Origin of the sequence: Nesterenkonia pannonica (assembly GCF_019575955.1) — a bacterium.
GTDB lineage: Bacteria > Actinomycetota > Actinomycetes > Actinomycetales > Micrococcaceae > Nesterenkonia > Nesterenkonia pannonica.
The window spans coordinates 109001-162975 of the sequence record NZ_CP080575.1 but is presented as its reverse complement, the minus strand read 5'-3'; the positions used below and the strand labels follow the sequence as shown (position 1 = coordinate 162975).

Here is a 53975-nt window from a genome sequence, read left to right as displayed (position 1 = left end):
ACGGGCTGCGTGCGAACGGAACGGAACCCCTACGAGGAACCCCTGCAACAGCTGCACTCGAACGCGGTGCTACCAGCGGTAGTACCATGGCCCACATGGGTGTTGTGAAAAAGTCAGTCTCGCTTCCAGAAGAGACCTACCTTGCTGTGAAAGACCTCGCTGAGGCAGAAGGCCTCAGTGTTTCCACATGGCTGGCCCAAGTAGCCGAAGTCGAACTGAAGCACCGCGAAGGCATGGAAGCCATCGCAGAATTCGAAGCAGAGTTCGGGGCCTTCACCCAAGAGGAGCTCGCAGGAGGCTATCGACTCTTCCGCCAGCTCACCGGCAGACCCATCGCAGGCGATGAAGGCAACAGCCACGCTGAAGCTGAGGAGCGCAAAGCAGTATGAAAGGCATTACGTACGACACTGGCGCCCTCATCGCAGCAGAAAAAGGCGACCGCCGCTTCTGGGCCATGCACTACTGGGCAGCAGCCACTAAGGAATACCCCACAGTTCCCGCTGGGGTCCTCGCAGAAGCATGGCGAGGCTCGAAGAGTGCCCAGATAGCCAGGGTGCTCAAAACATGTCGCATAGAAGACCTCACCGAAGAGCAAGCCCAGAAAGTCGGCACGCTCATCGGGAAATCCGGGCTCAACGACCCCGTCGACGTCACAGTCGCCGAAGGGGCCATGAGGCGCGGCGACAGCGTCGTCACCTCAAACCGGGCGCACATGGAACAAATCGCCCACGCAGCCGGGAAACAGCTCAACATCCTCGACGTCTGAACCGACGTCCCGGGCTCTCCCTAGTAACACTTTCTCCCCTGAGTGTTACTAAGGAGACAGCCCGGCGTCGTGCATATGCTGGAACGCTGTGAGTACCGACTACCTCATCCGGGAGCCCCAGTCCGAAGACGCCGAAGCGCTTGGCCGGATGCACAACCAAGCGTGGCGCGAAAGCTACGCCCACTTCCTCCCGAACGGCTGTACGACGCCGACGCTGAAGCCGAACGCATCGCCATGTGGCAGCAGAGCCTCAGCCAACCCTTCACCGGCACCCGACGCATCGCCCTTCACAACAACAACGTGGTCGGATTCGCAGACTACGGGCCCGCGAAAGACGACGACGCCCCGCGCGCCCACCAGCTCTACGGGCTCTACATCCTCGCCGCCCACCACGGCACCGGACTCGCTTACCAGCTCATCGACCACATCCTCGGACCCGAACCCAGCTACCTCGAAGTCTTCAAAGACAACCCCGCGCCATACGGTTCTACACCCGATACGGATTCGTGCCCCACGACGAACTCCCCATGAGCCGCTGGGACAACGACCCCACCATCGCGCACATCAGCGCACTGCGCCTCACCCGCGGCTAAGCTCCACACCCGCCGCCCGAGCAGCCCGCACCTGCAGCGCCTCCCACTGGGCAGCTTACCCAACGCCGCCGACAACGTATGCAGCTCAATGCACTCCGACCCATCAGGCAGCGCCCTCGGGCCCCGCTGCACCATGGTGCCCGGCATCAGATTCATCATCAGCAGCGCCACCTGCCGACCCCACTCTCAGGCAGCACCACCGGCACCGTCATTACCTCCGGATCAATATCCGGCACCCGCGCCACAGCCCGCCGGGCCACATCCACACCACCCCGCGCCGACTGCCACAGGAACCACCCCGCCAGAAGCACCGAACCCCACAGGCGCCCGAACCAACCAGCACCCCAGAGTCGCGGCGAGGCGGCAGCAGCACAAGACTCAATGCTGTCCCCGCAGCCACACTCACCACGCCGTAGATCGCATAGTCAGACGCGAACCCCGCCAACGCCACCCACACCAGCGCCAGCAGCAGCCCCGCAGAGCACCCGACACCACAAACCTCACAGCAGCCACCCCCAGCCAACAGCAGCAGACTCCCCGTCAGCACCACCAGCACGGCCGCACCGCTCGCAGCCCAGGGCGCCAACCGGCGTTCACCCCCATCGACGGCCTGCTCAGCACGGTAAGCCCACCGCGTCACCAGCCCCAAGGTCGACTCACGCACCGTGGTGGCCCCCTGGTGCGCACCCTCCAGCACTGACGCCGCACCCTGAGCCGTGCGCGCACCCACCGACTCCTCCGCAACCACCAGATCGCCCGGCTGAAGCGCCGTGCCGTCCGCGCGCTCCACCCACCCGGGAAGCCAGCCGCGCGCCGAGAGCAGCCACACGCCCGAGCCCACCGCCAGGCCCAGCAGCAGCGGCCACGTCGCATCCCACAGCGGGCCCGCCTCCCACGAGAAGCTCCCGCGCCCAACCAGTGCATGCCCACCAGCCACGGCACAGCAATGCCCGCAGCGCAGACCAGCAGCCATGAGGCCAGCTCCCGGCGGGACGGTGCTCCGGTGCCGCTGCGCAGACCACAGCAGCCACCCGAAGCGCATCAGCAGCACCGTCGACCCCGTCGCCACCAGGGGCAGAAGGTCATACAGGTCCGCCCCCACAAACGTGATTCCCTCCACCGTCTCCTTCGAGATGTATTTGCCGTAGGCGCCTGACGTCAGCGGAGCCCCCGCCACCGCCAAGCCCGCGCCCACCAGGCCCGCAGCCACCAGCCACCGCGTCCACCCGGTGCCGAAATGCTTCATCACCGGAACGCCCAAGAACATGGCACCCTTCGCCAGACCGTGGTGCACCGCATACAGCACCGCCGCGGTGATCGTCGCCGAAGCGAGCTCCGGCACCAGCAGGCCCACCGCAGGCAGAGCCGTGATGAACCCCATCTGACTGATCGTTGAATACGCCAGCACTACTTTCGGATCCCGCTGCAGCACCCCACCGCTGCGGCCGCGAAGGCACCCAGCAGCGCCAGCCCCAGCAGCGTGTAGCCCACCACCGGCATCGCCATCTCACCCAGCGGCATAAAGCGCAGCCACCCCACCAGGCCCGCCTTCACCATCGCGCCCGAAAGGACCGCGGACGCAGCAGGCGGCGCCGCAGGGTGAGCCAACGGCAGCCACACATGCAGCGGCACTGTGCCCGCCTTCACCCCGAACCCGATCAGCAGCAGCACCACAATGAGCGTCGTGAACTCCGAATCCGCCACCGCCGCAGGAGCATTCGAGACCCGGTAGCCGCCCGCGCTCGCCGTCAGAATCAACCCCGCCAAGATCGCCGTCTCCGAGACCACCGACATGATCAGATAGATGCGGGTCGCTCGCCTGGCCTCCTGCGAGCGGTAATGGATCACCAGCCCCACCGCAGAGAAGCTCATCAGGGCGAACGCAAGATAGAAGCTCACCGCATCCGCCGCCACGTACGTTCCTATGTTGCCCACGTAGCAGAGCAGCAGGAACGCGCTCAGCGCTCCCGACCCCTTCTCCGCATCGCGCAGCTTCGCCCACGACACCGCCATCAGCGCCGCCCCATACAGCAGCGCCGCAATCAGAGTCAGGGCGCGCGCCGCCGGGTCCAGATGGAACTCGGACCCGAACAGCAGCCACGGCACCTCCAGCCGCGCGCCAGCGTCGAACACGCACAGAAGCGCAGCTAAGCACAGTGGTCAGCGGAGCAGCGATCGCCGTCGCGCGGCGTACCCGGTGCGCACCAGCCGGAACCGCAGCGCCCGGAGAGGCGATGACCGCCACAGCGGCCAGCGGAAGGAGGAAGGCAGCGAGCATCAGCATCAGCTGAACACCCCTCAGCGATGAACCGCGAGACCTCCAGCGGCGAGAACGCCCACGAGGCGCCCAGCCCCAGCGCCAGCGTGAAGTAGGCTGTGCACAGAGCAGGAAGGAGCAGGGCCTTCGGCTCACGGATCGCCCGCGCAGCGAACCGGCTCTCCTCGGGCTCCTCCTCGCCCTCCTTGCGGCCGCCGCTCGGCGCCCACCCGGTCTCCTCCGAAGCATCCGAGAACCACATCCTGAACACCACGGGCAGGAAGTACGCCGCGTTCAGCGCCGACGAGGCCACCAGCACCCCAGCACCCACGGATGCGGGGAGTCCAGGGCGCCCAGCCCCAGCTGCCATTTGGAGATGAACCCGGCCGTCGGCGGGAGTCCCATCATGCCGAGGGCCCCACCGTGAACGCCGCCGACGTCCACGGCATCCGACGCCCGGCCCCGAAGGTCATCGAGAGTATGGGCCCCCATGGACTCGGCGAAGAGACCCGCGCAGAAGAACAGCGTGATCTTCATGATCCCCTGATGCACCAGGTGCATGATCCCGCCACCGTTCCCGCCACCGAGAACATCGCCACCCCCAGCACCACATAGCTAACCTGCGAGACCGTCGAGAACGCGAGCCGACGCTTGATCTCCTGCGCCCGCAACGCCTGATAGGAGCCGTAGATGACCGTCGCGCTCGCCACCACCAGCAGCGGGGTCAGCACCCCCAGCTCCTCCGCCGTGCGGATTCCGTACACATCGTCGATCACTCGCACAATCCCGAACACGCCGCCTTCACCACAGCCACCGCGTGCAGCAGAGCAGAGACGGGAGCAGGAGCAACCATGGCGATGGGAAGCCACGAGTGCAGCGGAATCAGCGCCGCCTTGACCCCATGCCGCCCACCAGCAGCGCGAAGATGATCGCCGCAGAGGCCGGGTTCGACTGCGCGAAGTCCGCCACCTCCGCGGCGCCTCCCTCCTCGAAGTCCACCGCGCCGACCTCCATGGTCAGCCAGACCACGCCCATCAGCACCGCCACGCCGCCGCCCAAGGCGTAGCGCAGGTAGATCTTCGACGCCTTCAGCGACTTCTCGTCGCCCCAGTGCGCCACCAGCGGGTAGGTCGTCAGCGTCAGCAGCTCATAGAACACCAGGAAAGTGATCAGGTTCCCGGAGAAGCTCAGCCCCACCGTCGCGGTCACACACAGGCTGAAGAACCCGAAGAACCGTGAACGGTTCGGCTTCCTCCAAGTAGCCGATCGCATAGATGGTCGTCAGCAGCCACAGGATCGCCGACAGCCCCGCGAACAGCAGCGCCAGAGGATCAGCCCTCAGCACCAGCTCAATAGGCTCACCGCCAGGGGTGGGCAGGAACGGCACCGCGAACTCGGGCCGGAGCCCCTCGGCCACCACCCCGGGACCAGTGCGATCAGCAGCAGCACCTTCAGGCTGGCCGCCGCCAGGTTGATCGAGGAGCGCAGACGGACCTGATGCTCACCCAGCGGGAAGATGATCGTCGCAGCGCCCAAGGACAGCGCAATCATCACCACCGGCACGGCGGTCAGCACCAGATGGCTCTGCGTCAGGTCATTCACCATGGGGCGCCCACCTCCAGCACCTCGGCGAGCCACGTGGGCGCGAACCCGGTGATGATCGTCGCCGAGCCCAGCGTCAGCACAGCCATTCCAGGGACCGAGGTGAAGTTGCGGGACGTTTTGACGGTCGGCCCCTCGTCGGTGTCCTCGCTGCTGAGATCAGCATCGCTTGGCGTGAGGGTCCTGCTGCATCAGCAGCGGCGCAATGCCGCGGACCGCATAGCTACCGCCAGCACAGTCCCCACCGCGATCACCAGAAGCATCCACCACTGCTCAGCCTCCACCGCAGCGGTGGCCACCTGCCACTTGCCTGCAAAGCCCAACGACACCGGGAGGCCGACGAGCCCCACCGCAGAGAGGCCCATGCTCATCACCACGATGGGATGAGTCCGCACCGCCCCATGCAGCTCCGCGATCTCATCCGTTCCGTACACAGACTTCAGGTACCCGGCTGCAGCGAAGAGGCCTGCCTTCGCCACACCATGCCCCACCGCCAGCGCAACGATTCCGCTGTACGCCCCGGAGCCACGTCATCATGGCCCGGCGTCGACTCCACCAGCAGCGGAAACGCCAAGAACCAGTAGCCCACCTGCGCCACCGTCGAATATGCGATCAGCGGCTTCAACCGATCCTGCCGCAGAGCCGCCATCGAGGCGCCGATCACCGCGACCGCCCCCAACGCTCCAAGAGCCCAGGCCAGAGGCTCGGCGAGCCAGCCTCCGGCAGCACCCAGAGCCACACCCGCAGCACCACAAAAAGTGCGGCCTTGATCACCAATCCGGAGAGCAAAGGGGACACGACGCTCGGGGCACTCGAGTGCGCGCTGATCAGCCACGCATGCATAGGCACCAGCGCCACCTTCAGGCCCATGCCGACGGTCATCAGGCCCGCCGCCATCAGCAGAGCAGCCTCCTGCTCGGCGCTCGCCTCATGCATCGCAGCGCCCGTCTGCGCGATGTCCAGCGTCCCCGTCACCGACACCAGAAGGCCGACGCCCACCAGGAACAGCAGAGAGCCCAGCACCGCCACGAACAGGTACCGCAGCGCTTACCACGCACCCCGGCCGCCGAGGGCCACCAGCGCCACCGCGGTCAGGCCCACCAGCTCAAGGCCCACATAGGTGTTGAACAGGTCCCCGAGACGAAGACAGCGTTCAGGCCCGACAGGCAGCCGAGCCACAGCGGCCAGAACCCTCCCGGAGTGTCCTTCGACGTGGCCGCGAAGACACTGAGCACCACGGAGACCAGGGCCGCCAGGGCCAGGAAGACCGCACTCAGGCCATCTGCGCGCAGATGGATGCCCAGCGGGGCTCCGAAGCCGCCCAGGGCGACCTCCTGCACACCGTGCAGGGACACCTCCGCCGCCAGCAGGACGCCCAGAACGCCGGTCAGCAGCGTCGAGCCCAGCCCCACGATGCGTGCGGCCCGGGGCCCAGGAGTGCGACCGCCGCCGCAGCCGCCAGAGGCAGCAGCACAGCGGCCCCCAGGACGAACGCCATGCTCACGGGTCCTCACCCGCCTCTTCGATCCGGCGGATCAGCACCGCGCCGAAGCCCGTGAACGCCACCGTGATGACCAGGCCGGTGATCACCAGGGCAGAGAGCAGCGGCTCCGTGCCCTCAGGTGCACGAGCTGCGATCGCCATCAGCACCAGCAGCGAGCCGACGCCCACCACATTCATCGCAATGAGCCGCGCCACCGCGTCCCGCACCAGCAGCATGCGCACCGTGCCGGACACAGCCACGGCGGTGCCCAGAATCAGGTAGAGAGCAGCGGTGCTCATACGACGGCCCCTCGCTCCTGCTCTGCGGCTCCACGGCCAGGAAGATCGCATACAGGCCCGCGGCGATGCCCACCGTCAGCAGAATCTCCACGGTGAGGACAGCGGCGAATGCCCACTCCGGGGCCCACCCCAGCCAGTCTCCGGTGGCCGCATACCCCACCAGCCCTGCCGCGATGAATGCCAGAACCCCCACCACCAGGGCAGGGCGCAGCAGCACCCGGTGCACGAATGACAGATCCGCCCCGAGACGCGAAGCAGAATGAGCAGCGCCGTCAGCACCGCCCCGGACTGAAACGCCCCGCCGGAATCCGTGCTCCCGGCGAACAGCAGCCACATGCCGGCGACCAGAAGCACCGGCGCCGCCGCACGGACCATCCAGCTCAGGTTCCGAGGCACCACAGAGAAGGTCTGCGAGGCGCTGAGCCGCGCCGGGTCCATCAGCGCCAACGCCCCCAGGGCCGCCAGCATCAGCACCCCCGACTCCAGCAGCGTGTCATAGGCCCTGAACGCCAGGAGCACCCCGTGATGCCGTGCTCGACGCCGGTGCTCGGCAGCTGCTCGGCCAATGGCTCAGACCAGCCGGGAGACTGCTGCTCCAGCGCAGGCGCTGCCCGCAGCCAGGCCGCCCCCAGCACGAGGGTGATCAGGACCCCGGCCACCGTCCCGAAGAGTGCGGCCGGAGCTGCGGGCATGCCGCGCGACTCCGACGATGGGGCACGCTGCGGCGCTGCGGCGAGGATGACGAGCACAGCGCCCAGAAGGCCGCCGCCGAGCCCAGCCTCCGCGAGCCCCACATCCACGCTGCCCATACGCAGCCACACCAGGGACGCGAGCACACCCAAGACCAAGAACCCCATGGCCTGCGCCATCCGCAGGGGGCAGAGACCACCACGCTTAGCCGCGGCCAGCGTCGCGGCCGCCAGAATCCAGTCGACCAGACCTGCTTCACCCATCGGCCGCCTCCCCGCCGTCCAGAGAGTCAGCCTCGACGGCGCCCAGAGCGCGCGCCGACACCGATGCGGCCGCGAGCGCCAGCAGCCAGGTCAGCAGGGCCGCCCCGGCGACGGTGACGCTGCCCAGCAGGACGGCAGCGCGCGAGCATCAGGCCCAGCCCGAGGTTGTCGGCCTTGGTCAGTGCGTGCAGCTGGCTCCGCACGTCCGGAAAGCGGAGCAGGCCCACCGTTCCGGCCGTGAAGAACAGGGCGCCGACCACCACCAGCGCCAGGCCGAAGAGATCCGCCGCGACGCTCATGAGGGTCCATCCTGAGCGTTCCGCCAAGAATCGGTGGCCGCGTGCTCCACAGCGTCTCTGCCGCGTGCGTTCGGCAGTGCGGCACGGACCGCCGCCGTCACAGCAGCGGTGCCGGTGAGCACCAGCGCCACGTCGAAGTATCGGTCCCCGTCCTCGGCTGTCACAGCGAGGATTCCCGCCAGCGCAGCGCCCGAGGTTCCCGCCAGGAGGATGACCAGCAGCCAGGAGTAAGCACGACGGCGATGGGCGCAGATCACCAGGGCTGCCACCAGGTTCAGCACCAGGACGACGAAGACCGCCGCGAGCACAGTCTCAACCAACGATCCTCCTCTGGGCGCATCCCACGGGGTCTTACCCCTCGTCAGCGGGCACGGGACATCACGATTCTGTCAGCTCCCGCCTGAACGGACCTGCAGGGCGGCTGACCGGACGCCGGACAGTCGGTTCATCTTCGGTTCACCATGGGTTAAGCATCTGGTCGCTTACACTCCCTTGAATGGGACATGTTCCGGGCCGCGGCGCCCGCCGGACTGAATCAGCGTTCGCGCGATTCGCATTCTGCAACGAAAGAGGAACAGTTTTTGACGACGATTGCGCGGGAGGCAGGCCCCAAGAAGCTTACCGCTGAGGCTTCACCCCTCGACCTCCGCGTCCCAGCGAGGCCCATCTGGCTCGCGAGCGCAAGCGGGCCAAGCGCCGTCAGAGCTCCAAGAACTGGTCGCTGTTCCTTCTGTTCGCTTACCCCAACATTCTGCTGATCCTCGCGTTCATCTACTACCCGCTGATCAGCAACATGTACTACTCCACCCTGGACTGGAGGCTCGGCGCCCCGACGGCGAGCGCAGTGGGGCTGGACAATTACATCCGCTTCTTCACCTCGCCGGACGGCATCGAAGTGTGGAGAGTCACCGCCATCTTCACCGCCGGAGCCGTCATCGGCTCGATGGTGCTGGGCCTGCTGATCGCCCTGGTGCTGAACAAGAGGATCCCCGGGCGGACCGCCGCGCGCACGGCCGTCTTCAGCCCCTATGTGCTCTCCGGGGTCGGCGTCGCACTGGTCTGGATGTTCATCTTCGACCCCACCGCGGCGCCCTGGCGCACATCCTGGCCGCCTTCGGCGTCAGCTCCCCAGCCTGGTTCCTCGACAGCGACTGGAACCTGCTGATGGTCATCATCGTCTACGTCTGGAAGAACTTGGGCTACTGCGCCGTCGTCTTCCTCGCTTACCTGCAGTCGATCCCCAAGGACCTGATCGAGCAGGCGATGATCGACCGGGCCGGGGCGGTGCGCCGATTCTTCAGCATCACTCTGCCGCTTCTGACGCCTACCGTGTTCTTCCTGCTGGTCACCAACATCATCTTCTCCATGACCAACGCCTTCGACATCCTCCGGGTCATGACGCCCACCGGCAACGGCACCAACACCATCATCTTTGAGATCTACCTGCAGGCCTTCGGGCAGTACAACCGGGTAAGCTACTCCGCAGCGATCTCCGTGGTGCTCTTCTTCACCCTCTTCCTCGTCACCGCAGCCCAGATGCGCTTCATCGAGAGGAAGGTGCACTACCGATGAGCACCACCTCCCAGAAGCTAGCCCAGACCTCCGGCGGCACCGCGGCGAAGACGCCGACCCAGCACCGCGTGCTGCCGGAGTGGCGCAAAGCCTTCACCCGGCAGAACCTCGCGGACACCATGCTCACCGGCTACCTGCCGATCCTCGTCGCCCTGCTGATCATCGTGCTGCCCCTGGCCTGGATGATCTCCTCGAGCTTCAAGCCGGTCAACGAGATCATCACGCTCAGCCCCACGTTCCTGCCCCAGGATCCCAGCCTCGACAACTACGAGACCGTGGACCGGCGGATCCCGCTGCTGACCGTCTTCCAGAACAGCCTCATCGTCACCGCCGTCGGCTCCGTCATCAAGGTGGTGCTCGCGATCACCACCGCATACGCGCTGGTCTTCATCCGCGTCCCCGGAGCCAACCTCATCTTCCTCGGGATCCTGGTGGCGCTGATGGTGCCCCGGAGGTCTCCATGCTCCCCAACTTCATGACCATCCAGGCCCTCGGCGGACGCGACACCCTCTGGGGATCATCCTGCCCGGACTGGGCACCGCATTCGGCACATTCCTGCTGCGGCAGCACTTCAAGTCCCTCCCCAAGGAGCTCTTCGAGGCAGCCGAGCTCGACGGCGTAAGCCACTTCCGCAAGCTCGTCCAGATCGCCGTGCCGGTCTCCGCGCCCGCGATCGCCACCGTCACCCTCGTCACGGTCGTCAACGAGTGGAACAGCTTCCTCTGGCCCCTGATCATCACCGACACCCGGGGCAGCATGACCCTACCGGTGGCCCTGAACCAGCTTCGAAGCGTCGAGGACGACGTCGCCAGCTACGGAGTGCTGATGGTAGGCGCGGTGCTGGTCATCATCCCCATGCTCATCGTCTTCGCCGCTTTGCAGCGCTACATCGTGGCAGGCCTGACCCAAGGCGCGGTCAAGTAGCGCCCCTCGACCACCCCCACTCGTGCACCTGAATCACCACACTGAGGAGAACACCATGAGCACTCTGATCAGCCGCGACGCCTGGAAGGGACTCGCGGCCGTGAGCATCGCCAGCCTCGCACTGACCGCCTGCGGCCCCGACGTCGGCGACGACGGAGGCGAGGAGGAGGAGGCCGAGGCCACCGACTGGGACGGTGTTGAGTAAGCCGACTCCATCACCTTCGCCACCAACCACCCCGGGGCTCCGAAGACCTCGAGACCGAGATGATCGAGGATTTCACCGCCGAGACGGGCATCGAGGTGGAGGTCATCACCTCAGGCGCCGACTACGAAGAGACCTCCCAGTGGTTCCAGACCGGAGGCGGCTCCAACGCTGACGTCATCGTCCTCTCCGACGCCACCTGGTTCCCCAACTATCTCAACGGCGCCCTCGCACCCGTCGACGACGTGCTCGACGCCGCAGAGGTCGACACCGACGGCTATGTGGACGCCCTCTACGAGGACTACCAGTACGAGGGCAGCCATTACAGGGTGCCCTACGCCCGCTCCACCCCGCTGTTCTACTACAACGCTGACCACTACGAGGAAGCCGGCATCGACAGCCCGCCGGAGACCTGGGACGAGGTCGCCGAGAACGCACAGACCATCGTCGACGAAGGCATCGCAGACTACGGCTACGCCTTTCCGCCCTCCAACGAGTACCCCGCCTGGGGCATGGCGAACCTCGTCTGGGGCTACGGCGGTGCCTGGTCCGACGAGTGGGACTTCTCCACCGTCAGCAGCGAAGAGACCGTCGAGGCCATCGAGTTCGCCCAGTCCGGCGTCCAGGACGGATGGGCCAACGTGGCAGCCACCTCCCAGACCGACGACTTCGCCTCCGGCGTGGCCTCGATGACCATCCAGTCCACCGGCTCCCTGGGCGGAATCCTCGACTCCGCCGACTTCGAGGTCGGAACAGCCTTCCTTCCCGACGGCCCCGAAGCCGAGGGCGAGACGCCCACAGGCGGCGCTACCTGATGCTGGCCTCCCAGTCCGACCCCGAGGCGCAGCTGGCCGCAGCCATGTTCATGGGCCACCTCACCAGCGCGGAGTCCCAGGCCTTCTTCTCCGAAGGCACCGGGTATGTGCCCTCCCACACGGAGGCCGACATGTCCGGCGTCTACGAGGACCAGCCCCAGTTCGAAACCGCCGTCGACCAGCTCGATCGCGCCCGGGTGCAGGACAACGCCCGCGTCTTCCTGCCGGGCGCCGACCTGGAGCTCGCCCAGACGCTGGAGAGCATCCTCACCTCTGACGCCGACGTCGCCGAAGAGATGGAGCGCGTCGAGGACGAGTTCGAGTCCCTCTACGAGTCCGACCTCGCCGACGAAGTGGAGTGATGCCCGGGGCTGCCCCGTCCGGCCCAGGGTCCCTGCCGCGCACTGCGGCAGGGACCCTGCCTGCATGCGCCGGGGTAGGCGCAAGGAGCACTCCTCGGTAGTGTGAGGTGCGACGACGTCGACTTCCAGGAGGAACCCCATGGCCGAGAAGACTCCCCACCAGAACGTCACCTTTCCTCCCGGGCTCCGATGTGACCAGCACAGGCCACGGATACCTTGCCACTCCACCATCGGGCTCCGGACCCGCTGTCATCGTCATCCAGGAGTGGTGGGGCTGACGGACCACATCAAGGAGGTCGTCGACCGCCTCGCCGTCGAAGGCTTCGTCGCCCTGGCCCCCGACCTCTACGGCGGATGGATCACCCACGACGGCGACGAGGTAGGCGAGATGATGTCAAGCTCCCCGCCGAGGAGGGCGCTCGCCAGCTCGCAGGGGCCACCGACTTCCTGCTCGCCCACGAGACCACCACCTCCAGCACAGTCGGCGCGATCGGCTTCTGCATGGGCGGAGGATTCGTCCTCGCGCTCGCCGCCCAGCAGGGCGACAAGGTCTCCGCCGCCGTTCCCTTCTACGGCGTCGGGCAGGCAGTCCCGAGTCCTACAGCGGCCTGACGGCCGCCGTCCAGGGCCACTACGCCAAGCAGGACCAGATGTACCCCGAGGAGGACGCCCGCCGTCAGGAGGCTCAGATCCGCGAGGAGTCCGGCGCCGAGGTCGAGTTCTTCTACTACGACGCAGGACACGCCTTCCACAACGACACCAACGCGATCGGCACCTACGACCCGGACAGGGCCGCCGAGGCATGGGGACGCGCGGTCGACTTCCTGCGCAAGAAGGTGGCCTGAGCCCATCAGCGGCCCACACGTCTATAGGCTGGAGCAGTGAGCGACAGCCCCGCCCCTGAGGACAATCCGCCCGGACTCTCCGGCATGACGCTCGGCGTGGTCCCAGGAGCATCCCCGACAAGTGGGTGGGGCGGTGGCGCGCGCGCTTTCCCGACATTCCTCTGACCGTCAGCTACTTCGACGATCCGGGCGGCGATGACCCCGACGCGGCCCGTGTGCGCCTGACCCAGGGCACCGTCGACATCGCCTACATGCGCAGCCGCGAAGGCGCCGCACCCGAGGTGCCCGACCTGCACCGCGTGGTGCTCTACACCGAAGACCCTGTGGTCTGCGCCGCCCGCAGCCACTGGATCGCCGCTGCGGAGGAGTCTGTCACCTGGGCGGACATCGCCGAGGAGACCTTCTTCACCCCGGCCGACATGACACCCGGCCAGGAGCCGGAGCCGCATGTGCCGCACAGCGGCGAGGAGCTCGCCCGGGCCGAACGGATCGCGATGGAAGTCGTCGCCTCCGGTGCGGGGCTGCTCCTGCTGCCCAACTCGTTCGCCCGCGCCCTCTCGCGCAAGGACGTCATCATCCGACGGGTGGAGGACCAGCCCGGGTACGACGTCGCGCTCGCCTGGCTGCGGGAGAGGGACAGCGACGAGATCCAAGAGTTCGTGGGCATCGCCCGCGGACGCAAGCCCCAGTCAGCGAGGACCCAGCTGGCCGGGGCGTCCAAGAAGCCGCCCAAGCAGGCCTCCGGCCGGACTCCCGCAGACGGTGGTGAGAAGCGTAGGAACAGGCAGTCGGGTCCCCGGCAGGGAAGACGGCCCGCGGCGCGGCGGCGCAGAGGCTGACCCTCACCGGCCTTCAGCGTCTCCTCAGCGGGCGTCCAGCCTCGGCGTTCTACAGTGGTGCCATGACTGAGGAGAGCATGACCACCACCACCGTTCCCGAGCCCACGCAGCTCGGCCAGCTCCGGCGCGAGCGGCTGCTCTCGGCACGCCTGTACGTGTGCACCGACCTGCAGCGGTTCATCACGAACCCAGAGGCCGGGCCGGTCGATGAGCTGGACCTCGAGGCGCTCAGGCGCTTCTACGCTGAGGCGTTCGAAGGCGGAACCGACATCATCCAGGTCCGGGACAAGCAGGTCTCCACGCAGACCGAGCTGACCGCGCTCACACTCCTCAAAGAGGTGGCCGACTCGTACGGCGGGCTTTCTGCCGCGAACGACCGTGCCGACCTGGCACTGATCAGCGGCGTGGACGTCTTCCATGTGGGCCAGGATGACCTCAGCACGGAGCAGGCCCGGCAGATCCTCGGCGACGATGTCCTTATCGGACTCTCCTGCCGCACCTTCGAGCAGGTGCGCGACGCCGCAGCAGACCCGGGGCTGGACTACTACTGCACCGGGCCCGTCTGGGAGACGCCGACCAAGCCCGGTCGTGCAGCCGTGGGCACCGAGCTGCCGGCGCAGGCCTCACAGCTGGACACGGGCAAGCCGTTCTTCGTGATCGGGGGCATCAACGCGCAGAACATCGGCGAGGTGACCGCAGTGGCGCCGATCGAGTGGTCGTGGTGCGCGCCGTCACCGAGGCGCCGGACCCCGCTGCCGCCTCGCGCGAACTGGTGGAGAAGCTCCCCGCCTGACGGGTGCCGGCGGCGGAACCCGGAAGAAGTCAGCCCGGACGGATGTTGGAGATCCACGGAACCTGACCCTTACGATGCGAAGGAGCGCCACCTGTGACCAGCGCCAGCGCCATGGAGAAGACCCTCGACCGAGACGCCATCGACCGCCTCTTCGAGGGGTCCCACACCACCAACGCCTTCACCGCCGAGCCCGTCGACCTGTCCCTGATCCAGCAGGTGTACGAGGACCTGCGCTGGGCCCCGACCGCGTTCAACGCCCAGCCGCTGCGGCTGAGCGTCCTCACCGACGGTCCCAGGCGCGATGCCGTCATCGAGCACATGATGAAGGGCAACCAGGACAAGACGAAGGCCGCGCCGCTGACCCTCGTGGCGGCCTACACCGCTGACTGGCACGAGCACCTGCCCACGCTGCAGCCCCAGCGGGGGCGCCCGCGAGCGCTTCGCCGACGCCGAGAAGATGCGCGAGGACGTCGGCAAGCAGTCCGCCCTCATCCAGGTCGGCTACCTGATCACCGCGCTGCGGGCGCACGGGCTGGAGGTGGGACCCATGACCGGGCTCAAGGCCTCCGCCTTCGATGAGGAATTGCATGCCGAGAACGGATGGAAGACCCTCGTAGCCATCAACGTGGGCCACGCAGCCGATGCAGAGGACGCATCAGCGGTGGGCGAGCGGGCCGGACGCCTGGAGTTCGCGGAGGCCTCCCAGATCCTCTGAGGAAGAATCCAGGGACCGTGGCTTGAGCATCAAGGCCTGACCAGTAGTTTTCACCTGTACGCGACAGATGACAGATCCCCACGAAGGAGGATGCTCATGGCTGACATCACCGGCAAGAAGATCGCAATCCTGACCACCAACGGCGTCGAGCAGCCCGAGCTGACCGAGCCCAAGAAGGCCATCGAGTCCGCGGGAGGCACGGCAGTGGTCGTCTCCCCGAAGAGGGCTCGATCCAGGCGATGAAGGGCGACTGGGAGCACGCCGACCACTTCGACGTCGACGTCACGCTCGCCTCCGCCGATGCCTCCGACTACGCAGGCCTGGTCCTGCCCGGCGGCACGCTCAACGCAGACACCGTGCGCATCGACGAGAACGCCCAGAAGTTCGCGCGAGCATTCTTCGACGCGGGCAAGCCCGTCGCAGCCATCTGCCACGGCCTGTGGATCCTCACCGAGATCGGCGCAGCGCAGGGCCGCACCGTCACCAGCTTCCCCTCGCTGACCACCGACCTGAAGAACGCCGGCGCACGCTGGGTCGACGAGTCAGTCGTCGTCTCCGACGGCCTCGTCACCTCCCGCACCCCGGATGACCTCGAGGACTTCAACCGCGAGTTCATCAGCCTGGTCGAAAAGGCCTGAATCAGAAGGTCCTGACCTGATCTGGGACGCATGCCACAGGGGTCCGCAGTAGGCTTCCGGCGGCGGGCCCCGGCCGTCCCAAATCCGTCATGCGGGCCGCCCCTGAGGTAGTACACTGACTCCCACGCCGTGACCGTGGGATCACTCGCACTCATCACGGCGTCCAGCGGCTGTAGCTTAGTGGCAAAGCTTCTGCCTCCCACGCAGACGACGCGGGTTCGATTCCCGTCAGCCGCTCACATGAGGGTCATGCACCCTCCCTCCGAGAGCTCAGGCTCTCTGCCAGACCTCGCCGCCCAGCGGCCTTCGACCCGAAGGTGGTCCCCTTTGTCTACCGCTGTCGTCGGAGCCGGAGTGGTGGGCCTGCTGACTGCGTGGCAGCTTCGCCTCACCGGCCACGCGGTGACGATCTTCGATCCCGCTCCGCCTCCGACTCCTCCTACGCCGCAGCAGGAATGCTCGCCCCGCTCAGCGAGGTGCAGTACGGACAGGAGGAGCTGTGGCCGCTCATGGCCGCTGCCCTCGAGCACTACCCCGAACAGCTCGCTGAGCTCCAGAGGGCCGTCCGTGTACCCACCGGCTACTGGGAGAACGGAACCCTGCTGGTCGCCGCCGACCCGGGGACCGCAGCGCCGTCGACGACCTCGTGGCAGTCCACCGATCCCACGGCATGGAGGTTGAGCCTCTGACCTCGCGCACGCTGCGGGCGCGCGAGCCCGCACTGGCGTAAGCCATCGCCAAAGCATGGGACGTGCCGGGGACCACCAGATCGATCCCCGCCAGTTCGTGGCCGCCCTGACGGCCGCGCTCAACGCAGACCTTGACCCGACCTCCTTCCCGAACAGCCGGCCCTCCCGCCGCGTGGCGGGCCGAACGCGTCACAGACATCCGGCACGAGCTCGGCGGGGTGCAGCTGAGCACCGAGCAGGATGAGGAGCACGACGCGGCCGCCGCGGTGCTGGCTCCGGGGCTCGGCTACTCCCAGATCACCGGCATTCCGCGAGAGCACCCCAGCTGGACCTCCGGCCCGTCTACGGGGACATCCTCCGGCTGCGGTACACCGACGGGCAGCTCAGCGCCGGGGAGCGGCGCCTCATCAGCGCCACCCTGCGCGGCCGGGTGTCCGGACGCCAGGTCTACCTCGTGCCCCGCGAACGGGAGGAGCTGGTCGTCGGAGCCTCCGTCCGTGAGGACGGGCGCGCCAGTGCGCACGTGGGCTCCGTCGCCGAGCTGCTCGCCGATGCCATCGCGCTGCTGCCCGCGGTGCGGGACATGCAGCTGCACGAGGTCACCGCACGGGCCCGGCCGGGCACCCCGGACGACCGTCCCTACCTGGGGCTCCTGAGCCCCGCCGTCGTCGTCTCCACCGGGTACTCGCGCCACGGCATCCTGCTCGCTCCTCTGGCAGCCCGACTGACCGCAGGCATGCTCAACGGAACGCTCACCGAGACGGACCGGGCCCACCTGGAAGCGATGAGCCCCGGTCGGCACCGGTGAAGCGCCGCCCGGGAACACCGCCTGCGGCACTGGTGTTGAATAGGGCCTATGCCCACAGTCACCATCAATGACACCTCCACAGCCCTCCCGGAGTCGGCCACCGTGCTCGACGCCGTGGCCCAGACCACCGGCAGGGAGCTGCAGCAGGACGGCACTCCGGCTGATGGCCGCAGGCTCGGGGTCGCGGTCGCGGTCGCCGGGGAGGTGCTGCCGCGCAGCAGGTGGTCCTCCACGACGCTCGCCGACGGCACAGAGCTGGAAATCGTCACCGCCGTGCAGGGCGGCTGAGGCTTGAGAGAGGCGCAGATGCAGAAGGAGCCCATGCCCACCCCCAGACCCCGCCCCTGATGATCGGCGACTACTCGCTGGACTCCCGGCTCATCATGGGCACCGGGGAACCACGGACCTCGCCGCGCTGGAGAAGGCCCTGGTGGCCTCGGGAACCACGCTCACCACCGTGGCGATGCGACGCTTCAGCCCGGAGAGCCGGACCAGCGTCTTCAGCCTGCTGGAGCGCCTGGGCATCGACGTGCTCCCCAACACAGCGGGGTGCTACACGGTCAAGGACACCGTGCTCACCGCAGAGCTCGCCCGCGAGGCGCTGGAGACCAGCCTGATCAAGGTGGAAGTCATCGCCGACGAGCACACCCTGCTGCCCGACGTCGTCGAGACCCTGGAAGCCACCGAGCAGCTCGCGGACAGGATTCACCCCTGGTGTACACGATCGACGACCCGGCCACCGCGCTCCGCCTCGAATCCATGGCGCGGCCGCTGTGATGCCCCTGGGCTCACCCATCGGAACCGGCCTGGGCATCCTGAACCCCCACAACCTGCAGCTCATCACGTCCCGGGCTTCGGTCCCGGTCATCCTCGACAGCCGGCATCGGCGCCGCGAGCGAGGCCGCACTGGCCATGGAGCTGGGCTGCTCGGCGGTGCTCGTCGCCTCCGCGGTGACCCGAGCGCAGCAGCCGGAGACCATGGCCCACGCCGTGCGCCTGGCCGTCGAAGTAAGCAGCCTCTCAGCGCGAGCGGGCCGCATCCCCAAGCGCGAGCATGCGCTCGCGAGCTCCCCGATGGAAGGCATCATCAACCCTGTGGAGGACCTCACGTGAGCGACCTCAGCCAATTCTCCCGATCCCAGGCCGAACGGTTCCAGCGGCACTTCGCCCTGCAGGGCTTCGGCATCGAGGCGCAGGCCAAGCTGCTCGGCGCGCGGGTGGTCGTCATCGGAGCCGGAGGCCTCGGCGCCCCGATACTCACCTACCTGGCAGCCATGGCGTGGGAACCATCGATGTGATCGACCACGACGAGGTCGACCGGTCCAACCTGCACCGTCAGGTCATCCACTCGGAGGCGACGCTTGGCCAGCCCAAGACGGCCTCCGCAGCGGCGGCGATGCGCGGCCTGCACCCGGAGATCGTCATCCATGAGCACCGGGAGCCGCTCACCGCGCAGAACGCCCTCGAGCTGATCGGCCCCGCCGATGCGGTGGTCGACGGCTCCGACAACTTTGCCACTCGGTACGTGGCCGCCGACGCATGCGAGATTGCGGGCAAGCCGCTCATCTCCGGCTCGATCCTGCGCTTCCAGGGCCAAGTGAGCATGTTCTGGTCCCAGCCGGACTTCCCCGACGGGCCGGACGCCCAGCGCTGGTAAGTAGCTCTCGGGGCCCCGGCTACCGCGACCTCTACCCCGAGGCCCCGACGCCGGCGAGGTTCCCACCTGCGCCGAAGCGGGCGTCCTCGGCGTGCTGCCGGGAGTGATCGGCACGCTCATGGCCACAGAGACGGTCAAGCTCCTCATGCGGCATCGGGCAGAGCCTTCTGGGCCGCGTCATCACCTACGACGCCCTGACCTCGTCGTTCCGGGAGCTGACCCTCAACCCAGACCCCCAGCGAGAGCCGGTCACGACCATCGGAGCCGACGTCACGGGCATCGGCGGCGGCCCTGCACAGGCGTCCGAGGCGCCCGAGCCCGCGCCGGCTGAGGCCGAGACGTCTGGGCAGACGCACTCCTCGGCGGATGCTGAGCCCGAGGACCTGGACTTCAACCCATTCACCGGCGAGCCCAAGCGCGACGATGAGCTCACGCCCCGTCAGCTGCGCGAAGCCATCGCCGCCGGGGCTGTCGGAGGCCTGGTCGATGTGCGCGAGCCCCACGAGTGGGCCGGGGAACCATCGAGGGTGCGGTGCGCATGCCGCTCGGGGATCTGGCCCGCAGCGGCAGCGTGCCCGGCGCCGAGGACGCGGAGGCGGATCGTCCGGTGGTGCTCTACTGCGCCCACGGGGTCCGGTCCAGGCAGGCAGTCGACTGGTTCAGGCAGCAGAATCCCGATCTCCCGCTGGCCAATCTGATGGGCGGCTATGAGCTCTACCGCCAGGCTCAGTGAACGTTTCGGTAGTGTAGAGGGGTGAGAAGCTACCTGGCAGTCATAGGCGAGTGCCTGGTGGATGTCGTCCACACCGAGACGTCCCCACCCATGGCCCATGTGGGCGGCAGCCCCTGAACGTGGCCGTGGGACTGGCGCGGCTGGACCACCCAGTGGTCTTCGCAGGCCGCCGCGGCAATGACGACTACGGACGGATGATCGCCCGCTCCCTGCGGTCAGCAGGGATCACCAGCCTGCTGGGACCTGACTCTCGCGCCACCTCCGTCGCCGCCGCGACCTGGATCCCACCGGACAGCCCAGCTACGAGTTCGAACTCGACTGGACGCTGCCGGACCCGGCCCAGCTCGAGGAGAGGTTCAGCGCTCAGCCGGGCCGCCGCGCGCACCTGCACACCGGCTCGATCGCGTCCATGCTCGAGCCCGGCGCCTCGACGGTGAAGGCGGTGCTCCAGGCGGCGCGCGGCACGGCGACCGTCTCGTATGACCCCAACTACCGGCCCACGATCATTCCGAACCGGGAGCAGGCTCGGCGTCAGGCCGAGGAGTTCATCGCTCTCTCCGATGTGGTGCAGGCATCCGTCGACGACCTGGAGCAGCTCTACCCGGAGCGGACGCACGTGGAGACGATGCACGCCTGGCTGGACCTGGGGCCCTCCTGATCACTGTGACCCGCGGCGGGTCCGGGGCCACGGCCCTGGCGGCGAGCGGCTCCGCCGAGCAGCCCGTCTTCGGCGTAGAGGTCGCAGACACCGTCGGCGCCGCGACTCCTTCATGGCTGCGACCCTGTCCAGCCTGTCCGAGCGCGGCCTGCTCGGCGCAGAGAATCGCGCGGCGCTGCGCAGCATCACCCTGGAGGAGATGCAGGACGTGCTGAGAGTGTCCGCACAAGCGGCTGCCCTGACCTCCTCCCGGTTCGGCGCGCAGCCGCCGAGCGCCGCCGAGCTGGCCGCTGCGCTGGAGACGACCCAGCCTTGAGCGCAGAGCCTGCGCGCGTTGGGCGCCGGGATGGGGCCCGCAAGCATCTGCGCAGATCCGTGCCGTATCTGCTGAACTCAGGGAGCGGGCCTCTGGCAGGCTGGCCCCTGGCCCTCGCCCATCGTGGCGGGAGCCCGGCCCGGAGAACACGGAGCTGGCCCTTCGGCGGGCTGTGGAGCTGGGCTTCCGGTACATCGAGATCGATCTGAGGACCACCGCCGACGGTGTGCTCGTCCTCTTCCATGACGCCGTGCTGGACCGCGCCACCGGCAGCACCGGCACCATCAGCAGCATGACCTGGGACGAATTGGCCCAGGTGACGGTGCAGGGCAGCGACGGCACGGAGTGCTCCTGCTGCGCTTCGAGGATGCGCTGCAGCTGTTTCCGGACACCCACTTCAACGTGGACCTGAAGGAGGACGCAGCCGTCGAGCCCTTCTGCGCCGCAGTCGAGAGATTCGGCGCCCACGACCGTGTCCTCGCCGCCAGCTTCGACCATGCACGACGCCGTCGGACGCGCCGTCTCATGGGGCCTAGGATCGCCAGCTCCGCCGACCGGCGGCTCGCCTGGCTCCTGGTGCTGCTGGGCCCCTTCGGCAGAGCCGCGCGGCTCTTCCGGGGAGTGCGCGAGATCGACTGCGTTCAGGTGCCTGCCCGGCACCGCAGGCTGCGAGTGGTCCGCCCGGCGTTCGTCCGGCGCTGCCACCGAGCAGGGCTGCAGGTCCATGTGGACGATCAACGACCCGGACGAGATGAACCGTCTGCTCGACATGGGCGTCGACGGTCTCGTGACGGACAACGTGGAGGCGCTGGCTGAGGTGATGCGCGCCCGCGGGCACTGGCCTCAGAGCGCGGTAAGCGCATCCGAGGCCTGAGCCTCTGCCGACGCTTCTCGGAGGTCCGGCCCAGCCTCCGCACCTAGGCTGGGCACATGGTTGAGATGCTGTCGGCCGCGCCCCTCTTCCCCTGGTGGGCCCGCTGGCTCGCTTTGGTGGCCGGGGCGCTGTTCGTCGCCGCGATGATGATCTTCGTGCAGACGAAGCACGGTTCGTAAGCGAGAGCCGCAGGATGGTTCGTGCTGGTGGCCGCTGTGCCGGTGCTGGGACCCATCATCTACTTCACCGCGATGACGGTGCGCCATCGAGCCGCCCACCCCGGGAAGCCGGTGCGCGGGCGCTCGAGACCATGGCCCCCGAAGAGGTGGCAGAGGCGCAGAGGCGTGAGGGAAGCAGGGCGGGTAAACAGCGTCTCCTGAGGCGTCTCATCCCACAGTCTGAGGCCAGGGGCCCCGCCCGCTCCTAGACTTATGGGGTGACCGTTCACCCCGTTCATCAGACGCGCCCGCCGGTGCACGTGCGGCTGGGCCGGTTCCTCGAGAGCAGACCCTGGGTGGGTTCGCTGCTGCTCGCCTCCCCTGCTTCTGCTCGCTCTGGTGACGTGGGGACGGAACCGCCCGGAGTTCGGGATGCTGGGAGCCGACGTCAGCTGGCCGCTGATGCTCGTCCTCGACCTGATCGCCATCGGCGCTCTGGTCATCAGCCGCATCCGGCCGGGCACGGCGCTCGCAGCGGCAGGCACAGCCTGCACGCTTCAGATCCTGCTGCTGCAGGGACCGGGCTGGGCCTCCTTGGCCGTGCCCGCGGTGGTCTACGCCTGCGCCAAATACGGGTCACGCCGCATCTCGCTGCTCAGTCTCTGGTGGGGCTTGCTGGGGCACTCCTCGCGGGAGCGTTCCTGGTCGGCTCATACGTGGTGCTGTGGTCCCGCGATGAGTTCGGGCCCGTGGTGCAGGAACCAGGGGCCTCGGCACGGCAATGCCCTTCGTCGTGATGATCGGGACCCTGCTCACGGGCTTCTGCGCCTCCGTCGTCGTGGGCGCATGGACCCTCGGCGACCTGGGCGGACGACGACGCCGCGAGCAGGCGGCGACCAATGAGAAGAACCGCCTGCTGGAGGTCGAGCGGGAGCAGGAGGCCCGGCTGGCCGCAGATGCGGAGCGGATGCGCATCGCCCGCGAGATGCACGACGTCGTCTCCCACTCCATGTCGGTCATGATCGCCCAGTCGGACGGCGGCAGATACGTGCTCCGCAACGATGCCGAGCAGGCCGAACAGGCCTTCGAAGCCATCGGGCGCACCGGCCGGGAGGCGCTGAGCGAGCTGCGGAGCATGCTCGGGGTCCTCCGAGAAGGCTCCGAGGACCTCCAGCGCAGACCGGCACCAAGCCTCGATCAGCTTCCGCAGCTGCTCGACGACATCCGCGCCTCAGGGCTGGAGGTCCGCGTGATGTCCGCGCCCGAGCACCTTCCCATCCTCAGCGAAGGCGCGGGACTGGCCGTCTACCGGATCATCCAGGAGGCGCTGACCAACACGCTCAAGCACGGCGGTTCCGACGCCGCAGCGGAGCTGCGCGTAACCGTCGAGCACACCGCCTCCGAGGCCACGCCTGAGCTGGTCGTCGACGTCCGGGACGACGGAGCGGGCGCCGATGCGCCCTCGGACGGGTCCGGCTCAGGCATACTCGGCATGTCCGAACGGGCCCGTCTCTACGGAGGCGTGCTGAACGCGTCCGCCGAGCAGGGCGGCTACCGGCTCACCGCCCGCTTCCCGCTGCGCAAAGTGGTGGCGGGCGGATCCCAGCCTGCCCCGAAGAGAGGTGCCTGAGCATGAGCATCACTGTCTACCTCGCCGACGATCAGGCTCTCCTGAGAGCAGGGTTCGCGATGGTCATCAACTCCCAGCCGGACCTCGAGGTGGTGGGACAGGGGCCGACGGCGCCGAGGCGCTCGCCGCCGCACGCGCTCAGCATCCCGATGTGGTGCTCATGGACATTCGCATGCCGACGATGGACGGCCTCGAGGCGACCCAGCAGATAGCCGCCGACCCGACCCTGGCCTCGACCAGGGTGATCGTGCTGACCACCTTCGACACCGATGAGTACGCCCTGCAGGCGCTCCGAGTAGCGCTGCCGCTTCCTGCTCAAGGACGTCCAGCCCGAGACCCTCCTGGACTCCATCCGCACCGTGATGCGCGGCGGGGCGGTCGTCGCCCCGAGCACCACCCGACGCCTGCTGGATGCCACGCTTCTCGCCCGCGGGGCACCCCGGACTGCCGATGCCCAGCAGCAGAGGAAGCTCGATCAGCTCACGGCGCGGGAGCGCCAGATGCTGGAGGAGATGGCCACAGGGGACTCCAACACCGAGATTGCCGAGCGGCTGTTCGTCTCCGAGGCCACCGTGAAGACCCACGTGGGTCAGGTGCTCGCCAAGCTCGGCGTGCGAGACCGGGTGCAGGCCGTCGTCTTCGCCTACGAATCCGGGGTTGTTCGGTCCTAGCCGCCTCATCCTGCAGGGAGGCCCAGTTCAGACCGTGGCCTGATGTGTGCCCTGCAGCCGCTTCCTAGGGTTGGACCATGACCACTTCAACGATTCAGCGGACGAGCGTCCAGTAAGCCCTCGCCGCATCCCATCTCACCAAGACCTACGGCACCGGTGACACGGCCGTGCGGCCGCTGAACGACCTCTCCGTTCAGGTGCTTAAGCCGCGACGTTCACGGCCATCATGGGTCCCTCGGGATCAGGAAAGTCCACGCTGATGCACGTCCTTGCGGGCCTCGACACCGCAGAGTCCGGCACAGTGCAGCTGGCCACCGATGCCGGGCTGGTGGAGCTGATGCAGCTGGATGAGCGGCGCCTCACCAGGGTTCGCCGCGAGCACGTCGGCTTCATCTTCCAAGCGTTCAACCTGGTGCCTGCGATGACGGCACGGGAGAACATCCTCCTGCCGAGCACTCTGGGCGGGCCCGCTCCTGAGAAGGGCGCCTTGGAGCGGATCGCCGAAGAGCTGGGCTTGGCGGACCGTCTGGGCCACCGGCCGCACGAGCTCTCAGGGGGCAGCAGCAGCGGGTGGCGGTGGCCCGGGCGCTGGTCTCCCGGCCTGCGGTGATCTTCGCGGACGAGCCGACGGGCAACCTGGACTCCACCGCCAGCGCTGAGGTGCTGCGGCTGCTGCGCTCCGCGGTGGACCAATACCAGCAGACAGTCGTGATGGTCACCCACGACGCCTCGGCGGCCGCTGAGGCTGACCGCGTCGTCATCCTCAGCGACGGCCGGGTGGTCGACGTGGTCGAGCGCCCCAGCGCTGAGGCGCTGGCGGCACGGATGCTGGAGGTCCGATCATGAGCATCCTGCGCGCGAATATCCGCACCTCAGGCAGCAGGCTGATCGCAGCTAAGCATCACCGTGGCGATCTCCACAGCGTTCATCGTCGCGGGGCTGCTGCTGGTGGGCAGCTTCAACGCCAGCGTCGCGGAGGAGGCCGAGGCCGAGGCGGCCGGAGCCGATCTCATCATCAGGACGGACTCGCTGATCGACGGGCAGGACCCCGACGCCTGGGACGACTATGAGCAGGATTCCGAGCTCGAGCGGCACGCCGACGAGGACCTGATGGAGCAGGTGGAGGCTCTCGACAGCGTCGCGTCGGCGGAGCCGGTCCGCAGCGCCTTCCTCGAGACGAGTGCCGCCCGTGAGGCTGACGGCGTGCCCTTCGGGGTGTCGGCCTCGCAGCTGACCGACTCGATGGAGTTCGAGATGCTGGACGGGGAGGCTCCCTCTGCCGACGATGAGGCGATGGTCAGCGAGGTGGCGGCGGAGGCGTTCGGGATTTCGGTCGGCGACACGCTGACTGCCTCGCTCCAGGTCGCCGACGAGGAGTCGAACGGCGGTGGAGAGGCTGAGGGCCGGATTCTGGAGACGGACTATGAGGTGGTCGGCATCGCTGACCTTCCCGGGTCGCCGCGGAGCCTTCTCACTGAGGGGGCATGGAGAGGCTGCCGTACAACCCCACGCCTTCGGAGATCAGGGTTGTGCTCCCTGATGGCCAGAATGCCGCGTCGGATCAGGAAGCTGTCAAGGAGCAGGTTCAGGAGCTGACGTCGCTGCCGGTGATGACCCAGCAGGAAGTGGTCGATGAGTGGGTCGAGCAGCAGACCGGAAGTGCGGATGTCCTGATCTGGATCACTCTGGGCTTCGGCGCCGTGGCGGTCTTCGTCTCCATCCTTGTCATCACCAACACGTTCAGCGTGCTCGTCGCCATGCGTCAGCGCACGATGGCTCTGCTCCGTGCCGTGGGTGCGGATGCGGCCCAGCTGCGCCGGGCGACCATCGCCGAGGAGCCGTCCTGGGAGCGGCGTCGGCCGTCGGCGGCGTCCTGCTCGGGTGGGGCGGCGCAACGGCCTTCGTCGTGGTCGCCAACGCCACGGCCGATGCGGGGCTGCCCCTCGTCGGACTCGATGTCCGCGCCGCTGCCGTGGGGCTGGTGGTAGGCGTGGGGATGACGACGTTCGCCTCCGTCTGGTAAGCCGTTCGTGCGGGCCGAGTGTCCCCGATGGCCGCGCTGGCGCCCGTGGGGCTCGCGGCTTCGGCTCCCAGATTCCCCACGGTTCGGCTCCTCGCGGGCATTCTCATGGCGGCCGCCGGTCTGGTGATGGTGCTGTGGGCCGGGCTGAGCACCGGGGAGGAGATCGACGGGACTCTGGGTAAGCGACTGTTCCGGTCCTGGGGCTGCCGATGGTGGTGGTGGGCGTGCTGGGGGCGATGACGATGTTCCTTGGAGTACTCCTCCTGGCGCGCCTCGTCATTCCGCCGCTGGTCGGCTGGCTGGGAGCAGTGCTCTCGCATGTGCCGGGGTTGGGCATGGTGGCACGCCTGGTAAGCGAGAATGCGCGGCAGGTTCCCGGACGCACGGCCGCGACGGCCTCAGCGCTGCTGATCGGCGTGACCCTGGTGTCAACCTTCACCATCGGTGCGGCCACCGCGGAACGGCTCCTCTACGACGAACTGGACGAGTCCTTCCCGGTGGATGGGATCGCTGTCGGGCTCTCGGAAGCCGATCAGGAGCTGCTTGCGGAGGACAGCAGGGTTGAGAGCACCGCAGAGCTGGGCATTGCTGAAGGCACACTCACCGGTGCGGACCAACAGGAGAGTGAGCTCGTCACGGTGCTGGTGGCCGACCCGCAGTCACATGCGGACATGGTGCGTCACTCGGACTTCTTCCCGGAACCTGGTGAGATCAGCATGAGTGCCGACACGGTCGGGCAGATGGGGGTGGGCTCCTCGCTGACCCTTGAGGCTGAGGGCAGCCGATTACCGTGACCGGCCGTGAGGACTTCGGCCTGCCCCAGGGAACGGCGCTGATCTCGGCGCAGCAAGGTTCGGAGACCTGGGCCGCGCTGGATCCCGCCACGGATGGAACAGCCCTGATCGTACGACTTCAGGACGGCCTGTCGATGGGGCAGATCGCAAACCTGGCGGGGCAGCTGGAGTCTGAGGAGGTCATCTTCGACGGCGCCCTCTCCCATGCCTCGATGGTCGGCTTCGTCGACATTCTGCTGGGCATCGTTCTCAGGCTGCTCGGCGCTGCCATCGTGGTGGCCGTCATCGGGGTCTCCAACACGCTCTCGCTCTCGGTCCTTGAGCGCCGTCGGGAGGGGCGCTGCTCCGGGCGGTGGGGATGTCCCGCCGGGCCGTGGCGCGAACCATCAGCGTGGAGGCGATTCTGATGGCGGCGGCGGCGCTCATCGTGGGCTCCGCTCTGGGTGCGCTGTTCGGCTGGGCAGGCGTCGCGTCAGTGGCGCCCCGGCCGGACTGGGTCGTGACGCTGGAGATTCCGTGGCTGCGCATGGGCGCGGTGTGGCTGGCAGCTTTGGCGGCCGCTCTGCTCGCGGCGTGGCTGCCCGCCCGCCGGATGTCGAAGGTCCGTCCTGCGCAGGGACTGGCAGCCTGAGCCCTTGCGGACGGTTCAAAGTGCGCTTACTGCACGATTCATACGATGCGTCGAGCATCCTTTCAGCAAGTGTGCAGTTAGGCAGGGTTGCGTGGGGTCATGGCGTTCACACCAGTGTTCGTTACAGCGGACCTTTAGATCCAAATATGTAAGGAGTGATCGCAATGGGCGGTGGAATCTACATCGGTGGCGGTATTCTGACCATCATTCTCGTCATCATCCTGATCGTCGTGCTCCTCTGAGCACTCAGCACTGATCAGCACACGAAGAGGGCCCGCCGGTACCGGCGGGCCCCTCTTGCGCTCTGTGGAAACGCTGATGAGTGCGGGCTATCCGTCCGCCTCCGCGAGCGCCTCCACGTCGGCCAGCTGCGCGTGGGGCGTGCCCACGGGCGGTTCGCCGTTGAGGCGCAGGCCTGTCTCGATGTCGAACAGGTGCACCGCGTCGGGTTGGGGCTTGAGCCGGACGGTCTCTCCTTGGCGGGAGGCCTGCGGCCGTTGACTCGCACGATCACGGGCTGGAAGGTGCTGATCCCCTGCGGGTTGCCGTAGATGTAGGCGTCTGCGCCGAGCTCCTCGACGACGTCCACCACCATGGGTATGCCCGACCCATCCTCAGAGAGGGCCATATCCTCAGGCCGCACGCCGAGGATGATCTCGTCAGTGTTGGCCTTGGTGAGCGAGCTGCCCGGAATGGGCAGCCGATCTTCGCCCAGGCTGACGCTGCTGCCGTCGTGAGTGGTCTTGAACAGGCTCATCGCGGGGAGCCGATGAAGCGGCGACGAACACGTTGGCGGGCTCATCGTAGAGGTTGCGGGGCGAGTCGACCTGCTGCAGGACGCCGTCCTTGAGGACGCACACCCGGTCGCCCATCGTCATGGCCTCCACCTGGTCGTGGGTGACGTAGACCGTGGTGGTCTTGAGGTCACGCGTCAGGGCGGCGATCTGCGTACGGGTCTGGACGCGCAGCTTGGCGTCCAGGTTGGAGAGCGGCTCGTCCATCAGGAACACCTTGGGGAGCGGACGATGGCCCGCCCCATGGCTACTCGCTGCCTCTGGCCTCCGGAGAGCGCTTTGGGCTTGCGGTCCAGGTAGGGGACGAGGTCCAGGATCTCGGCGGCCTTGTGCACGCGCTCGGCGCGCTCCTCCTGGACACGCCCGCGATCTTCAGGGCGAAGCCCATGTTCTCCGAGACGGACATGTGGGGGTAGAGGGCGTAGTTCTGGAAGACCATGGCGATGTCGCGGTCCTTGGGGACACGTGCGAGACGTCCTCCCCGCCGATGAGGATTCGGCCTTCGCTGATCTCTTCGAGGTAGGCGAGCATGCGCAGCGCGGTCGACTTGCCGCAGCCGGAGGGCCCGACGAGGACGAGGAACTCGCCGTCGGCGATCTCAGGTCCAGCTGGTTGATGGCGGGGCGCGCGCCGGGCGTATAGACGCGGCTCGCGAGGTCATAGGTCACGGAGGCCATTGCTTCCCTTTCACGGGCAGGTACGTGCCCGACGATCCGTAGTGAAGGTGAACTGTCCGGGCCGATCGTCCATGACCATCGTGCCCTGACATGTGAATCACACCACATTTTGGGCGATTAAGTCCATCCGTGGTGCAGAAGTCCTCAGGCCCGGTGCGGGTTCGGCGAGGCAGAGAAAGGGGACCCCGTCCGCAGGCGGGGTCCCCTGTGAGGCTGTGGCTGGAGCGTCAGTCCTGCATCTCGGTGCCCTCTTCCTCGGCGTCGAAGCCGAGGTCGTCGTCCTCGTCGGCGCCGAGGTGTCCGGGGCCCTCTCGCTGCTCGGCGTATTCGATCATGAAGTCGGAGCAGAGCTCCTCGATCTCAGCCTGGCTCACGTGCGGGTCGTGCGCGGCGCCGCTTCCCCACGTGACGGGGCAGTGGTCCAGGTGGGCAAGGCTTGACTCCTCGTCGAAGCCGTCGAGCTCCATGGCGTAGGCGCGGTACTCCTCCAGGGCGCCGTCCTTGACGGTCGCTCCGATCTCCTGCTCCTCGCCGTCCACGCTGATGGTGGTCTGCTGGTTGGAGCCGGGTGCGGCCTCGATGGACTCGACGATGTACTCCTCGTCGTGCTCCAGGTTGGCCAGCTCTCCGGGGCCAAGTCGAACGTGAAGGCGTCGCCTGCGGCTTCGATCTCGATGGAGACATCGTCACCGGTTCGGTTGTTCACCGCGCCGAGGAGGCGTGCATCGCCGCCCTGCTCGTTGGCCACGAACATGATGTGGCGGAACTGAACCTCTCCGATGTCGGCCCGCACGCCGTCGGAGCCGGAGTACTGGTGGGTGGTGGCCATGTAGTTGCTGGCGCTGCAGCCAGCGGTGCTGATGACCGCTGCGGCAGCGACGAAGCCCATGGCTGCGCGGCGCAGGCGACCAGTGCCCGTAGCGGAAGGAGCGGGTTTCACAGGTGCGTCTCTCCTTGTAAGAGGTGCGTGTTCGGCGTCCTTTCCAGGGTACTTCATTCGCCGCGCCTTCTACGCTTTGTAGAAGAAAGATTGCGGCGCGAACCTTATGCTGAGTACCAATGATCCCCGGCTATGACACGCCGTACTGCCCGTCGGCGTGCTAAAGTTGGGTCCGGGAAAGGGAATAAATACATGAATTTCGAAGTCGGCGAGACAGTTGTATACCCGCACCACGGTGCAGCCACCATTGAAGAGGTCGAGATGCGGACCTTCAAGGGCGAGGAGAAGACCTACCTCACCCTTCGCGTATCGGAAGGCGATCTGACCATCAAGGTCCCCGCGGACAACGTAGACCTCGTCGGGGTCCGGGATGTTGTGGACCAGGAGGGCCTGGACAAGGTCTTCGGCCTCCTTCAGGCCGAGCACACCGAGGAGCCTACGAACTGGTCCCGGCGGTACAAGGCCAATGTGGAGAAGCTGGCCTCAGGGTCGATCCACAAGCTCGCCGAGGTCGTGCGTGACCTGTGGCGCCGCGAGAACGACCGCGGACTCTCCGCAGGCGAGAAGCGGATGCTGTCGCAGGCACGCCGCATCCTGGTGTCTGAGCTGCGCCTGGCCAGGGACCTGGAGGAGGAGCCGAGAAGCTGCTGGACGACGTCCTCGCCAACAAGGCCTGAGACCCGCAGTCTCCCCCAATTGAATACCGCATCTTTCGAGCGCCCGGAGGGTGGCCTGACGTCGTCAGCCCATCGCCGGGCGCTCATTGTTGTGGCCGCCGGGTCCGGAACGCGCCTTGGGCATGCCCTGCCCAAGGCCGCTGTGCCCCTGAGTCGGCGCAGCATCCTCGAGCACGCGCTCGACGCGGTGACCGAGCCGCTGGGCTTCGGCGTCGTGGTCATCGTCGTGCCCTCGGACGCATCAGGATTTGAGCGGCTCCCCGACCTGCGCGGTGAGCTCGCAGCGCGGATCGGAGCTGACGTGCGCCTCACCGCAGGCGGTGCCAGCAGGGCAGCGTCCGTGGCCGAAGGGTGCACCAAGTCGAGGAGCACGCACGATCTCAGGGGTGGGATCCGGAGCGCACCGCCGTGCTCATCCACGACGCTGCGCGCGCTCTCACCCCCTCCGATGTGTACCGCCGCGTCACGCACGCCGTCGAAGCAGGAGCAGCTGCTGCGGTGCCGGGTCTCCTGTCGCCGACACCATCAAACAGATCCGTTCCTCCGATGGGCAGGACGAGGAGTCCGTGGAGGCGACGCCGCCGCGCGCCAGGCTGCGCGCCGTCCAGACTCCGCAGGGCTTCTCCCTCGAGGTGCTGCAGCGGATCCGCAAGGACCTGGCCGACCTGGATGACAGGCAGGCGGAGCAGATCACTGATGAGGGGATGGCCGCAGAGCACCTGGGCCACCGCGTCGTCGTGGTGCCGGGAGATGAGCGCGGACTGAAGATCACCACGCCCACCGATCTGGTCACCGCACGCGGTCTTCTCGGCGAGACTGGCGCATCCGGGCCGCACGTGCCCTCGGTGGTGCCCAGGACCGGCGTGGCCCACGACATTCACGCCTTCGCCTCCCTGACGAGCCCTGCTCGCTCATGCTGGGCGGGCTCGAATGGCCGAGGAGCGCGGCCTGGCAGGGCATTCTGACGGTGACGCTGCGGCGCATGCGGCCTGCGCGGCTCTTTTCTCTGCCATGGCATGGGCGATTTGGGCACGCATTTCGGCGCGGACACCATCGGCACCGCACGGGCGGACATGGAGGGCGCATCCGGAGTGCGGCTGCTGGAGCAGGCAGCCGACCTGGTGCGGGGCGCCGGCTATGCGATAGGGAACATCTCCATCCAGCTCGTGGCGAATCGGCCGAAGTTCGCGCCGCGTCGCGAGGAGTCGGAGGCCGCTCTCACCCGAGCGGCGCAGGCTCCGGTCTCCGTGGCGGCCACCACCTCGGACGGGTTGGGATTCACCGGCAGGGGCGAGGGAATCATGGCTACGGCCACCGCTCTGATCTATGCTGCGTCCTGAAGGCTGCACGGTAGAGTTGCCACGTGGCACTGCGACTGTACGACACCAAGACCGCGGATATCCGCGACTTTGAGCCCCTTCAGCCCGGCCGCGTGTCGCTCTACTACTGCGGAGCAACGGTCCAGGGCCGACCCCATGTCGGGCACGTCCGATCGGCAGTGGCCTTCGACATTCTGATCCGCTGGCTCGAGGCCAGCGGGTTCGACGTGCTGTCGGTGCGCAACGTCACTGACATCGACGACAAGATCCTCGAGAAGGCGGCCGCCTCCTCCGCACCAGATTTCGAGCCGGGTGAGGACTATCCGGCGGCGGAGCCCTGGTTCGTGCTCGCCTACCGGTTCGAGCAGGCCTTCCACTCCGCCTATGACGCGCTCGGGGTGCGCTTAGCCCCGGTACGAGCCCCGCGCCACGGGGCACATCACCGAGATGCATGCTCTGGTCCAGCGGCTGATCGACGCAAGCCACGCCTATCCCGCAGAGGACGGATCGGGAGACGTGTACTTCGACGTCCGCTCCTGGCCGTCCTACGGCGAGCTGACCAGGCAGAGCGTGGACGAGATGCAGGACGCTCCGGATGCCGATCCGCGCGGCAAGCGCGACCCGCGGGACTTCGCCCTGTGGAAGGGGCACAAGGAGGGTGAGCCGCAGACCGCGGCATGGAGCTCGCCGTGGGGCACAGGACGCCCGGGCTGGCATCTCGAGTGCTCCGCGATGGCGACGAAGTACCTGGGCGACACCTTCGACATCCATGGCGGCGGCCTCGACCTCCGGTTTCCCCATCATGAGAATGAGCTCGCGCAGTCAGCGGCGGCGGGAGACAGGTTCGCCCGCTTCTGGCTGCACAACGGGATGGTCACCTTCGAAGGGCAGAAGATGTCAAGTCCTTGGGCAACACCATCTCCCCGCAGACGATGCTGGATCAGGCGCGCCCCAAAGCGGTGCGCTACTTCCTGGGACAGGCGCACTACCGCTCCCAGCTCGACTACCGCCCAGGCTCGCTCCAGGAGGCCGAAGCGGCCCTGGAGAGGATCGAGACCTTCCTGGCCCGCACGCGGCCTCCGATCCTGCGGTGCGCGGCGAGCTGCCCGCCGCATTCGCCGAGGCCATGGATGACGACCTCAACGTGCCTGCCGCTCTGGGGGCTCTGCACGAAACCGTCCGCACCGGCAACGCCGCGCTGGACGATGGCCGCACGGATGACGCTGCAGACTGCGGGGCGTCGGTGCGGCGGATGCTCGAGGTGCTGGGCCTCGCCGACGTGCCCGAGCCGGACACGGCGGGAGGGCTGGAGGCAGCCTCCCTGGTAGGCTGGTCGAAGCGCAGCTGGCGGAGCGGGCCGAAGCTAAGAGGAGCAGGGACTATGCGCGCGCGGACGAGATCCGTGAGCGGCTCCAGCGCCTCCGGCGTCGCAGTGGAGGACACTCCGCACGGCGCCTCCTGGACATTGAAGAAGGTGGAGGACTGATGGCGAAGGATTCTCGTCCCAAGAGCGCGGCCGTCCGCAAGGAGAAGAAGGGCCCGACCTCGGGCTCCGGGGCCAGGGTAAGCGGAAGCTGGTAAGCAAGGGCCCCACGCCCAAAGCCGAGGACCGTGTGTATCACAAGGCGTACCGGCAGAAGCAGCTGGCTGAGCGCGCCGACGCCAAGCGTGCTGCCCAGCAGCCGCGGGTGCGAGGCTCCGGCCGTGGAGCGGACGATGTTGTGGCCGGACGCAATGCGGTCGTAGAGGCGCTGGCTGAGCAGGTTCCGTCCGTGGAGATGCGTGTGGCGACGGACATCGAGTACGACGGCCGAGTGCGTGAGGCCCTGCAGCGCTGCGCTGAGCAGGATTCGCGTCAAGGAGGTAGGTCGTCGGCAGCTGGACAGCTTCACCGGCGACGCGGTGCACCAGGGCGTCGCTCTTGTGCTGGAGCCGTACGAGTATGCGGACCCCCATGACCTGCTCAGGGACGAGTTGGAGCGAGCCCAGAAGGGGCACGTCGCTCACCCCCGCTCTTCGTCGCATGCGACTCCATCACAGATCCCCGAAACTTGGGCGCGATCCTCCGCGCGGCTGCAGCCTTCGGCGCATCGGGCGTTGTGGTGCCCGAGCGGCGCAGTGCGGGGATGACCGCGACCGCGTGGAAGACCTCGGCGGGAGCCGCGGCGCGAGTGCCGGTGGCCCAGGCCAAGAACCTCACGCAGATGCTCAAGGATGCGCAGGAGCAGGGCTACTTCGTGGTAAGCCTGGACGGCGGCGGGGACGCAAGCCTTCCCGGTCTCAAGCTGGCGGACGAGCCGCTGGTGCTCGTGGTCGGGTCTGAGGGCAAAGGGCTGTCGCGCCTGGTCTCCGAGACCTGTGACACCATCGTGTCCATACCGATCGCCGGCTCCACAGAGTCGCTCAACGCCTCGATGGCCGTCGGAATCAGCCTGTACGAGATAGCGACTCTTCGTGAGTAGGCAGTGATGAGCCCCGAGTCCGGGGTGAGGAGCAGCCGGGCTTCTTCGAGGTCCTGGGCACGTGGCTGCCGCGCCAGCCTTGGTTCCGCGCCCCACGAGGACGCCTGTCCCTGACGCGGGTCGGAGGGCTTCGCCTGCCTACCCCCGAGGGCGACTCCGACAGCCGGGTCTTCTTGGAGCTTCATATCTTCGAGGTGGCGCATCAGGACGGTCCGGTCCGCATCTCCGTTCCCGTGGCGCTGCGCTCCCGGCCTTCGGCCATGGCCGGAAAGTCGGCCTTCATCGGCAAGCTGACCTCGCCCGAGCACGGTGAGCTCTGGGTGTACGACGGGGCCGGAGACCGGGCGTTCCTGGCGGCATGGATCGAGATGGCCCGGCGAGAGCAGGGGAGCCGCAACGGCCGGTCGCGCGGCCGTGCCCACGCTGGCTTCGCGTTCGGCTCGCCCTGGACCCTTGAGCTGCGGCGCGCGGGCGCGGACGCTCCCAAGGAAGGTGTGACCCGCTCCATCGTGCGTCGAGAGCATGCCGACTCGCAGGGCGAGCATGATCGCGACGAAATCGTCATGGACCTGCTGCGCCGGCCCGCAGGGGAGCAGGATGAGCTCCTCGAATCTCTGATCACCCTGAGCGAGGCCAACTGCGAAGTCATCCCCAAGGTGCTGGGGACGATCGACGGCGCATGGAAGCAGAAGGATGATGCGGACGACGCGGGGTACTGGGTCTCCGGCATTCTGGGCGTCATTCGCGAGGCCGGGATCTCCGGGCCCGATGGCACGTCCATCATCCGCCGGGCGCTGCAGGCGGGCGACGATCTCAGCGACAGCGCACGGGCAGCAGGCCGCGCGGTCGGCACCTTCCACGCGGATCTGGCAGGCTCCTTCGGCGCGCACCCGCAGACGCAGGAGCAGCTGCGCATCATGACCGCCAACGTTCAGTCCACTCTCACCCAGCAGTGGGAGCAGGTCCGTAGCGAGTTCGACGATGACGAGGCGGCGGATCTCAACGAGGTCATCGACATGATGCGGATGCAGCTTCGCGATGCCGACGAGCCGCTCATGCTTCAGCAGATCCACGGTGACCTCGGCGCGGAGCACCTGCATCGCACCGCAGGAGACGCGTGGGTGATCCGTGAGCCCGAAGGGCTGATGTCCCACGCACTGGGCCTGCGGGACGTGGTGACGGTGCTGATCTCCGCAGCAGATGCGGTGATGAGCGTGGCGGCCGAGACTCCGGAGATCCTGCGGGCGGCAGCCGAGCAGGAGGCCGCCGAGGCTGAGCAGGAGGGCCAGAGCGATGCGCCGGCCGAGCCGGTGAACTTCGGCCAGTGGTACGAAGAGTTCACCCAGGCGTTTCTGTCCGGCTATCGGGAGTCAGACGCCGATTCGGCGGGCGTGGACAGCGTGTTCTTCCGCGCTGCCATGCTCACAGAAGCACTGGATCTCTTCCGTCGCTGGCGCGGCCAGTGGGTCTTTCGACCGAGCATGCTGCTCCAGGTCGACAACTGAGCTCGGCACAGATAGAGTCATACACACGCTCTTCGGAGCGGCCCCATAAACCCGGAGAAATCCGGAGTTGCACGGGGTGCGGAGATGAGATAAAGTTTCTATCCGCGCCACAGAGCACAGCCGATAGGCAGAAAGCTTGAGGCGATCTAGGATCACTTAGATCCAAACCCTGTCTAGAATGACTCGGAAAAGCGGAGTTGACACTCCGCCAGGGAGTCAGGTAAGATAGAAAAGTTGCTTCGGAGCGATCCGGAAACAAAGTTTCCGGTGGTGTCGACAGCGATTGCTGCTTGAGAACTCAATAGTGTGCCAAATTTGTTGATACCAATTTATTTATTGGTAGTTACGCTACCACACCCCGTGTGGTCAGACGTAACATGCCAGATCAACTATTCATCTAATGGAGAGTTTGATCCTGGCTCAGGATGAACGCTGGCGGCGTGCTTAACACATGCAAGTCGAACGATGATGCTTCCAGCTTGCTGGGAGCGGATTAGTGGCGAACGGGTGAGTATCACGTGAGCAACCTGCCCTTGACTTCGGGATAAGCCCGGGAAACTGGGTCTAATACCGGATGTGACCATCGCTCGCATGGGTGGTGGTGGAAAGCTTTATGCGGTCTTGGATGGGCTCGCGGCCTATCAGCTAGACGGTGAGGTAGTGGCTCACCGTGGCTTTGACGGGTAGCCTAGCCTGAGAGGGTGACCGGCCACACTGGGACTGAGACACGGCCCAGACTCCTACGGGAGGCAGCAGTGGGGAATATTGCACAATGGGCGAAAGCCTGATGCAGCGACGCCGCGTGCGGGATGACGGCCTTCGGGTTGTAAACCGCTTTCAGCAGGGAAGAAGCTTTTTGTGACGGTACCTGCAGAAGAAGCGCCTACTAACTACGTGCCAGCAGCCGCGGTAATACGTAGGGCGCGAGCGTTATCCGGAATTATTGGGCGTAAAGAGCTCGTAGGCGGTTTGCCGCGTCTGCCGTGAAAAATCCGGGCTTAACCCGGATCGTGCGGTGGGTACGGGCAGACTAGAGTGCAGTAGGGGAGACCGGAATTCCTGGTGTAGCGGTGAAATGCGCAGATATCAGGAGGAACACCGATGGCGAAGGCAGGTCTCTGGGCTGTTACTGACGCTGAGGAGCGAAAGCATGGGGAGCGAACAGGATTAGATACCCTGGTAGTCCATGCCGTAAACGTTGGGCACTAGGTGTGGGGAACATTCCACGTTTTCCGCGCCGTAGCTAACGCATTAAGTGCCCCGCCTGGGGAGTACGGCCGCAAGGCTAAAACTCAAAGGAATTGACGGGGCCCGCACAAGCGGCGGAGCATGCGGATTAATTCGATGCAACGCGAAGAACCTTACCAAGGCTTGACATGGACCGGATCGCCATAGAGATATGGTTTCCCTTCGGGGCTGGTTCACAGGTGGTGCATGGTTGTCGTCAGCTCGTGTCGTGAGATGTTGGGTTAAGTCCCGCAACGAGCGCAACCCTTGTCCTATGTTGCCAGCGGGTAGTGCCGGGGACTCATGGGAGACTGCCGGGGTCAACTCGGAGGAAGGTGGGGACGACGTCAAATCATCATGCCCCTTATGTCTTGGGCTTCACGCATGCTACAATGGCCGGTACAGTGGGTTGCGATGCCGCGAGGTGGAGCTAATCCCTAAAAGCCGGTCTCAGTTCGGATCGGAGTCTGCAACTCGACTCCGTGAAGTTGGAGTCGCTAGTAATCGCAGATCAGCAATGCTGCGGTGAATACGTTCCCGGGCCTTGTACACACCGCCCGTCAAGTCACGAAAGTTGGTAACACCCGAAGCCCACGGCCTAACCCTTGTGGGGAGTGGTCGAAGGTGGGACCGGCGATTGGGACTAAGTCGTAACAAGGTAGCCGTACCGGAAGGTGCGGCTGGATCACCTCCTTTCTAAGGAGCTGGCTGCGAGTCGCGGCCGCCCCGTTGTGGCATCCGAATGTGGTGTCCCGGGGTTTGCTCATGGGTGGAATATCAACGAATACCACGTTTTGTCGTGGTCACCGGCTGGTGGTGTTGGCCGCAGTTGCTTAGTACGCGTGCTCTTTGGAGTGTGTTGGAAGGGTCTGCGGCTGGTGTCTGCTGGTTGGTGTTTGGCGCACTGTTGGGTCCTGAGGCCGCAGCCGTTTGGTTGGCGTCCTTTTGGATCGTGCTTCTGCAGCAGGTCTGCTGCACCGTGTCTGGTGTGGTGGTGGCTGTGGGGGTTGTTGTTTGGGAACTGCATAGTGGACGCGAGCATCTTTGTTTGCAATTTTTTGTTGAGTGTTCGTCTGCGCGCTTAGCTCCGATTGGGGGTTGGTGCGTTGATGTGTCGTTTGGTGGCTTACATCGCTATGTGTAGTGGGTGTAAGTGTTTAAGGGCGCATGTGTGGATGCCTTGGCAACAGGTGCCGATGAAGGACGTGGGAATCTGCGAAAAGCCTGGTGGAGCTGATAACCGAGCGTTGAGGCCAGGATGTCCGAATGGGGAAACCCCGTGCACTGTTATGGTGCGCGACCAGCCGCTGAATGTATAGGCGGTTTGGGGGAACGACGGGAAGTGAAACATCTCAGTACCGTCAGGAAGAGAAAACAAAAGTGATTCGGTGAGTAGTGGCGAGCGAAAGCCGATGGGGCTAAACCCATCACGTGTGATACCTGGTAGGGGTTGCGTGATGGGGTTGTGAGGCCCAGTGTCCAAGATCTACCAGTCTTGGCAGTTGAGGTGCGGGCGTATAGACGAAGAAGGTTGAGTCCTTCACCGTAGAGGGTGTGAGTCCGTAGTTGACATGCGTTCCGCCTAGCTGATCTGGGTTCTCGAGTAGCACGCGGCTCGAGGAATCGTGTGTGAATCTGCCAGGACCATCTGGTAAGCCTGAATACATCCTGTTGACCGATAGTGAATCAGTACCGTGAGGGAATGGTGAAAAGTACCCCGGGAGGAGTGAAAGAGTACCTGAAACCATGTGCCTACAATCCGTCAGAGCACCCTTGGTTGGTGTGATGGCGTGCCTTTTGAAGAATGAGCCTGCGAGTTAGTGCTCAGTAGCGAGGTTAACCCGTGTGGGAAGCCGCAGCGAAAGCGAGTCTGAATAGGGCGTCTTAGTTGCTGGGTCTAGACCCGAAGCGGAGTGATCTACCCATGGCCAGGTTGAAGCGCGTGTAAGAGCGCGTGGAGGACCGAACCCACCTAGGTTGAAAACTGGGGGGATGAGCTGTGGGTAGGGGTGAAAGGCCAATCAAACTCTGTGATAGCTGGTTCTCCCCGAAATGCATTTAGGTGCAGCGTCGCGTGTTTCGTCCGGGAGGTAGAGCTACTGGATGGCCGATGGGCCCTACAAGGTTACTGACGTCAGCTAAACTCCGAATGCCCGAGACGTGAGAGCGCGGCAGTGAGACGGTGGGGATAAGCTTCATCGTCGAGAGGAAACAGCCCAGACCACCGGTTAAGGCCCCTAAGCGTGTGCTAAGTGGGAAAGGATGTGGAGTTGCTTAGACAACCAGGAGGTTGGCTTAGAAGCAGCCACCCTTGAAAGAGTGCGTAATAGCTCACTGGTCAAGTGATTCCGCGCCGACAATTTAGCGGGGCTCAAGCACACCGCCGAAACCGTGGCATTCAGGTTCGTCCTGGATGGGTAGGGAGCGTCGAGCAAGCCGGTGAAGCCGCAGCGGAAGCTAGTGGTGGAGGTTGTTCGAGTGAGAATGCAGGCATGAGTAGCGAAAGACACGTGAGAAACGTGTCCGCCGAATGACTAAGGGTTCCAGGGTCAAGCTAATCTGCCCTGGGTTAGTCGGGACCTAAGGCGAGGCCGACAGGCGTAGTCGATGGACAACGGGTTGATATTCCCGTACCGGCGAAGAACCGCCCACGCGAACCCGCTGATACTAACCACCCGAACGCTGCTGCAGTTGCCCCTTTTGGGGCTTCGCGGCAGTCAGTAGCGTGGGACCTGAAGTGGTCTAGCGAGCGTATTAACAGGTGTGACGCAGGAAGGTAGCCGGGCCCAGCGATGGTTGTCTGGGTCTAAGAATGTAGGCCGACTGGTAGGTAAATCCGCCAGTCATACAGGCTGAGATTTGATGGGCCCCCACCTCGGGTGGGGATCCGGTGATCCTATGCTGCCGAGAAAAGCATCGACGCGAGGTTCAAGCCGCCCGTACCCTAAACCGACACAGGTAGTCAGGTAGAGAATACCAAGGCGATCGAGAGAATCACGGTTAAGGAACTCGGCAAAATACCCCCGTAACTTCGGGAGAAGGGGGCCACTCGCCTATTAGGACGTGCTCCGAAAGGGTGTGGTGGCCGCAGAGACCAGGGGTCCGACTGTTTACTAAAAACACAGGTCCGTGCGAAGTCGTAAGACGATGTATACGGACTGACTCCTGCCCGGTGCTGGAAGGTTAAGAGGACCCGTTAGCCCCTTGTGGGCGAAGCGGAGAATTTAAGCCCCAGTAAACGGCGGTGGTAACTATAACCATCCTAAGGTAGCGAAATTCCTTGTCGGGTAAGTTCCGACCTGCACGAATGGAGTAACGAGACCCCGCTGTCTCAACCGTGAACTCGGCGAAATTGCACTACGAGTAAAGATGCTCGTTACGCGCAGCAGGACGGAAAGACCCCGAGACCTTTACTATAGCTTGGTATTGGTGATTCGCATCACTTGTGTAGGATAGGTGGGAGACTGTGAAGCTGGCACGCTAGTGCTGGTGGAGTCATCGTTGAAATACCACTCTGGTGTTGTGGATCATCTAACTTCGGGCCCTGATCGGGTCCAGGGACAGTGCCTGGTGGGTAGTTTAACTGGGGCGGTTGCCTCCCAAAGAGTAACGGAGGCGCCCAAAGGTTCCCTCAGCCTGGTTGGCAATCAGGTGTCGAGTGTAAGTGCACAAGGGAGCTTGACTGTGAGACAGGCATGTCAAGCAGGAACGAAAGTTGGGACTAGTGATCCGGCGGCACCGTATGGAAGGGCCGTCGCTCAACGGATAAAAGGTACCTCGGGGATAACAGGCTGATCCTCCCCAAGAGTTCATATCGACGGGATGGTTTGGCACCTCGATGTCGGCTCGTCTCATCCTGGGGCTGGAGTTGGTCCCAAGGGTTGGGCTGTTCGCCCATTAAAGAGGCACGCGAGCTGGGTTTAGAACGTCGTGAGACAGTTCGGTCCCTATCCGCTGCGCGCGCAGGAGATTTGAGAAGGTCTGTCCTTAGTACGAGAGGACCGGGACGGACGAACCTCTGGTGTGCCAGTTGTACTGCCAAGTGCACCGCTGGTTAGCTACGTTCGGGATGGATAACCGCTGAAAGCATCTAAGCGGGAAGTAAGCTTCAAGATAAGATCTCCATCACATTCAATGTGTGAAGGCTCCCTATAGATGATGGGGTTGATAGGCCAGATGTGGAAGCGCAGCAATGCGTGAAGCTGACTGGTACTAATAAGCCGACCACTTACACCACCACCACAACGTTTCACTCAATAGGTGTGAACACTGTGTGCTACGCGTCCACTCTGCGGTCCCTGACCAACAAACCCCACCCGCCTGACCCCCAGTTCTTTGGGGGTGGCTGGTGGTTTGCACGACCCCCCACCTGGGGGTGATAGTTGAATAGTGTCACGTGTTGTGACCCTTTATAGGTTTCCAAACCCCCGGTATGTGGGGGTGGTTTGGTCTAGGGTTACGGCGGTCATAGCGTGGAAACGCCCGGTCCCATCCCGAACCCGGAAGCTAAGACCCACAGCGCCGATGGTACTGCACTGGTAACGGTGTGGGAGAGTAGGTCACCGCCGGACATCTCTTCAAGAAAAGGCCCCCGAGCTGCAAAGAAGCAGCACGGGGGCCTTTTTCGCGTCCCCACGCATTAGCTCCACCACAAACAGACCCTGTAGGATAAACAACTGAGCACAGCGCCCCGGGGTGTAGCGCAGCTTGGTAGCGCGCCTCGTTCGGGACGAGGAGGCCGCAGGTTCAAATCCTGTCACCCCGACCACCCATCACCACCCACAGAAAGAGCCCGGCGTCGGAACCCCGACGCCGGGCTCTTCCTGTGCCCGCGCCACCACCGCACGCTCCGCAGAAAATCACCCCCAGCTGGCGCCATCACCCCACGGCGTCACCCCAAGCACCCCGATCACCCCGGGTGATCCTTAGTGTTCACCCCGCAGAAGCTTGGTGCGAGCCGAACGCACGAGGATAGTGGAATTGGCACATCAGCCCGATGCGCACTACCGACTACCAGCAGCTCAAGGGGCATCTCGCAATGATCCTGCGGACCTTTCTGTGCGTCATCTACTGCACGGGGGTGGTTGTCACCGCACAGCCGCTCGAGGCAGACGCACGACGCCCTCGCTCCCCGAGAGGGCCACACCAGTGACGAAGCACACCGACACTCCCGTCACTGCCATCATCGTCTCCACCGGATGGCTCGGACTGAAGAACGCCGTCCAATCAGTCACCCGACAGACCATCCCCGTCACCCCACTCATCGTCCTCGACAAGCCCCAAGCAGAGACCAGCATCCGCCGACGCCTCGCAGGGCTGCACTACCGACTCATCACCACCCGCGGAGAAGAAGGGCTCGCCGCCTCACGCAACATCGGCGTCGAAGCCGCCACCACCGAGTACGTCGCCTTCCTCGACGAACGCGACGCCTGGGTCTCCCACAAGACCCACACGCAGCTGGACGCGCTCCGCCAAGCCACCGCCACATGGGGCACAACAGTCATCTCCTCCCGGAGCCTCCGAGTGCAGCAGACCAGCCGCATCACACCCGAGCGGCTCTACGTCCCCGGCACCCCATCGGCAACTACGTCATGGACCGCTCCACCGTCCGGCTCCGACGATGCCTGATGCCCGCCTCCACCCTCATCTGCCACCGCGAGACAGCCGAATGGGTCCCATGGGACGACACCCTCGTCCACCAAGAGGACTGGGACTGGCTCGTCAGACTCCAAGAAGTAAGCGTCCACATCTCCCAGCTCGACGAAGTCCTCGTCCGAGTCTTCCCCGACCCCGCGGAGCAGCCGACTCCCGCGCATCCAGCTGGCAGGACTCGCTCTCATGGCTGCAGAGCCTCCCGCCACCGTCTCCGACCGAGCGCGCGGAGACTTCACCACCTCCGTCATCGCCCGAGGAGCCTTCGAATCCGGTGCCCTCGCCCTGGGCGCCAAGCACCTGCTCAAAGGCATGTACTCCGGAGCCCACCCCACCGCCGCCATGATCGGGCTCGCAGGTCTCATGTACTTCGGCCGCCACAAGGGCCACACCCATGAGTGACACCCTCTCCCGCCCCGACGCGGCCGCCCCAGCCCAGGACAGTGGCACCCCGCACACCCTCGCGGAGCCGCCCGCACCAGAAGCTGGCAGCACGCATACGGACGCAGACTCCTCGCCACCGACCTGCTCAGCATCATCATCGCCCTCGTCACAGCCCGCACAGTGCGCTTCACCGACATCTGGCCCGACCGAGCAGCAGTCCCCGACGAAGTGCCCCCAGGTCCCCTCACCTGGTTCGGCCAGGACCACTGGGCCGTCTCCTCATCCTGCTCGTCCTGTGGATGGGAGCGCTCAGCGCCGTCGCCAGCAGAAACCGCAGGATCATCGGCAGCGGGGCAGTCGAATACCGCCGAGTCGCCCAAGCGACGTTCGCTGTCTTCGGCCTCCTCGCGATCATCGCATTCGCTGCCCAATGGCAGATATCCAGGGGCTACCTCATCCTCGCCCTGCCCCTCGGCCTGGGACTGCTGCTCATCACCCGATGGCTGTGGCGCCGCAGACTCACCGTCCACAGCGCCGCAGGCCTATGGGACCGACGCGCAGTCCTCGCCGGGGAGCCCACCAAAGTCAGCCACGCCCTCGAACAGATTCGTCGAGCCCGCCCAGGCGCCGGACTCACCGTGATCGACACAGACACCCAGTGCACCGTCGCCAGCATCCTCGACGCCGTCACCGCCTCCGGTGCCGACACCGTGCTGCTCACCAGCGCCGACGCACTCGACCCCAGAACGATGCGCGAACTCGGGTGGGAGCTCTCCGCACTCGACGTCGACGTCATCGCCGCACACTCCCTGACAGACGTCGGCGGACCGCGCCTGCACTCCCTGCCGGTGGCAGGGCTCTCCCTCGTGCAGGTGGACTATCCCCGTCTCTCCGGCTCGGCGGCCCTGACCAAACGCACCTTCGACATCGGGTTCTCGCTCCTCGCCCTCTGCGCCCTGATGCCCGTGCTGGCGGTCATTGCATGGGCAGTGCGCAGAGACACCCCGGAGGCGCCATCTTTCGGCAGGAACGTGTGGGGCTCAAGCACACACGCTTCACCATGTTGAAGTTCCGCTCCATGGTGGTTGACGCCGAGGCGCAGAAGCACCTGCTGCTCGAGCAGTCCGAAGGCAACGACGTGCTGTTCAAGATGAAGGCCGACCCTCGAGTGACCCGCACCGGTCGGCTGCTTCGACGATGCAGCCTGGACGAGCTCCCGCAGTTCATCAATGTGCTGCGCGGCGACATGTCCATCGTCGGGCCCCGTCCGCCCCTGGCATCAGAGGTCGACGAATACGACGACGCTTACCACCGCCGCCTCCTCGTCAAACCCGGCATCACAGGCCTCTGGCAGATCCAAGGCCGCTCCGACCTCTCCTGGGAGGACAGCGTCCGGCTGGACCTCTACTACGTGGAGAACTGGTCGCTCTCATCAGACATCGGCATCATCTTCCGCACCCTCCGGGCCGTCACCGTCGGCGCCGGGGCCTACTGAGGAAACCATGACACTCAAAGACGTTCTGGGCATCATCCGGCAGCGATGGCTGACCGTGCTCGTCACTGCCCTGCTCATCACCGGTGCCGCCGGCGTCTACGCCGCACTCACCGAACAGAGCTACGAATCCACCACCATCCTTCGATTCAGCAGTGCCGCCTCCCAGTCCCTGGAAGGCGGAGAGGCCGGATATCCGGGCATGGACCTGGACCTGGACACCTTCTTCGTCACCTCCGAGGAGGTGCTCGAACAGGCATCAGCTGCCTCAGGGGAGACCGTGGAGACGCTGCGCAGCGGGACCGTCGCCACCCTGATGGAAGGCACGCGGGCCCTGCGCCTGGCCGTCACCAGCGAGGCCCCACCCCGGAAGCCAGCCAGCAGAAGGCAGACGCGGTGGCCCAGGCCTACGTCGCACACCTCGAGGAGCAGATGAATGAGCACCAGGGGCAGCTCGAGGATGAGCTTGAGGGCGCCCAGACTGACAGGGATGAAGCGCTGGAGGCCGCGACCGACGACTCCGAGGACCTCTTCGCCCAGCAGCAGCTGACCCAGGCCCTCACCGAGGTGGTGAGCATCGAAAGCCAGACGACCTTCCTCGAACAGGCCGGACCGCCCGCCGTCCTCATGGAGGACGCCGCCCCGGGGCGGCCGCTGGGGACGGAGCCGTACCTTCTGCTGATCATCGGCGCGGTGTGCGGCCTCATCGTTTACGCCGGCGCTGCGCTGCTGCGCGAACAGTTCGACGATCGGCTGCGCAGCTCCCAAGCGATGGAGAGCCAGACCGGCAAGCCCCTCCTCGCCGAGGTGCCCGCCATCCGCCGCCGCAGAGGCGAGGCCACCCTTCCCTGGCCGATCCCACGCCCTCCCCGTTCAACGAAAGCATCCGCAGCCTGCGCACCTCCCTTCAGGTGGCATACCCGCAGCGCCGCCCCGCCATCGTCATCACCAGCCCCAGTCCCGGAGACGGCAAATCATTCCTCATCGCCAACCTCGCGGTCTCCATCGCACGCAGCGGACGCCGCGTCCTCCTGGTCAGCGGAGACCTGCGCCGCCTGGGGCTCGCGAGCTTCTTCGGCGCGGAGCCGGAGAGCCCGGGCTTCGCCGAAGCGCTCGAGAACGACGACGCCTCCGAGCAGATCGAGCAGCGCCTGATCCCCACAGAGTTCGAGAACCTTCGCCTGCTCGCGTCCGGGGCGCCTCGCCGCCAGCCCGGTGACCTGCTCGCCGGGGAGAGCATGCCCTCCATCATGGAGCGTCTGCGAGGCCTCGCGGACGTCGTCCTCATCGATGCGCCCCCGGCCTGGAGATCGCCGACGCCGCCCTGCTCGGCCAGCAGGCCGACGGCGTCGTCGTGGTCGCCTCGCTCCGGACGACCGCCAAACGGGACCTCACCGCCATGCTGCACAGCCTGGAGCTGAGCAGCGTGCCCGTCGTCGGCATCGTAGCCAACAGGTCCCGCCGCAAAGCCCACCGCAGCTACACCTCGTACTACCAGCCCGCCCCCACCCCCAGTCCTGCCCCCGCCCCGGCGCTTACTCCGACCCCGCCTGAACCCCGCTGCCCCAAGGAGGCACCATGTCAACCGAAACCCTTCTGAGCCTGATCCTGATCGTCGTGACGGCGGTGCTGGTCATCGCGCTCGTCGCCGCGGTGGGCCTGGCGGCCGCAGCCCTGAAGTGGCAGCGTTCGCGCGGCCGCGGCATCCCCGGCCTGAGCATCCTCGGACGGAGGCGCAGGGCGCCCGCACCCTCACCTCAGCCTTCCACCGCTGCCCAGCCCACCCCTCAGACCCCTGCAGCGAGGCCCGTCGCCCGCGAATCCGGCCCCACCCCGCGGGGAGATGCCCCCGCGGACCATCCGCGCATCCTGGAGCTGGGGCTCGAAGAGCCCGCATCCTGCGAGGCTGTGCTGCGGAACCTGGAGAGGATCAAGCCCCTTCTGCACCAGGAGGCCCCCGAGGGCGACCGCATGGGCCGGGTCACGCCGCTCGTTGGCAGGGCGCTGCGCTCCGCCGGACTGTTCCGCTGGGGCTTTCCCCAGGAGAGAGGCGGGCTCAGCGCCTCCTTCGCCGAGCGCCTCGAAGCCATCACCCAGCTCGCCCGCGTCGATGTGGGCACCGCCTGGGTCACCACCTGGCTCTCCGCCCACGGAGACATCGCCACTTACTCACCGATGAGGCGTTCGCTGAGATCTACCCCACGCCGACCTGCCCACCGCGTTCTCCGCCAACCGCTGGCACGGGCCGTGGAGGTCGAGGGGGACCGGTACCGCCTCGACGAGGGCACCACATGGCGGCTCGGCAGCGGCGGATACCATGCTGAGCGGTGGATCGGCGGGGCCATGGTCTGGGACACCAACGGCGAGCCGGTGATCTGCGAGCAGACCGGCGAGCAGAAGATCATCGGTGTGTGGCTGCCGCCCGAGAAGGTTCGTCAGCTCGACGACTGGGACCCCCTCGGCGTCCGGTCCTCCGGCAGCGCCTCCTACCGGCTCACCGAGACGATCGAGGTGCCGCGGCGACACAGCTTCAACGTCGGAGCTGACCGGCGCCCGTACTTCTTCTCCTTCATGGGGTCATGGTCGGCGCCGCCGAGCACCTCGTCGACCTGACGATGACCGCGCTGCGCGCCAAGAGCGCCAAGGAGCTCCCATCGGCTTCCACGACACCGCCCGACTGACGCAGGCCATGGCATCCCTGGACATGATGGTGATCGGACTGCGCGGCTACGCGGCGCACATCGATCGCATCGCCGCCTCCAGCGACTCCGGAGCCCCCAGCGTTGCCGACACGGCCTGGATCGAGTCAGTCGGCATGCCCGTGCGGCAGGCCGTGCTGGAGATCAGCGACATCGCCACCGACATCTTCGGCACCGGGTACGTGGCCTCCGGGTCAGAGTTCGGACGGGTGCTTCGGGACATCCAAGTCGCCCTCGCCCACTGGTGGTTCCGCCTGTCAGACACGCAGGCGCCCCGCGGCAACAGGGTCCGCATGATGCTCGAAGACCCAACGGTCGCCCCGGTCTGGGACACTCGCTGGCCCACGGAGCCCGCACGCACGTGAGGAAGGTGTCGGTCGCAGGGGCTGCTCGGTGCGGGCGGCAGCCCTCGGCGAGCTCACCCCGGATGACTTCGAGCGCTGGCGACGGCTCGACGCCCGCGCCCTGGAGCCCGTCCCCATCTCAGCGCGGACTATCTCCAGCCTAGCGCTTAGCGCACTGGTTACCGCCGCATCCGTGCGGCTGCTCCTCGTCGAGCGGGACGATGAGATGCAGATGGTGATGCCGTTCAGGATCATGCCCCTGCACCTGCGGCTTCCCATCCCCGTCCTGTCGACGTGGGATCTCACACTGGCTGATGAGACGACGCGGCTCTTTCCCGTTCTGGGAGGGTCTGACCCGGCAGGGGCGCTGCTCGCCGGGCTTGAAGGGCTTTCCGCTCTGGGCCTGCCGGGGCTGGTCGACATCGTCACAGTGCTTACTGAGGGCCCCACCGCGGCCCTGCTGCGCCGGACCCTGGAGCCGCAGGGCCGCTGGGACATCAGGGGCGCTCGGCCTGGCCGGTGGCGCATATGCGCACCCCGCCGGAGCCGAACCGCTCCGGAACGTTCGATACGACCCCGCACCACCGCAGCGCGTCGACGCGTCGCCGGGCCAGGAGGGCGCGAGAGGCTCTGGAGCGGCGGTTCGGGGCGAGCTTTCGCTGCGGGATCGAGGCGAGGATCCGCAGGCCGTGGAGGATTTCCTCGCCCTGCAGGCCGCCGGGTGGAAGGGCGATGCGTCCAAGAAGGAGAGGCCTACCAGGTGACGGGGCGGGCCGAGTGGCTCCGTGAGGTGACCGACAAGTTCAGATCCCGGGGCAGCTCCTGGCACTGGACGTCTGCGCCGGAGACAGGTCCCTCTACATCATGCTCTGCCTTCGCGCAGGCAGCAGCGTATGCGGCCTTCAGGACGCCTACGATGAGGCTTAGCGCGCCCGATGGGCTCGGCAGTGCGGCGCGCACCGGGTGCCTGAACTGGTTCGCGGAGCAGGGGTCGAGACCTTCGATCCGAACATGTTCTGGGGCTACTCCGAGTCTGCCCGGATCTACCCCGACCGTCGGGAGCAGCTCAGGCTGCTGCTCTCGGCGCCCGGCCCGGTGCCCACGCTGCAGCTCGCTGCGGTGCGGGCCGCGCGGAATGCGGGGAGCGGCTGCGGGCGCTGCGCAGCGCGGCGAGCCGCAGAATCACCCTGAGAGCGCCGGAGCCGGTCCCGGAGACGGCGGGCCATAGGAAGGTGCCGGGCGACGTGGGGTCCGGGACCGCGCACCCCACGGTGAAGGAGCCGCACCGCATACGGTCCGGATACAGGTGGGAGGCCTGCGGGTACTTCTGGTCGTCCATGCTCGGATCGAACATCTCCACCCGGCCCGAGCCGAGCAGCGCCTGCAGCTCAGCCAGCTTACCGAGAGCTCCGGGGCTGTAGGCGGCGAGCTCCTGATCGTAGGCATCGTGGAACCCGAAGCCCCGCAAGCCGCTGTGCAGCACCACAGTGGTGAAGACCGTCCGGCTGGGGTGCGGAGGCTGAGCACCGAGAGGCGCCCGTCTGCTCGGAAGCTGTCGGTGACGTCGCGGAACCACGCATCGAGCCCGGTGCGTTCGAAGCTCTTGCCGTCCTGGGCCGCGTCGCCCTTCCACCCGGCGTTCTGGAGGCGCAGGAACCGGGTGATGGCCTCCGGGTCCTCGCTCTCCTCGACCATCTCGAGCCCACCCTCGTCCCGCTCCAGCTTGCGGGCGAGCCTCCGAAGGTTCTTCCGAGATGAGGACGAGAGGTGGGAGAGAGCCAGCAGCTCTCCGTCCTCGGCGGCGGCCCCGTCGACGGGCGTGGAGCCGCGCACGCGAACTCCTGCTCGCCCTCCGGCAGCACCGGAGCGTCCATCCTTCGGGCAGCTCGCATCAGCGCGCCCGGGAGATCACCGTTCAGGGGAGCTACTGATCTCCAGAAGGTGGGCGCGCTGAGCCCGTGCCCCTCGATGAGCGAGATGAAGACCTCCTCTGCGCGGCCGGGCGCCGTCAGCGGGTGAAAGCGCTCGCCCTCGAAGGCGCTGAAGGACTCTGAGGTGGAGACCGTCCGCAGGGTGAGCCTGCCGACCTTCCGCTCCCGCCGTGCGTAGGACAGGGCGCCCACTGTGGCCTCGCCGTCGTCGACGAGCATGACGCGCCCCTCGCGTGCATGGGGGTGCGCAGCGGCTGAGGGCAGAAGGAACCGGGGGTCGGCGAAGGCGTTGGGCTCACTCGCGGCGTCGGCGAGGACGCGCCATCCTGCGGCCGCGTCCGGCGTGACCTCGGTCAGGGCCGCGTCAGTCAGCCGCATGCGTACGGCCCTTCCTCGACGGGTGGTGTTCATGCGGGTGCTCCTGCTCGCGCTGAGTTCAAAGCTGTGCAGACGCTGATAAGAGTACTGGTAAACCTGTGCGGCGGTCAGTAGTCTGATGATGTTCCAGCGCTCGCTGGTCATTCGGCTTCGAGCGAGTGCAGGAGGACCGGTGAAATTCAGAACCGTATCGCTCACAGACGTATCGCCCGACGATCGTCTGCGGTGGCAGCGTCTGGCTGATCGTGCCGCAGACCCCAACCCCAACGCGGATCCGCGATTCCTTCACACCTCGCTGGGCAGCGGCCTCGCCGCCGAGAAGGTCCGGCTGGGGATCGTGGAGACCGAAGATGACTTCGCTCTGGTGCTTCCCTTCACCATGGCGCGGACCCTCTCCGGGGCGCCGCTGCGGCACGCGACCACCAGCGGCGAATTCATGTTCGACCACGCCTCGAAGTATCACCCCTGATCGCACCGGAGGAGCCCGCAGAGGCTCTCCGGTCCCTGATGCTGGGCATGCGGGACGAAGGGTTCGGCGACCTCCTGAGCCTGACGGCCTTCCCTGGACGGCCCCTGTTCGCGGCCTTGGACGCACTCCGCCAGGAGGGCACGGTGCGAGTGGAGGAGCGGGGCCGGGATCGTCGCGCCCTCGCCCGTCGCACGGACATCGATCCGCAGGGGTCAGTGTGGGACGAGGAGGGTGCCACCGCTGTCCTACCCGATGCCGCACCTGAGCAACGGACCCGGCGCAATGCGCGCAGGAGCATGGAGCGCCTCGAAGCGGCCGCCGGGGCTCTCTTCGCATCAGGGAGGCCGAGGCCTCCGATGAGCTGCTCGAAGAGTTCTTGAGCTCCAAGCGGCCGGATGGAAGGGTGACGCATCCAAGGCGGGGCCCCAGTTTCGCCGCAGAGGACGCGAACCGTGGTTCCGCAGCGTGCTTGAGGCATTCCAGGCCGACGGCAGGCTGCGTGCTTGGCACGTCACCGCCGGTGAGCGCACCGTCTACATCGCCTTCACCCTGATCTCAGGGGGCCATTCGTTCGGCTTCCACGACGTCTACAGCGAGGACTTCGAGAGCTTCTCACCGGGATTCGTCGGCCGCCTGGCCCTCATCGGCGCCCTCATGCGTGAGCCTGGGGCGCCGCCGTTCGACCTGGGATGGAGCCCACCTACGTGCAGGCTTACGCCGTGTTCCCCTCCCACCGCGAATACGCCGAGCTGCTCGTCGCCGGGCCCTCCCTCCGCGCGCGGATGACAGTCGGCGCGTATCCGGCGCTCAGACGCGCACGCGCGCGGCTGCGCAGGAGCGCCCCATGACATGGCGAACGCGGATCGTGCCGCTGGGCGAAGTCGGAGAGCAGGACGCCGCCCGCTGGAAGGACCTCGCCGAGAACGCGCTGGAGCCCAACGCCTACCTGGACCCCGGTTCCTCCTGCCACTTAAGCAGCAGGCCGGATGCGGACGACATTCGTGTGGTGTTCGCGGAGCGCAGCGGCGAGCTGAGGGAGTGCTGCAGTTCACGACCGGCCTGCTGGAGGGCCGCTGGCCCGTGCGCGTCTCCTCAACCGGCGGCCGCTTCATGACCACCCACGCAGACCGCCACCACCCGCTGCTCTCCGCCGAAGAGCCCGCGCAGACCGTCCAGGCGCTGCTCGAAGGAATCCGAGGCGCACGCGAGGCCGGGCTGGTGCTGATGCGCCACCTTCCTGCCCACGGGCCGGTCGCCGAGGCCGTGGCCGAGGCTGTTCGGGCCGGAGGGTTCTCGGCCCTTGAGCGGGTGCGCCTGGAGTGCGCCTACGCCGAGGCGCGGCAGGAGGAGCCCGCGGACGGGGTCATCGACGTCGGACACATGAGCTCGAAGGCGCGCAAGGAGTTCCGGCGTCGCGTCCGCGCCATCGAGAAGCAGGCCGGTGCGCCCCTGACGATCGTCGACCGGAGCGAGGATCAGGACCTCGTCGAGGAGTTCCTCGACTTCCAGGCCGCCGGATGGAAGGGCGACCCCGCCCAGGGCGGCGGCGCATTCCGCCTGGACCCCCACCATGAGCGCTGGTGCAGAGAGGTGCTGGCAGGATTCCTTGAGGACGACGCACTGCTGGCGCCTTCGGCGCTCGCTAAACGATGAGGTCATCTTCATGGCCCTGACCTCCTCTCCGGCGGTGCCGCCTTCGGGTTCATCGACGCATACAACGAGGAGTATGTGCGCTCCAGCCCGGGCGCTGTAGGCCGCCTGGCCGAATGGGCCTACATCACGCGGGTCACCGGAGTCAGCCACTTCGATCCTGCGTTCGACCCGTCGTATGCGGCGAGCACCAAGCTCTATCCCGAGCGGCGGGAGCACATCGATCTGCTCATCGGAACCACCGCGAAGGGGCGCGCCGTCGTGCGGGGGCTCCCGCTGGCACGCACAGTGCGCGACAGGATGCGCGGCGGCCGGTCAGTGCGGCGCGAGAGGTCCGACGTCGGGGTGGACGCGGCCGAAGCGTGAGCCGAGCAGCTCACCGACCCGCCACGCGAGGTTGGCCTGCCCGGCCCTGCTCAGCGCGGCGCGGCGCAGCCGCTGGATGAGGCGCTCCACGGGCAGAGCGGGAGCATCGTCCTCGGCGCCGGTGGGCGGCGCAGCAGGCGAAGGCTGGGCGTCGATGAGCCGGGCGTACTTGATGCGGAGAGCCCGGTGCCCAGCGGCGTAGGAATACGCCTGTCGGAACACGGCCCGCAGCCCTTCCCGCTGCCGCGAGTGCACGACGGCCTGCGGTGCGCGCGCAAAGGAGAAGCCCGCACGCTGAATGCGCCAGCAGAGATCGACGTCCTCCCCGGTGCCGAGATGCTCGTCGAAGCCCCCACCGCCCGGAAGGCGCTCGCCCGCACCGCCAGGTTCGACGTGGCGCCGGCGGGATACCGGGGCCAGTACGCCACGGTGATCTCCGAGCTCACCTCCCACGAGACGGACGTGCGCCTCCCGCGATTCAGCGCCCGGCCCTCCAGCCGCCCGGCCACCAGGTCCGCCTCCGCGGCAGCGTCGCCCATCGTCTCGACCCAGCCGGGGGCGATCACATCGTCGGCGTCGCAGAACAGCAGCACCTCGCCCAGCGCAGCCTCCGCGCCGATGTTCCTCGCCGCAGCCGGACCTCGTCGCGCCGACGCATCGATCAGCCGGATGCTCGCCGCACCCGAGGCCATGCCTCGCACGAGCTGCGCGGTCCCGTCCGTCGAGCCGTTGTCGCAGACCAGGATCTCGAAGGGGCGCGCTGAACGCTCCCGGCGCAGAGCGTGCAGCTGCGCAGCCAGAGTCGCCTCTGCGTTGTAGGCCGCGATGATCACCGACAGCGCGGGCGGACGGTCGACGCTCACCTGACCTCCTGGGCATCGAGGGCGGGACCTCGTCCCTGCCCAGGGCGCGCCCCATCCGGTGCCCGATGCGGTGCGCGTGGAACTCCAGGTCGGGAAGGCGGAGGCGGCGAGCCGAGACCTCGGACGACCCTTCTGCCGGCGGGTCGGGCGGGGCAGGGGGCTGGTCAGAAGCTGCTCGTCGCCTCTGAGCGATCGGACCGAACCGGCGCTCGAGCACCCGATCGCCCCGGCCGTAGGTCCACGCCTGCTTGAAGCCCGCCCTGAGACCGGTGCGGCGGCGGATCTGCATCACCGCCCGTGGCGCTGCGGAGAAGGAGAAGCCTGCGAGCTGCAGCCGCCAGCACAGGTCGATGTCCTCGGCGGCCCGCAGCCGCTCCTCGAAGCGCCTACGGCGTCGAAGGCGGAGCGGCGCACGGCGAGGCTGTGGGAGGGCGCCGCCGCCAGGTCCTCCAGGGAGGCTTGGAGAACAGAGGTGCGGGCCAGTCGGACGGGCCGAAGGGGCTGGCGTTGAGCTGCGCGTAGCCCCGGCGCGCCATGGCGGCGTCAG

Annotated in this window: 66 protein-coding genes, 2 tRNA genes, 3 rRNA genes and 17 pseudogenes (1 of these 88 cut by a window edge); 68 read left to right on the top strand and 20 right to left on the bottom strand. The window is 66.8% G+C overall.

Annotated features, from left to right (window positions below):
• The first annotated feature begins 86 nt into the window (after positions 1-86).
• From K0H76_RS01270 to K0H76_RS01260, 3 genes are all read left to right on the top strand, one after another.
• Positions 87-389, top strand: a complete 303-nt coding sequence (locus K0H76_RS01270) for a hypothetical protein (protein ID WP_258934177.1) — start codon at positions 87-89, stop codon at positions 387-389.
• A complete protein-coding gene (locus K0H76_RS01265; RefSeq protein ID WP_258934176.1) occupies positions 386-766 on the top strand; it encodes a hypothetical protein in 381 nt (126 codons plus the stop codon). The genes K0H76_RS01270 and K0H76_RS01265 overlap by 4 nt, the downstream gene beginning before the upstream one ends.
• A 162-nt stretch (positions 767-928) precedes the next feature.
• Positions 929-1297 (top strand): GNAT family N-acetyltransferase, encoded by a 369-nt coding sequence (locus K0H76_RS01260; protein ID WP_258934175.1) that lies wholly within the window; start codon positions 929-931, stop codon positions 1295-1297.
• Positions 1298-1570: 273 nt separating this feature from the next.
• Here K0H76_RS01260 and K0H76_RS01255 read toward each other — a convergent pair.
• The 14 genes and pseudogenes from K0H76_RS01255 to K0H76_RS01190 all read right to left on the bottom strand — a co-directional run bounded on the left by K0H76_RS01255 (position 1571) and on the right by K0H76_RS01190 (position 8572).
• Positions 1571-3231 (bottom strand): annotated as a pseudogene (locus K0H76_RS01255) (complex I subunit 5 family protein).
• Positions 3232-3506: 275 nt separating this feature from the next.
• Positions 3507-3947, bottom strand: a complete 441-nt coding sequence (locus K0H76_RS01250; protein ID WP_258934174.1) for a hypothetical protein — start codon at positions 3945-3947, stop codon at positions 3507-3509.
• Positions 3911-4153: a hypothetical protein gene (locus K0H76_RS01245; protein WP_258934173.1), complete on the bottom strand. Its 243-nt coding sequence runs from the start codon at positions 4151-4153 to the stop codon at positions 3911-3913. Before K0H76_RS01245 ends, K0H76_RS01250 begins: the two co-directional genes overlap by 37 nt.
• A pseudogene (locus K0H76_RS01240) lies at positions 4150-4469 on the bottom strand (hypothetical protein). The gene K0H76_RS01245 and the pseudogene K0H76_RS01240 overlap by 4 nt, the downstream one beginning before the upstream one ends.
• Positions 4470-4498: 29 nt before the next feature.
• The gene (locus K0H76_RS01235) at positions 4499-4825 is read right to left on the bottom strand and encodes a hypothetical protein (RefSeq protein WP_258934172.1); all 327 of its coding nucleotides are present in this window, start codon (positions 4823-4825) and stop codon (positions 4499-4501) included.
• A 129-nt stretch (positions 4826-4954) separates the two neighbouring features.
• A complete protein-coding gene (locus tag K0H76_RS01230) occupies positions 4955-5221 on the bottom strand; it encodes a hypothetical protein (protein ID WP_258934171.1) in 267 nt (88 codons plus the stop codon).
• 188 nt (positions 5222-5409) lie between these two features.
• Positions 5410-5709, bottom strand: a complete 300-nt coding sequence (locus K0H76_RS01225) for a hypothetical protein (protein WP_258934170.1) — start codon at positions 5707-5709, stop codon at positions 5410-5412.
• A 169-nt stretch (positions 5710-5878) separates the two neighbouring features.
• Positions 5879-6241: a hypothetical protein gene (locus tag K0H76_RS01220; RefSeq protein WP_258934169.1), complete on the bottom strand. Its 363-nt coding sequence runs from the start codon at positions 6239-6241 to the stop codon at positions 5879-5881.
• 68 nt (positions 6242-6309) lie between these two features.
• Positions 6310-6630, bottom strand: coding sequence for a hypothetical protein (locus tag K0H76_RS01215; RefSeq protein ID WP_258934168.1), 321 nt, complete (start codon positions 6628-6630; stop codon positions 6310-6312).
• A gap of 88 nt (positions 6631-6718) precedes the next feature.
• The gene (locus tag K0H76_RS01210) at positions 6719-7000 is read right to left on the bottom strand and encodes an NADH-quinone oxidoreductase subunit K (protein ID WP_258934167.1); all 282 of its coding nucleotides are present in this window, start codon (positions 6998-7000) and stop codon (positions 6719-6721) included.
• A 75-nt stretch (positions 7001-7075) separates the two neighbouring features.
• Positions 7076-7468 (bottom strand): hypothetical protein, encoded by a 393-nt coding sequence (locus K0H76_RS01205; RefSeq protein ID WP_258934166.1) that lies wholly within the window; start codon positions 7466-7468, stop codon positions 7076-7078.
• Positions 7468-7953, bottom strand: a complete 486-nt coding sequence (locus tag K0H76_RS01200; protein ID WP_258934165.1) for a hypothetical protein — start codon at positions 7951-7953, stop codon at positions 7468-7470. Before K0H76_RS01200 ends, K0H76_RS01205 begins: the two co-directional genes overlap by 1 nt.
• A gap of 26 nt (positions 7954-7979) precedes the next feature.
• On the bottom strand, positions 7980-8252 hold the full coding sequence (locus K0H76_RS01195) for a monovalent cation/H(+) antiporter subunit G (RefSeq protein WP_258934164.1): 273 nt from the start codon (positions 8250-8252) through the stop codon (positions 7980-7982).
• Complete coding sequence (locus K0H76_RS01190) at positions 8249-8572, bottom strand: hypothetical protein (RefSeq protein WP_258934163.1); 324 nt, start codon at positions 8570-8572, stop codon at positions 8249-8251. The genes K0H76_RS01195 and K0H76_RS01190 overlap by 4 nt, the downstream gene beginning before the upstream one ends.
• Positions 8573-8919: 347 nt before the next feature.
• Between K0H76_RS01190 and K0H76_RS01185 the strand changes: the two are divergent.
• From K0H76_RS01185 to K0H76_RS01085, 21 genes and pseudogenes are all read left to right on the top strand, one after another.
• Positions 8920-9824 (top strand): annotated as a pseudogene (locus K0H76_RS01185) (sugar ABC transporter permease).
• A 119-nt stretch (positions 9825-9943) separates the two neighbouring features.
• A pseudogene (locus K0H76_RS01180) lies at positions 9944-10748 on the top strand (carbohydrate ABC transporter permease).
• Between the two features lie 55 nt (positions 10749-10803).
• Positions 10804-10953, top strand: a complete 150-nt coding sequence (locus tag K0H76_RS01175) for a hypothetical protein (RefSeq protein ID WP_258934162.1) — start codon at positions 10804-10806, stop codon at positions 10951-10953.
• Positions 10954-11012: 59 nt separating this feature from the next.
• Positions 11013-11765: an extracellular solute-binding protein gene (locus K0H76_RS01170; protein ID WP_258934161.1), complete on the top strand. Its 753-nt coding sequence runs from the start codon at positions 11013-11015 to the stop codon at positions 11763-11765.
• Positions 11765-12127 (top strand): extracellular solute-binding protein, encoded by a 363-nt coding sequence (locus K0H76_RS01165; protein WP_258934160.1) that lies wholly within the window; start codon positions 11765-11767, stop codon positions 12125-12127. Before K0H76_RS01170 ends, K0H76_RS01165 begins: the two co-directional genes overlap by 1 nt.
• A gap of 354 nt (positions 12128-12481) precedes the next feature.
• Positions 12482-12739: a dienelactone hydrolase family protein gene (locus K0H76_RS01160; protein ID WP_258934159.1), complete on the top strand. Its 258-nt coding sequence runs from the start codon at positions 12482-12484 to the stop codon at positions 12737-12739.
• 38 nt (positions 12740-12777) lie between these two features.
• Positions 12778-12972 carry a dienelactone hydrolase family protein gene (locus K0H76_RS01155; RefSeq protein WP_258934158.1) on the top strand — a complete coding sequence of 65 codons (195 nt, stop codon included), beginning with the start codon at positions 12778-12780 and terminating at the stop codon, positions 12970-12972.
• A 125-nt stretch (positions 12973-13097) separates the two neighbouring features.
• A complete protein-coding gene (locus tag K0H76_RS01150) occupies positions 13098-13811 on the top strand; it encodes a LysR substrate-binding domain-containing protein (RefSeq protein WP_258934157.1) in 714 nt (237 codons plus the stop codon).
• 77 nt (positions 13812-13888) lie between these two features.
• A pseudogene (gene thiE, locus K0H76_RS01145) lies at positions 13889-14604 on the top strand (thiamine phosphate synthase).
• 93 nt (positions 14605-14697) lie between these two features.
• Complete coding sequence (locus K0H76_RS01140; RefSeq protein ID WP_258934156.1) at positions 14698-15183, top strand: nitroreductase family protein; 486 nt, start codon at positions 14698-14700, stop codon at positions 15181-15183.
• Positions 15152-15319, top strand: a complete 168-nt coding sequence (locus K0H76_RS01135) for a hypothetical protein (protein WP_258934155.1) — start codon at positions 15152-15154, stop codon at positions 15317-15319. The genes K0H76_RS01140 and K0H76_RS01135 overlap by 32 nt, the downstream gene beginning before the upstream one ends.
• Positions 15320-15415: 96 nt before the next feature.
• Positions 15416-15957 (top strand): annotated as a pseudogene (locus K0H76_RS01130) (type 1 glutamine amidotransferase).
• Between the two features lie 166 nt (positions 15958-16123).
• A tRNA-Gly gene (locus K0H76_RS01125) sits at positions 16124-16194 on the top strand.
• A 12-nt stretch (positions 16195-16206) separates the two neighbouring features.
• Positions 16207-16341: pseudogene (locus tag K0H76_RS01120) on the top strand (hypothetical protein); the annotation flags it as partial.
• Complete coding sequence (locus K0H76_RS01115) at positions 16332-16646, top strand: hypothetical protein (RefSeq protein WP_258934154.1); 315 nt, start codon at positions 16332-16334, stop codon at positions 16644-16646. The pseudogene K0H76_RS01120 and the gene K0H76_RS01115, both read left to right, overlap by 10 nt.
• Before the next feature lie 325 nt (positions 16647-16971).
• The gene (locus K0H76_RS01110; protein WP_258935297.1) at positions 16972-17454 is read left to right on the top strand and encodes an FAD-dependent oxidoreductase; all 483 of its coding nucleotides are present in this window, start codon (positions 16972-16974) and stop codon (positions 17452-17454) included.
• A 48-nt stretch (positions 17455-17502) separates the two neighbouring features.
• Complete coding sequence (thiS, locus tag K0H76_RS01105) at positions 17503-17742, top strand: sulfur carrier protein ThiS (RefSeq protein ID WP_258934153.1); 240 nt, start codon at positions 17503-17505, stop codon at positions 17740-17742.
• Between the two features lie 142 nt (positions 17743-17884).
• Entirely contained in the window at positions 17885-18409 is a 525-nt protein-coding gene (locus K0H76_RS01100) for a hypothetical protein (RefSeq protein ID WP_258934152.1), read from the top strand.
• Positions 18367-18567: a hypothetical protein gene (locus K0H76_RS01095; protein ID WP_258934151.1), complete on the top strand. Its 201-nt coding sequence runs from the start codon at positions 18367-18369 to the stop codon at positions 18565-18567. Before K0H76_RS01100 ends, K0H76_RS01095 begins: the two co-directional genes overlap by 43 nt.
• On the top strand, positions 18564-18752 hold the full coding sequence (locus K0H76_RS01090) for a ThiF family adenylyltransferase (protein ID WP_258934150.1): 189 nt from the start codon (positions 18564-18566) through the stop codon (positions 18750-18752). Before K0H76_RS01095 ends, K0H76_RS01090 begins: the two co-directional genes overlap by 4 nt.
• A complete protein-coding gene (locus tag K0H76_RS01085; RefSeq protein WP_258934149.1) occupies positions 18734-19111 on the top strand; it encodes a ThiF family adenylyltransferase in 378 nt (125 codons plus the stop codon). The genes K0H76_RS01090 and K0H76_RS01085 overlap by 19 nt, the downstream gene beginning before the upstream one ends.
• Positions 19112-19254: 143 nt before the next feature.
• Here the strand turns inward: K0H76_RS01085 and K0H76_RS01080 are convergent, their stop codons facing one another.
• Complete coding sequence (locus K0H76_RS01080; RefSeq protein WP_258934148.1) at positions 19255-19614, bottom strand: hypothetical protein; 360 nt, start codon at positions 19612-19614, stop codon at positions 19255-19257.
• Positions 19615-19616: 2 nt separating this feature from the next.
• Here K0H76_RS01080 and K0H76_RS01075 point away from each other — a divergent pair, with 2 nt between their 5' ends.
• The 16 genes and pseudogenes from K0H76_RS01075 (at position 19617) to K0H76_RS01000 (ending at position 27599) form a co-directional block, all read left to right on the top strand.
• Positions 19617-19844: a rhodanese-like domain-containing protein gene (locus tag K0H76_RS01075; RefSeq protein WP_258934147.1), complete on the top strand. Its 228-nt coding sequence runs from the start codon at positions 19617-19619 to the stop codon at positions 19842-19844.
• Between the two features lie 90 nt (positions 19845-19934).
• Positions 19935-20818: pseudogene (locus K0H76_RS01070) on the top strand (carbohydrate kinase).
• 172 nt (positions 20819-20990) lie between these two features.
• Entirely contained in the window at positions 20991-21230 is a 240-nt protein-coding gene (locus tag K0H76_RS01065) for a hypothetical protein (RefSeq protein ID WP_258934146.1), read from the top strand.
• Between the two features lie 60 nt (positions 21231-21290).
• A complete protein-coding gene (locus K0H76_RS01060) occupies positions 21291-21692 on the top strand; it encodes a hypothetical protein (RefSeq protein WP_258934145.1) in 402 nt (133 codons plus the stop codon).
• A 56-nt stretch (positions 21693-21748) separates the two neighbouring features.
• Positions 21749-21871: a hypothetical protein gene (locus tag K0H76_RS01055; protein ID WP_258934144.1), complete on the top strand. Its 123-nt coding sequence runs from the start codon at positions 21749-21751 to the stop codon at positions 21869-21871.
• Between the two features lie 27 nt (positions 21872-21898).
• On the top strand, positions 21899-22072 hold the full coding sequence (locus tag K0H76_RS01050) for a hypothetical protein (RefSeq protein ID WP_258934143.1): 174 nt from the start codon (positions 21899-21901) through the stop codon (positions 22070-22072).
• A 177-nt stretch (positions 22073-22249) separates the two neighbouring features.
• On the top strand, positions 22250-22753 hold the full coding sequence (locus K0H76_RS01045) for a hypothetical protein (protein WP_258934142.1): 504 nt from the start codon (positions 22250-22252) through the stop codon (positions 22751-22753).
• Positions 22647-23480: a sensor histidine kinase gene (locus K0H76_RS01040; protein WP_258934141.1), complete on the top strand. Its 834-nt coding sequence runs from the start codon at positions 22647-22649 to the stop codon at positions 23478-23480. Before K0H76_RS01045 ends, K0H76_RS01040 begins: the two co-directional genes overlap by 107 nt.
• 2 nt (positions 23481-23482) lie before the next feature.
• Positions 23483-24151: pseudogene (locus tag K0H76_RS01035) on the top strand (response regulator transcription factor).
• A 167-nt stretch (positions 24152-24318) separates the two neighbouring features.
• Positions 24319-24997 (top strand): annotated as a pseudogene (locus K0H76_RS01030) (ABC transporter ATP-binding protein).
• Between the two features lie 60 nt (positions 24998-25057).
• Positions 25058-25747, top strand: a complete 690-nt coding sequence (locus tag K0H76_RS01025) for a hypothetical protein (RefSeq protein WP_258934140.1) — start codon at positions 25058-25060, stop codon at positions 25745-25747.
• Between the two features lie 14 nt (positions 25748-25761).
• The gene (locus K0H76_RS01020) at positions 25762-26139 is read left to right on the top strand and encodes a hypothetical protein (RefSeq protein WP_258934139.1); all 378 of its coding nucleotides are present in this window, start codon (positions 25762-25764) and stop codon (positions 26137-26139) included.
• 62 nt (positions 26140-26201) lie between these two features.
• Entirely contained in the window at positions 26202-26414 is a 213-nt protein-coding gene (locus K0H76_RS01015) for a hypothetical protein (RefSeq protein ID WP_258934138.1), read from the top strand.
• Positions 26384-26968: a hypothetical protein gene (locus tag K0H76_RS01010; RefSeq protein ID WP_258934137.1), complete on the top strand. Its 585-nt coding sequence runs from the start codon at positions 26384-26386 to the stop codon at positions 26966-26968. Before K0H76_RS01015 ends, K0H76_RS01010 begins: the two co-directional genes overlap by 31 nt.
• Positions 26965-27375: an ABC transporter permease gene (locus tag K0H76_RS01005; RefSeq protein ID WP_258934136.1), complete on the top strand. Its 411-nt coding sequence runs from the start codon at positions 26965-26967 to the stop codon at positions 27373-27375. Before K0H76_RS01010 ends, K0H76_RS01005 begins: the two co-directional genes overlap by 4 nt.
• On the top strand, positions 27327-27599 hold the full coding sequence (locus K0H76_RS01000; RefSeq protein WP_258934135.1) for an FtsX-like permease family protein: 273 nt from the start codon (positions 27327-27329) through the stop codon (positions 27597-27599). Before K0H76_RS01005 ends, K0H76_RS01000 begins: the two co-directional genes overlap by 49 nt.
• 329 nt (positions 27600-27928) lie before the next feature.
• On the opposite strand, the pseudogene ugpC reads toward K0H76_RS01000, so the two are convergent.
• From ugpC to K0H76_RS00985, 3 genes and pseudogenes are all read right to left on the bottom strand, one after another.
• Positions 27929-29070 (bottom strand): annotated as a pseudogene (gene ugpC, locus K0H76_RS00995) (sn-glycerol-3-phosphate ABC transporter ATP-binding protein UgpC).
• Positions 29071-29297: 227 nt separating this feature from the next.
• Complete coding sequence (locus K0H76_RS00990) at positions 29298-29444, bottom strand: hypothetical protein (protein ID WP_258934134.1); 147 nt, start codon at positions 29442-29444, stop codon at positions 29298-29300.
• Positions 29441-30010 (bottom strand): hypothetical protein, encoded by a 570-nt coding sequence (locus K0H76_RS00985; protein ID WP_258934133.1) that lies wholly within the window; start codon positions 30008-30010, stop codon positions 29441-29443. The genes K0H76_RS00990 and K0H76_RS00985 overlap by 4 nt, the downstream gene beginning before the upstream one ends.
• Before the next feature lie 192 nt (positions 30011-30202).
• On the opposite strand from K0H76_RS00985, the pseudogene K0H76_RS00980 reads away from it, so the two are divergent.
• The 22 genes and pseudogenes from K0H76_RS00980 to K0H76_RS00875 all read left to right on the top strand — a co-directional run bounded on the left by K0H76_RS00980 (position 30203) and on the right by K0H76_RS00875 (position 48999).
• Positions 30203-30687: pseudogene (locus K0H76_RS00980) on the top strand (CarD family transcriptional regulator).
• A 91-nt stretch (positions 30688-30778) separates the two neighbouring features.
• Positions 30779-30988 (top strand): annotated as a pseudogene (locus tag K0H76_RS00975) (NTP transferase domain-containing protein); the annotation flags it as partial.
• A 265-nt stretch (positions 30989-31253) separates the two neighbouring features.
• Positions 31254-31436, top strand: a pseudogene (locus K0H76_RS00970) (2-C-methyl-D-erythritol 4-phosphate cytidylyltransferase); the annotation flags it as partial.
• Positions 31437-31523: 87 nt separating this feature from the next.
• Positions 31524-32027, top strand: a pseudogene (gene ispF, locus K0H76_RS00965) (2-C-methyl-D-erythritol 2,4-cyclodiphosphate synthase).
• A 23-nt stretch (positions 32028-32050) separates the two neighbouring features.
• A pseudogene (cysS, locus tag K0H76_RS00960) lies at positions 32051-33492 on the top strand (cysteine--tRNA ligase).
• 127 nt (positions 33493-33619) lie between these two features.
• Positions 33620-33964 carry a hypothetical protein gene (locus tag K0H76_RS00955; protein WP_258934132.1) on the top strand — a complete coding sequence of 115 codons (345 nt, stop codon included), beginning with the start codon at positions 33620-33622 and terminating at the stop codon, positions 33962-33964.
• A gap of 93 nt (positions 33965-34057) precedes the next feature.
• Positions 34058-34468, top strand: a complete 411-nt coding sequence (locus K0H76_RS00950) for an RNA methyltransferase (protein WP_258934131.1) — start codon at positions 34058-34060, stop codon at positions 34466-34468.
• A 110-nt stretch (positions 34469-34578) separates the two neighbouring features.
• Complete coding sequence (locus K0H76_RS00945; RefSeq protein ID WP_258935296.1) at positions 34579-35973, top strand: hypothetical protein; 1395 nt, start codon at positions 34579-34581, stop codon at positions 35971-35973.
• Between the two features lie 397 nt (positions 35974-36370).
• Positions 36371-37896: ribosomal RNA gene (locus tag K0H76_RS00940) — 16S ribosomal RNA — on the top strand.
• A 451-nt stretch (positions 37897-38347) separates the two neighbouring features.
• Positions 38348-41436 (top strand): 23S ribosomal RNA (locus tag K0H76_RS00935).
• Between the two features lie 221 nt (positions 41437-41657).
• Positions 41658-41771 (top strand): 5S ribosomal RNA (gene rrf / locus K0H76_RS00930).
• Together the 16S, 23S and 5S rRNA genes with 1 tRNA gene alongside form the textbook arrangement of a ribosomal RNA operon.
• A 120-nt stretch (positions 41772-41891) precedes the next feature.
• Positions 41892-41968: transfer RNA gene (locus tag K0H76_RS00925), tRNA-Pro, on the top strand.
• 380 nt (positions 41969-42348) lie between these two features.
• Positions 42349-42828: a glycosyltransferase family 2 protein gene (locus tag K0H76_RS00920; RefSeq protein WP_258934130.1), complete on the top strand. Its 480-nt coding sequence runs from the start codon at positions 42349-42351 to the stop codon at positions 42826-42828.
• Between the two features lie 210 nt (positions 42829-43038).
• The gene (locus K0H76_RS00915) at positions 43039-43254 is read left to right on the top strand and encodes a hypothetical protein (RefSeq protein ID WP_258934129.1); all 216 of its coding nucleotides are present in this window, start codon (positions 43039-43041) and stop codon (positions 43252-43254) included.
• A gap of 281 nt (positions 43255-43535) precedes the next feature.
• Positions 43536-44303 (top strand): hypothetical protein, encoded by a 768-nt coding sequence (locus K0H76_RS00910; protein ID WP_258934128.1) that lies wholly within the window; start codon positions 43536-43538, stop codon positions 44301-44303.
• The gene (locus K0H76_RS00905) at positions 44297-44731 is read left to right on the top strand and encodes a sugar transferase (RefSeq protein ID WP_258934127.1); all 435 of its coding nucleotides are present in this window, start codon (positions 44297-44299) and stop codon (positions 44729-44731) included. The genes K0H76_RS00910 and K0H76_RS00905 overlap by 7 nt, the downstream gene beginning before the upstream one ends.
• Positions 44732-44738: 7 nt before the next feature.
• Positions 44739-45164, top strand: a complete 426-nt coding sequence (locus K0H76_RS00900) for a Wzz/FepE/Etk N-terminal domain-containing protein (protein ID WP_258934126.1) — start codon at positions 44739-44741, stop codon at positions 45162-45164.
• The gene (locus K0H76_RS00895) at positions 45125-45883 is read left to right on the top strand and encodes a hypothetical protein (protein WP_258934125.1); all 759 of its coding nucleotides are present in this window, start codon (positions 45125-45127) and stop codon (positions 45881-45883) included. Before K0H76_RS00900 ends, K0H76_RS00895 begins: the two co-directional genes overlap by 40 nt.
• Positions 45884-46082: 199 nt before the next feature.
• The gene (locus K0H76_RS00890) at positions 46083-46328 is read left to right on the top strand and encodes a hypothetical protein (RefSeq protein WP_258934124.1); all 246 of its coding nucleotides are present in this window, start codon (positions 46083-46085) and stop codon (positions 46326-46328) included.
• Positions 46307-47341 carry a hypothetical protein gene (locus K0H76_RS00885; protein WP_258934123.1) on the top strand — a complete coding sequence of 345 codons (1035 nt, stop codon included), beginning with the start codon at positions 46307-46309 and terminating at the stop codon, positions 47339-47341. The genes K0H76_RS00890 and K0H76_RS00885 overlap by 22 nt, the downstream gene beginning before the upstream one ends.
• Positions 47342-47417: 76 nt before the next feature.
• Positions 47418-47792, top strand: coding sequence for a hypothetical protein (locus K0H76_RS00880; protein WP_258934122.1), 375 nt, complete (start codon positions 47418-47420; stop codon positions 47790-47792).
• A 28-nt stretch (positions 47793-47820) separates the two neighbouring features.
• Entirely contained in the window at positions 47821-48999 is a 1179-nt protein-coding gene (locus K0H76_RS00875) for a hypothetical protein (RefSeq protein ID WP_258934121.1), read from the top strand.
• On the opposite strand, the gene K0H76_RS00870 is transcribed toward K0H76_RS00875, so the two are convergent.
• On the bottom strand, positions 48954-49604 hold the full coding sequence (locus tag K0H76_RS00870) for a GNAT family N-acetyltransferase (protein WP_258934120.1): 651 nt from the start codon (positions 49602-49604) through the stop codon (positions 48954-48956). The genes K0H76_RS00875 and K0H76_RS00870 overlap by 46 nt on opposite strands.
• A gap of 648 nt (positions 49605-50252) precedes the next feature.
• Between K0H76_RS00870 and K0H76_RS00865 the strand changes: the two genes are divergently transcribed.
• The 6 genes and pseudogenes from K0H76_RS00865 to K0H76_RS00840 all read left to right on the top strand — a co-directional run bounded on the left by K0H76_RS00865 (position 50253) and on the right by K0H76_RS00840 (position 52565).
• Entirely contained in the window at positions 50253-50549 is a 297-nt protein-coding gene (locus K0H76_RS00865; RefSeq protein WP_258934119.1) for a hypothetical protein, read from the top strand.
• Between the two features lie 38 nt (positions 50550-50587).
• On the top strand, positions 50588-50929 hold the full coding sequence (locus tag K0H76_RS00860) for a hypothetical protein (protein ID WP_258934118.1): 342 nt from the start codon (positions 50588-50590) through the stop codon (positions 50927-50929).
• 46 nt (positions 50930-50975) lie between these two features.
• Positions 50976-51335, top strand: a pseudogene (locus K0H76_RS00855) (GNAT family N-acetyltransferase); the annotation flags it as partial.
• 58 nt (positions 51336-51393) lie between these two features.
• Complete coding sequence (locus tag K0H76_RS00850; RefSeq protein ID WP_258934117.1) at positions 51394-51663, top strand: hypothetical protein; 270 nt, start codon at positions 51394-51396, stop codon at positions 51661-51663.
• Positions 51588-52202, top strand: a complete 615-nt coding sequence (locus K0H76_RS00845; RefSeq protein ID WP_258934116.1) for a hypothetical protein — start codon at positions 51588-51590, stop codon at positions 52200-52202. The genes K0H76_RS00850 and K0H76_RS00845 overlap by 76 nt, the downstream gene beginning before the upstream one ends.
• Before the next feature lie 75 nt (positions 52203-52277).
• Positions 52278-52565 carry a hypothetical protein gene (locus K0H76_RS00840; RefSeq protein ID WP_258934115.1) on the top strand — a complete coding sequence of 96 codons (288 nt, stop codon included), beginning with the start codon at positions 52278-52280 and terminating at the stop codon, positions 52563-52565.
• Here the strand turns inward: K0H76_RS00840 and K0H76_RS00835 are convergent.
• On the bottom strand, positions 52515-53975 hold the 3' portion of the coding sequence (locus tag K0H76_RS00835; protein WP_258934114.1) for a glycosyltransferase. 1290 nt of this gene lie beyond the right edge of the window; the window shows 1461 of its 2751 coding nt (coding positions 1291-2751); its start codon lies beyond the right edge, outside the window; the stop codon is at positions 52515-52517. The genes K0H76_RS00840 and K0H76_RS00835 overlap by 51 nt on opposite strands.

Coding starts and splice junctions, on each gene's coding strand:
- K0H76_RS01270 (WP_258934177.1), top strand. CDS start 87: ATGGCCCACATGGGTGTTGTGAAAAAGTCAGTCTCGCTTCCAGAAGAG.
- K0H76_RS01265 (WP_258934176.1), top strand. CDS start 386: ATGAAAGGCATTACGTACGACACTGGCGCCCTCATCGCAGCAGAAAAA.
- K0H76_RS01245 (WP_258934173.1), bottom strand. CDS start 4,153: ATGAAGATCACGCTGTTCTTCTGCGCGGGTCTCTTCGCCGAGTCCATG.
- K0H76_RS01230 (WP_258934171.1), bottom strand. CDS start 5,221: ATGGTGAATGACCTGACGCAGAGCCATCTGGTGCTGACCGCCGTGCCG.
- K0H76_RS01210 (WP_258934167.1), bottom strand. CDS start 7,000: ATGAGCACCGCTGCTCTCTACCTGATTCTGGGCACCGCCGTGGCTGTG.
- K0H76_RS01205 (WP_258934166.1), bottom strand. CDS start 7,468: ATGCTGGCGGCCCTGGGGGCGTTGGCGCTGATGGACCCGGCGCGGCTC.
- K0H76_RS01200 (WP_258934165.1), bottom strand. CDS start 7,953: ATGGGTGAAGCAGGTCTGGTCGACTGGATTCTGGCGGCCGCGACGCTG.
- K0H76_RS01195 (WP_258934164.1), bottom strand. CDS start 8,252: ATGAGCGTCGCGGCGGATCTCTTCGGCCTGGCGCTGGTGGTGGTCGGC.
- K0H76_RS01175 (WP_258934162.1), top strand. CDS start 10,804: ATGAGCACTCTGATCAGCCGCGACGCCTGGAAGGGACTCGCGGCCGTG.
- K0H76_RS01170 (WP_258934161.1), top strand. CDS start 11,013: ATGATCGAGGATTTCACCGCCGAGACGGGCATCGAGGTGGAGGTCATC.
- K0H76_RS01165 (WP_258934160.1), top strand. CDS start 11,765: ATGCTGGCCTCCCAGTCCGACCCCGAGGCGCAGCTGGCCGCAGCCATG.
- K0H76_RS01160 (WP_258934159.1), top strand. CDS start 12,482: ATGGATCACCCACGACGGCGACGAGGTAGGCGAGATGATGTCAAGCTC.
- K0H76_RS01155 (WP_258934158.1), top strand. CDS start 12,778: ATGTACCCCGAGGAGGACGCCCGCCGTCAGGAGGCTCAGATCCGCGAG.
- K0H76_RS01135 (WP_258934155.1), top strand. CDS start 15,152: ATGACCGGGCTCAAGGCCTCCGCCTTCGATGAGGAATTGCATGCCGAG.
- thiS (WP_258934153.1), top strand. CDS start 17,503: ATGCCCACAGTCACCATCAATGACACCTCCACAGCCCTCCCGGAGTCG.
- K0H76_RS01095 (WP_258934151.1), top strand. CDS start 18,367: ATGGAGCTGGGCTGCTCGGCGGTGCTCGTCGCCTCCGCGGTGACCCGA.
- K0H76_RS01055 (WP_258934144.1), top strand. CDS start 21,749: ATGGTTGAGATGCTGTCGGCCGCGCCCCTCTTCCCCTGGTGGGCCCGC.
- K0H76_RS01040 (WP_258934141.1), top strand. CDS start 22,647: ATGATCGGGACCCTGCTCACGGGCTTCTGCGCCTCCGTCGTCGTGGGC.
- K0H76_RS01020 (WP_258934139.1), top strand. CDS start 25,762: ATGACCCAGCAGGAAGTGGTCGATGAGTGGGTCGAGCAGCAGACCGGA.
- K0H76_RS01015 (WP_258934138.1), top strand. CDS start 26,202: ATGGCCGCGCTGGCGCCCGTGGGGCTCGCGGCTTCGGCTCCCAGATTC.
- K0H76_RS01010 (WP_258934137.1), top strand. CDS start 26,384: ATGGTGGTGGTGGGCGTGCTGGGGGCGATGACGATGTTCCTTGGAGTA.
- K0H76_RS01000 (WP_258934135.1), top strand. CDS start 27,327: ATGTCCCGCCGGGCCGTGGCGCGAACCATCAGCGTGGAGGCGATTCTG.
- K0H76_RS00915 (WP_258934129.1), top strand. CDS start 43,039: ATGGCTGCAGAGCCTCCCGCCACCGTCTCCGACCGAGCGCGCGGAGAC.
- K0H76_RS00910 (WP_258934128.1), top strand. CDS start 43,536: ATGGGAGCGCTCAGCGCCGTCGCCAGCAGAAACCGCAGGATCATCGGC.
- K0H76_RS00905 (WP_258934127.1), top strand. CDS start 44,297: ATGTTGAAGTTCCGCTCCATGGTGGTTGACGCCGAGGCGCAGAAGCAC.
- K0H76_RS00900 (WP_258934126.1), top strand. CDS start 44,739: ATGACACTCAAAGACGTTCTGGGCATCATCCGGCAGCGATGGCTGACC.
- K0H76_RS00885 (WP_258934123.1), top strand. CDS start 46,307: ATGTCAACCGAAACCCTTCTGAGCCTGATCCTGATCGTCGTGACGGCG.
- K0H76_RS00880 (WP_258934122.1), top strand. CDS start 47,418: ATGGCATCCCTGGACATGATGGTGATCGGACTGCGCGGCTACGCGGCG.
- K0H76_RS00860 (WP_258934118.1), top strand. CDS start 50,588: ATGCTGGGCATGCGGGACGAAGGGTTCGGCGACCTCCTGAGCCTGACG.
- K0H76_RS00850 (WP_258934117.1), top strand. CDS start 51,394: ATGACATGGCGAACGCGGATCGTGCCGCTGGGCGAAGTCGGAGAGCAG.